General features: G+C 40.7%; 56 protein-coding genes (1 of these 56 cut by a window edge). 30 read left to right on the top strand and 26 right to left on the bottom strand.

The features are described from left to right. The 6 genes from glpK to NSS92_RS09700 form a co-directional block, all read left to right on the top strand. Window positions 1-419, top strand: the 3' end of a protein-coding gene (gene glpK / locus NSS92_RS09725; protein WP_142944379.1) for a glycerol kinase GlpK. The gene continues 1078 nt to the left of window position 1, outside the view; only the last 419 of its 1497 coding nucleotides appear in the window; its start codon lies beyond the left edge, outside the window; its stop codon occupies window positions 417-419. A gap of 139 nt (window positions 420-558) precedes the next feature. Next, window positions 559-2220 (top strand): glycerol-3-phosphate dehydrogenase, encoded by a 1662-nt coding sequence (gene glpD, locus NSS92_RS09720; RefSeq protein WP_340867556.1) that lies wholly within the window; start codon window positions 559-561, stop codon window positions 2218-2220. 194 nt (window positions 2221-2414) lie between these two features. Further along, the gene (locus NSS92_RS09715) at window positions 2415-4160 is read left to right on the top strand and encodes a phospho-sugar mutase (RefSeq protein WP_340867553.1); all 1746 of its coding nucleotides are present in this window, start codon (window positions 2415-2417) and stop codon (window positions 4158-4160) included. A 155-nt stretch (window positions 4161-4315) separates the two neighbouring features. Further along, entirely contained in the window at window positions 4316-5461 is a 1146-nt protein-coding gene (locus tag NSS92_RS09710; RefSeq protein ID WP_340867551.1) for a GAF domain-containing sensor histidine kinase, read from the top strand. Next, window positions 5458-6108 (top strand): response regulator, encoded by a 651-nt coding sequence (locus NSS92_RS09705; protein ID WP_267585902.1) that lies wholly within the window; start codon window positions 5458-5460, stop codon window positions 6106-6108. Before NSS92_RS09710 ends, NSS92_RS09705 begins: the two co-directional genes overlap by 4 nt. Before the next feature lie 251 nt (window positions 6109-6359). Then, window positions 6360-7244 carry a GNAT family N-acetyltransferase gene (locus NSS92_RS09700; RefSeq protein ID WP_340867549.1) on the top strand — a complete coding sequence of 295 codons (885 nt, stop codon included), beginning with the start codon at window positions 6360-6362 and terminating at the stop codon, window positions 7242-7244. A 50-nt stretch (window positions 7245-7294) separates the two neighbouring features. Here the strand turns inward: NSS92_RS09700 and NSS92_RS09695 are convergent, their stop codons facing one another. Continuing rightward, on the bottom strand, window positions 7295-7543 hold the full coding sequence (locus NSS92_RS09695; protein ID WP_024426598.1) for a YhdB family protein: 249 nt from the start codon (window positions 7541-7543) through the stop codon (window positions 7295-7297). 191 nt (window positions 7544-7734) lie between these two features. Here NSS92_RS09695 and NSS92_RS09690 point away from each other — a divergent pair, with 191 nt between their 5' ends. Next, on the top strand, window positions 7735-8055 hold the full coding sequence (locus NSS92_RS09690) for a YqzG/YhdC family protein (protein WP_411353393.1): 321 nt from the start codon (window positions 7735-7737) through the stop codon (window positions 8053-8055). A 110-nt stretch (window positions 8056-8165) separates the two neighbouring features. Here the strand turns inward: NSS92_RS09690 and NSS92_RS09685 are convergent, their stop codons facing one another. Beyond that, window positions 8166-9641, bottom strand: coding sequence for a catalase (locus NSS92_RS09685; protein WP_267585903.1), 1476 nt, complete (start codon window positions 9639-9641; stop codon window positions 8166-8168). Window positions 9642-9801: 160 nt separating this feature from the next. Beyond that, window positions 9802-10233 carry an Rrf2 family transcriptional regulator gene (locus tag NSS92_RS09680; protein WP_267585904.1) on the bottom strand — a complete coding sequence of 144 codons (432 nt, stop codon included), beginning with the start codon at window positions 10231-10233 and terminating at the stop codon, window positions 9802-9804. 183 nt (window positions 10234-10416) lie between these two features. On the opposite strand from NSS92_RS09680, the gene NSS92_RS09675 reads away from it, so the two are divergent. Both NSS92_RS09675 and NSS92_RS09670 read left to right on the top strand, forming a co-directional pair. Continuing rightward, a complete protein-coding gene (locus tag NSS92_RS09675) occupies window positions 10417-11616 on the top strand; it encodes a globin domain-containing protein (RefSeq protein ID WP_340867546.1) in 1200 nt (399 codons plus the stop codon). A gap of 67 nt (window positions 11617-11683) precedes the next feature. Beyond that, window positions 11684-13108 carry a SpoVR family protein gene (locus NSS92_RS09670; protein ID WP_445661638.1) on the top strand — a complete coding sequence of 475 codons (1425 nt, stop codon included), beginning with the start codon at window positions 11684-11686 and terminating at the stop codon, window positions 13106-13108. Window positions 13109-13158: 50 nt separating this feature from the next. Here NSS92_RS09670 and NSS92_RS09665 read toward each other — a convergent pair whose 3' ends face one another. After that, on the bottom strand, window positions 13159-14523 hold the full coding sequence (locus tag NSS92_RS09665) for an alkaline phosphatase (RefSeq protein ID WP_340867542.1): 1365 nt from the start codon (window positions 14521-14523) through the stop codon (window positions 13159-13161). Between the two features lie 353 nt (window positions 14524-14876). Here NSS92_RS09665 and NSS92_RS09660 point away from each other — a divergent pair, with 353 nt between their 5' ends. Further along, the gene (locus NSS92_RS09660; protein ID WP_340867540.1) at window positions 14877-15707 is read left to right on the top strand and encodes a C40 family peptidase; all 831 of its coding nucleotides are present in this window, start codon (window positions 14877-14879) and stop codon (window positions 15705-15707) included. Window positions 15708-16158: 451 nt separating this feature from the next. Next, window positions 16159-17559, top strand: coding sequence for an amino acid permease (locus NSS92_RS09655; protein ID WP_267585908.1), 1401 nt, complete (start codon window positions 16159-16161; stop codon window positions 17557-17559). 60 nt (window positions 17560-17619) lie between these two features. Here NSS92_RS09655 and NSS92_RS09650 read toward each other — a convergent pair whose 3' ends face one another. Genes NSS92_RS09650 through NSS92_RS09640 form a run of 3 tightly spaced genes read right to left on the bottom strand, consistent with a single transcriptional unit; the run spans window position 17620 to window position 19440 of the window. Then, a complete protein-coding gene (locus NSS92_RS09650; RefSeq protein ID WP_024425288.1) occupies window positions 17620-17910 on the bottom strand; it encodes a hypothetical protein in 291 nt (96 codons plus the stop codon). Beyond that, entirely contained in the window at window positions 17898-18956 is a 1059-nt protein-coding gene (locus tag NSS92_RS09645; RefSeq protein WP_267585909.1) for an anti-sigma factor, read from the bottom strand. The genes NSS92_RS09650 and NSS92_RS09645 overlap by 13 nt, the downstream gene beginning before the upstream one ends. Then, entirely contained in the window at window positions 18949-19440 is a 492-nt protein-coding gene (locus tag NSS92_RS09640) for a sigma-70 family RNA polymerase sigma factor (RefSeq protein ID WP_024425287.1), read from the bottom strand. The genes NSS92_RS09645 and NSS92_RS09640 overlap by 8 nt, the downstream gene beginning before the upstream one ends. A 370-nt stretch (window positions 19441-19810) precedes the next feature. Here NSS92_RS09640 and NSS92_RS09635 point away from each other — a divergent pair, with 370 nt between their 5' ends. Then, window positions 19811-20413 (top strand): lysophospholipid acyltransferase family protein, encoded by a 603-nt coding sequence (locus NSS92_RS09635; RefSeq protein ID WP_267585910.1) that lies wholly within the window; start codon window positions 19811-19813, stop codon window positions 20411-20413. A gap of 39 nt (window positions 20414-20452) precedes the next feature. Here the strand turns inward: NSS92_RS09635 and NSS92_RS09630 are convergent, their stop codons facing one another. Then, a complete protein-coding gene (locus tag NSS92_RS09630; RefSeq protein WP_048238362.1) occupies window positions 20453-21784 on the bottom strand; it encodes a hemolysin family protein in 1332 nt (443 codons plus the stop codon). Between the two features lie 58 nt (window positions 21785-21842). Continuing rightward, window positions 21843-22283 (bottom strand): MerR family transcriptional regulator, encoded by a 441-nt coding sequence (locus tag NSS92_RS09625; protein WP_034667702.1) that lies wholly within the window; start codon window positions 22281-22283, stop codon window positions 21843-21845. A 337-nt stretch (window positions 22284-22620) separates the two neighbouring features. Here NSS92_RS09625 and NSS92_RS09620 point away from each other — a divergent pair, with 337 nt between their 5' ends. Both NSS92_RS09620 and NSS92_RS09615 read left to right on the top strand, forming a co-directional pair. After that, entirely contained in the window at window positions 22621-24003 is a 1383-nt protein-coding gene (locus NSS92_RS09620; protein WP_340867528.1) for a hemolysin family protein, read from the top strand. A 90-nt stretch (window positions 24004-24093) separates the two neighbouring features. Beyond that, a complete protein-coding gene (locus NSS92_RS09615; protein WP_034282242.1) occupies window positions 24094-24486 on the top strand; it encodes a hypothetical protein in 393 nt (130 codons plus the stop codon). On the opposite strand, the gene crcB (NSS92_RS09610) is transcribed toward NSS92_RS09615, so the two are convergent. Genes crcB (NSS92_RS09610) through NSS92_RS09600 form a run of 3 tightly spaced genes read right to left on the bottom strand, consistent with a single transcriptional unit; the run spans window position 24483 to window position 25966 of the window. Then, window positions 24483-24848, bottom strand: coding sequence for a fluoride efflux transporter CrcB (gene crcB, locus NSS92_RS09610; RefSeq protein ID WP_340867517.1), 366 nt, complete (start codon window positions 24846-24848; stop codon window positions 24483-24485). The two genes, NSS92_RS09615 and crcB (NSS92_RS09610), sit on opposite strands and share 4 nt — an antisense overlap. Next, a complete protein-coding gene (gene crcB / locus NSS92_RS09605) occupies window positions 24849-25244 on the bottom strand; it encodes a fluoride efflux transporter CrcB (protein WP_267585913.1) in 396 nt (131 codons plus the stop codon). A 5-nt stretch (window positions 25245-25249) separates the two neighbouring features. After that, complete coding sequence (locus tag NSS92_RS09600) at window positions 25250-25966, bottom strand: glycerophosphodiester phosphodiesterase (protein WP_340867515.1); 717 nt, start codon at window positions 25964-25966, stop codon at window positions 25250-25252. 305 nt (window positions 25967-26271) lie between these two features. Between NSS92_RS09600 and NSS92_RS09595 the strand changes: the two genes are divergently transcribed. From NSS92_RS09595 to NSS92_RS09585, 3 genes are all read left to right on the top strand, one after another. Next, window positions 26272-26373, top strand: a complete 102-nt coding sequence (locus NSS92_RS09595) for a YhdX family protein (RefSeq protein WP_017360338.1) — start codon at window positions 26272-26274, stop codon at window positions 26371-26373. 164 nt (window positions 26374-26537) lie between these two features. Further along, on the top strand, window positions 26538-27626 hold the full coding sequence (locus tag NSS92_RS09590) for a mechanosensitive ion channel family protein (RefSeq protein ID WP_340867513.1): 1089 nt from the start codon (window positions 26538-26540) through the stop codon (window positions 27624-27626). A 29-nt stretch (window positions 27627-27655) separates the two neighbouring features. Continuing rightward, window positions 27656-28387 carry an NAD-dependent protein deacylase gene (locus NSS92_RS09585; protein WP_445661652.1) on the top strand — a complete coding sequence of 244 codons (732 nt, stop codon included), beginning with the start codon at window positions 27656-27658 and terminating at the stop codon, window positions 28385-28387. A 44-nt stretch (window positions 28388-28431) separates the two neighbouring features. Here NSS92_RS09585 and NSS92_RS09580 read toward each other — a convergent pair whose 3' ends face one another. Next, window positions 28432-29286: a polysaccharide deacetylase family protein gene (locus NSS92_RS09580; RefSeq protein ID WP_340867508.1), complete on the bottom strand. Its 855-nt coding sequence runs from the start codon at window positions 29284-29286 to the stop codon at window positions 28432-28434. A gap of 296 nt (window positions 29287-29582) precedes the next feature. Here NSS92_RS09580 and dat point away from each other — a divergent pair, with 296 nt between their 5' ends. After that, window positions 29583-30440: a D-amino-acid transaminase gene (gene dat / locus NSS92_RS09575; RefSeq protein WP_267585917.1), complete on the top strand. Its 858-nt coding sequence runs from the start codon at window positions 29583-29585 to the stop codon at window positions 30438-30440. A 45-nt stretch (window positions 30441-30485) separates the two neighbouring features. On the opposite strand, the gene NSS92_RS09570 is transcribed toward dat, so the two are convergent. Further along, window positions 30486-30992 (bottom strand): universal stress protein, encoded by a 507-nt coding sequence (locus NSS92_RS09570; protein WP_034282233.1) that lies wholly within the window; start codon window positions 30990-30992, stop codon window positions 30486-30488. A gap of 556 nt (window positions 30993-31548) precedes the next feature. Between NSS92_RS09570 and NSS92_RS09565 the strand changes: the two genes are divergently transcribed. Together NSS92_RS09565 and NSS92_RS09560 are read left to right on the top strand one after the other, a co-directional pair. Continuing rightward, window positions 31549-33306: an ABC transporter ATP-binding protein gene (locus NSS92_RS09565; protein ID WP_267585918.1), complete on the top strand. Its 1758-nt coding sequence runs from the start codon at window positions 31549-31551 to the stop codon at window positions 33304-33306. Beyond that, a complete protein-coding gene (locus NSS92_RS09560; RefSeq protein ID WP_267585919.1) occupies window positions 33303-35318 on the top strand; it encodes an ABC transporter ATP-binding protein in 2016 nt (671 codons plus the stop codon). The genes NSS92_RS09565 and NSS92_RS09560 overlap by 4 nt, the downstream gene beginning before the upstream one ends. A 117-nt stretch (window positions 35319-35435) precedes the next feature. Here the strand turns inward: NSS92_RS09560 and NSS92_RS09555 are convergent, their stop codons facing one another. From NSS92_RS09555 to NSS92_RS09525, 7 genes are all read right to left on the bottom strand, one after another. Further along, a complete protein-coding gene (locus NSS92_RS09555) occupies window positions 35436-36053 on the bottom strand; it encodes an NAD(P)-dependent oxidoreductase (RefSeq protein WP_142944403.1) in 618 nt (205 codons plus the stop codon). Window positions 36054-36339: 286 nt separating this feature from the next. Continuing rightward, window positions 36340-36543, bottom strand: a complete 204-nt coding sequence (locus tag NSS92_RS09550) for an alpha/beta-type small acid-soluble spore protein (protein ID WP_039177528.1) — start codon at window positions 36541-36543, stop codon at window positions 36340-36342. Window positions 36544-36779: 236 nt separating this feature from the next. After that, window positions 36780-37886, bottom strand: coding sequence for an ABC transporter ATP-binding protein (locus NSS92_RS09545; RefSeq protein WP_142944404.1), 1107 nt, complete (start codon window positions 37884-37886; stop codon window positions 36780-36782). A 142-nt stretch (window positions 37887-38028) separates the two neighbouring features. Then, complete coding sequence (locus tag NSS92_RS09540; RefSeq protein WP_340867499.1) at window positions 38029-38904, bottom strand: helix-turn-helix domain-containing protein; 876 nt, start codon at window positions 38902-38904, stop codon at window positions 38029-38031. A 20-nt stretch (window positions 38905-38924) separates the two neighbouring features. Then, complete coding sequence (locus tag NSS92_RS09535; protein WP_008348933.1) at window positions 38925-39134, bottom strand: YheE family protein; 210 nt, start codon at window positions 39132-39134, stop codon at window positions 38925-38927. A 152-nt stretch (window positions 39135-39286) separates the two neighbouring features. Next, window positions 39287-40645, bottom strand: coding sequence for a YheC/YheD family endospore coat-associated protein (locus tag NSS92_RS09530; RefSeq protein ID WP_267585922.1), 1359 nt, complete (start codon window positions 40643-40645; stop codon window positions 39287-39289). Beyond that, window positions 40602-41717, bottom strand: a complete 1116-nt coding sequence (locus NSS92_RS09525) for a YheC/YheD family protein (RefSeq protein ID WP_340867494.1) — start codon at window positions 41715-41717, stop codon at window positions 40602-40604. Before NSS92_RS09525 ends, NSS92_RS09530 begins: the two co-directional genes overlap by 44 nt. Before the next feature lie 214 nt (window positions 41718-41931). On the opposite strand from NSS92_RS09525, the gene NSS92_RS09520 reads away from it, so the two are divergent. The 5 genes from NSS92_RS09520 (at window position 41932) to NSS92_RS09500 (ending at window position 47822) form a co-directional block, all read left to right on the top strand. Then, on the top strand, window positions 41932-43065 hold the full coding sequence (locus NSS92_RS09520) for a DUF445 domain-containing protein (protein WP_340867491.1): 1134 nt from the start codon (window positions 41932-41934) through the stop codon (window positions 43063-43065). Between the two features lie 120 nt (window positions 43066-43185). Continuing rightward, window positions 43186-43542 carry a YlbF family regulator gene (locus NSS92_RS09515; protein WP_024425750.1) on the top strand — a complete coding sequence of 119 codons (357 nt, stop codon included), beginning with the start codon at window positions 43186-43188 and terminating at the stop codon, window positions 43540-43542. 450 nt (window positions 43543-43992) lie between these two features. Beyond that, on the top strand, window positions 43993-44859 hold the full coding sequence (locus tag NSS92_RS09510) for a Cof-type HAD-IIB family hydrolase (protein WP_340867488.1): 867 nt from the start codon (window positions 43993-43995) through the stop codon (window positions 44857-44859). A gap of 113 nt (window positions 44860-44972) precedes the next feature. Next, window positions 44973-46472, top strand: coding sequence for a coproporphyrinogen III oxidase (locus tag NSS92_RS09505; protein ID WP_340869975.1), 1500 nt, complete (start codon window positions 44973-44975; stop codon window positions 46470-46472). Window positions 46473-46547: 75 nt separating this feature from the next. Beyond that, window positions 46548-47822: a lysine N(6)-hydroxylase/L-ornithine N(5)-oxygenase family protein gene (locus tag NSS92_RS09500; protein ID WP_340867486.1), complete on the top strand. Its 1275-nt coding sequence runs from the start codon at window positions 46548-46550 to the stop codon at window positions 47820-47822. A 37-nt stretch (window positions 47823-47859) separates the two neighbouring features. Here NSS92_RS09500 and NSS92_RS09495 read toward each other — a convergent pair whose 3' ends face one another. From NSS92_RS09495 to NSS92_RS09485, 3 genes are all read right to left on the bottom strand, one after another. Next, complete coding sequence (locus NSS92_RS09495; RefSeq protein WP_034282218.1) at window positions 47860-49083, bottom strand: cation:proton antiporter; 1224 nt, start codon at window positions 49081-49083, stop codon at window positions 47860-47862. Between the two features lie 3 nt (window positions 49084-49086). Further along, window positions 49087-49584, bottom strand: a complete 498-nt coding sequence (locus NSS92_RS09490; protein ID WP_024425442.1) for a cation:proton antiporter regulatory subunit — start codon at window positions 49582-49584, stop codon at window positions 49087-49089. A 64-nt stretch (window positions 49585-49648) separates the two neighbouring features. Continuing rightward, a complete protein-coding gene (locus tag NSS92_RS09485; protein WP_267585928.1) occupies window positions 49649-49975 on the bottom strand; it encodes a potassium:proton antiporter in 327 nt (108 codons plus the stop codon). 182 nt (window positions 49976-50157) lie between these two features. Here NSS92_RS09485 and NSS92_RS09480 point away from each other — a divergent pair, with 182 nt between their 5' ends. Beyond that, a complete protein-coding gene (locus tag NSS92_RS09480) occupies window positions 50158-50931 on the top strand; it encodes an enoyl-CoA hydratase (protein ID WP_340867481.1) in 774 nt (257 codons plus the stop codon). Between the two features lie 31 nt (window positions 50932-50962). Here the strand turns inward: NSS92_RS09480 and NSS92_RS09475 are convergent, their stop codons facing one another. Continuing rightward, window positions 50963-51151, bottom strand: a complete 189-nt coding sequence (locus NSS92_RS09475; protein ID WP_340867479.1) for a YhzD family protein — start codon at window positions 51149-51151, stop codon at window positions 50963-50965. A gap of 171 nt (window positions 51152-51322) precedes the next feature. On the opposite strand from NSS92_RS09475, the gene NSS92_RS09470 reads away from it, so the two are divergent. The 4 genes from NSS92_RS09470 to NSS92_RS09455 all read left to right on the top strand — a co-directional run bounded on the left by NSS92_RS09470 (window position 51323) and on the right by NSS92_RS09455 (window position 56697). Then, window positions 51323-52537: a metallophosphoesterase family protein gene (locus NSS92_RS09470; RefSeq protein ID WP_340867477.1), complete on the top strand. Its 1215-nt coding sequence runs from the start codon at window positions 51323-51325 to the stop codon at window positions 52535-52537. Window positions 52538-52553: 16 nt separating this feature from the next. Further along, complete coding sequence (locus NSS92_RS09465) at window positions 52554-55340, top strand: ATP-binding protein (protein WP_340867475.1); 2787 nt, start codon at window positions 52554-52556, stop codon at window positions 55338-55340. A 62-nt stretch (window positions 55341-55402) separates the two neighbouring features. Further along, on the top strand, window positions 55403-56350 hold the full coding sequence (gene yhaM / locus NSS92_RS09460) for a 3'-5' exoribonuclease YhaM (RefSeq protein WP_267585932.1): 948 nt from the start codon (window positions 55403-55405) through the stop codon (window positions 56348-56350). A gap of 116 nt (window positions 56351-56466) precedes the next feature. Then, window positions 56467-56697, top strand: coding sequence for a sporulation YhaL family protein (locus tag NSS92_RS09455; RefSeq protein WP_041089925.1), 231 nt, complete (start codon window positions 56467-56469; stop codon window positions 56695-56697). Window positions 56698-56750: 53 nt separating this feature from the next. Here NSS92_RS09455 and NSS92_RS09450 read toward each other — a convergent pair whose 3' ends face one another. Beyond that, a complete protein-coding gene (locus NSS92_RS09450) occupies window positions 56751-57635 on the bottom strand; it encodes a peptidylprolyl isomerase (protein ID WP_267585933.1) in 885 nt (294 codons plus the stop codon). Window positions 57636-57671 lie beyond the last annotated feature (36 nt).

The following is a 57671-nucleotide window of genomic DNA, read 5'->3' as shown; positions in this document are numbered from 1 at the left end:
ATGTCAGAGGCGCTGTATTCGGATTAACACGCGGTACTTCTAAAGAGCACTTTGTCCGTGCAACGTTAGAATCACTTGCTTATCAAACGAAGGATGTTTTAGATGCGATGGAAAAGGATTCAAACATCTCATTAAAAACGTTGCGTGTAGATGGCGGAGCTGTAAAGAATGATTTCTTAATGGGCTTCCAAAGTGATTTGCTGGATGTACCAGTAGAGCGTCCAGAAATTAATGAAACGACGGCACTCGGTGCGGCCTATCTTGCGGGAATAGCAGTTGGCTTCTGGAACGACCGTTCAGACATTGCAAAACAATGGAACCTTGACAAGCGCTTTGACCCTAAAATGGAAGAGGACAGCCGTGACTCGTTATACAGCGGGTGGAAAAAGGCTGTAAAAGCAGCTCAAGCTTTCAAATAAACCAAAAGTATGGTATACTTCAAGTAAGTTAATAGAACGGTTGGAGAACTGGAGAGACCGCAGGCACCGAAGTGTAGAAATACGCTTTGGGTGTTTGCGGTCTCTTTTTCTTTACCGTACAACATGGGAGGAACAAGAGATGACTTTTTCTAGCTTAGAAAGAGAACAAATGCTGCAGGAAATGACAAAAAAACCATATGATGTGTTTATCATTGGTGGGGGTATAACAGGCGCTGGTACAGCACTTGACGCGGCTTCACGCGGAATGCGTGTCGGTCTTGCAGAAATGCAGGATTTCGCAGCAGGTACGTCTAGCCGCTCAACGAAACTAGTGCACGGCGGACTTCGTTATTTAAAACAATTTGAAGTGAAAATGGTCGCAGAGGTTGGTAAAGAGCGTGCCATTGTATACGAAAACGGGCCTCATGTGACAACGCCAGAATGGATGCTTCTTCCGATGCATAAAGGCGGGACATTTGGTAAGTTTTCAACCTCTATTGGACTTAGAGTGTATGACTTTTTAGCTGGTGTAAAACATAACGAACGCAGAAGCATGCTAAGTGCGAAAGAAACACTTGAAAAAGAACCGCTTGTCAAAAAGGACGGCTTAAAAGGCGGCGGCTACTATGTTGAATACCGTACAGATGATGCACGCCTCACAATCGAAGTCATGAAAGAGGCTGTGAAATTCGGAGCGGAAGCGGTCAACTATGCGAAAGTAAAAGAATTTATTTATGATAAAGGCAAAGTGGTTGGTGTTGTCATTGAAGATGTTATGACGCAGAAAACATACGATGTGTATGCGAAGAAGATCGTCAATGCGACAGGTCCATGGGTCGATCAGCTAAGAGACAAGGACCACTCAAAAGAAGGAAAACACTTACAGCATACAAAAGGCATTCACTTAGTATTCGACCAATCCGTCTTCCCATTAAAACAAGCGATCTACTTTGACACGCCAGATAAACGTATGGTCTTTGCCATTCCAAGAGAAGGCAAAACGTACGTTGGAACAACAGATACAGTGTACAAAAAACAGCTGGAGCACCCGCGTATGACAAAAGCCGATCGTGACTATGTCATCCAAGCGATTCAGTATATGTTCCCTGATCTCAATATTACAGAAAAAGATGTAGAATCCAACTGGGCCGGCCTCCGTCCGCTCATTCATGAAGAGGGCAAAGATCCTTCAGAAATTTCTCGTAAGGATGAAGTGTGGACATCATCTTCAGGCTTAATCACCATTGCTGGTGGTAAATTAACAGGCTACCGCAAAATGGCTGAGCATATTGTCGATCTAGTACGTGATGGATTGAAACAGGAAACGGGCAAAGATTACGGACCATGTAAAACAAAGCACATGCCTATCTCAGGCGGCCATGTAGGCGGATCTAAAAATATGGCAGCCTTTGTTCAAGCGAAAACAGCAGAAGGGGCGTCTGCTGGTTTAACAGAACCGATTGCACAAAAACTAGCTGAGAAATATGGCTCAAATGTCAGCAGTCTCTTCAAACGTGTCGAGCAGCTTCAAGGTGAAGCAGACAAACGAAATATTCCAGCGTATGTACTGGCAGAGCTTGTCTATGCGATTGAAGAAGAATTAGCCGTTACTCCTGTTGATTTCTTCTTAAGAAGAACAGGAAGCCTATTATTTAATATCAATTGGGCAAAAAAATATGCACAGCCAGTCATCAATTATATGGCAGAACGTTTTGGTTGGGATGAAGCAGCAAAACAGAAACATCAAACAGAATTAGATCAACTATTCCATGAAGCAGTCGTACCGCTTGATGCTGAATAAAAAGAAGACAAAGGGCTAAAGCAAGATCATTTTAGCCCTTTATCAACAATCTAAAAGCCGATCATGTGTCGGCTTTTTTTATTTGTTCAGCATTTTTTCCAACTGCCAATGATATAGCATGACATAAAGGATGATTCCATATAAAATAACAGTAGATGTTATTTTATTGATGATAAGAGCTGGGGAGGACGACCATGAGTTGGAAGACGAATTATGAGCGATGGATCAATGAGAAGCACCTGGATACTGAACTAAGGGAATGGCTGGAGGCGCATCAAGATGACCATCAAGCACTAGAAGACTGTTTCTACAAAAACCTTGAGTTCGGCACCGGAGGAATGCGCGGTGAGATTGGTGCAGGTACGAACCGGATGAATGTGTACACTGTTCGTAAAGCATCAGCAGGTCTTGCTGCGTATATTGCGAAACATGGAGAGGATGCAAAAAGAAGAGGCGTCGCCATTGCATATGATTCACGCCATAAATCGCCTGAATTTGCAATGGAAGCAGCCAAAACACTTGCTTCACAAGGGATTCAAACGTACGTATTTGATGAATTGCGTCCGACTCCAGAGCTCTCCTTTGCGGTTCGTGAGCTGCATGCATTTGCTGGAATCGTCGTGACAGCAAGTCATAATCCACCAGAATATAATGGCTATAAAGTGTATGGTGAAGATGGCGGGCAGCTGCCTCCATTTGAAGCAGATCAAGTCATTCAAGAAGTAGATGCAATTGAAAATGAACTGTCGATTTCAGTTGATTCTGAAGAAACGTTGAAACAGCAAGGGCTGATCAAAATGATCGGAGAAGAAATCGACCATGCTTATATTGAAAAATTAAAAACCATTAGTGTGCACCCAGAGCTGGCACATGAGGTCGATGTCAAAGTCGTGTTTACTCCTCTTCATGGGACAGCCAATCACCCTGTTAGAAACGGGCTTCAGGCTCTTGGCTATCAGCATGTAACTGTTGTGCCTGAGCAGGAAAAACCAGATCCACAATTCTCAACAGTGACCTCTCCGAACCCAGAGGAGCATGCGGCTTTTGAGTATGCCATCAAGCTTGGCGAAAAACAAAATGCTGATATCCTCATTGCCACAGACCCAGATGCTGACAGGTTAGGCATTGCGGTCAGAGATCACGAAGGAGAATTTACCGTCTTAACAGGCAACCAAACAGGCGCCCTGCTGCTCCATTATTTATTGTCTGAAAAACAAAAGCTGGGTCAGCTGCCGCCTCGTCCCGTTGTGATGAAAACCATTGTCACAAGTGAACTTGGGCGCGCTGTAGCATCTGCTTTTGGTGCTGACACGATAGACACACTCACTGGCTTTAAATTCATTGGAGAAAAAATGAAGCAATTTGAAGAGAGCGGAGAATACACGTTTCAATTCGGTTATGAAGAGAGCTATGGCTATTTGATCGGTGACTTTGCCCGAGATAAAGATGCGGTGCAAGCGGCACTATTAGCCGTTGAAGTCGCTGCCTTTTATAAAAAGCAGGGCAAGTCCTTGTACGATGCGCTTGTCGATATTTTTAAGCAGTTTGGATTTTACCGGGAAGGGTTAAAGTCGTTAACCTTAAAAGGAAAAGAAGGAGCAGAGCAGATTTCAGCGATCCTTCATACCTTTAGAACAAATCCGCCTGCTGCCATCGCAGGGCAGCGCATCACAGTGATCGAGGATTATCAATCAAGTCAAAGGCACCTTGTGGCTGAAAAGAAAGAGGAAACCATTCACCTGCCAGCATCAAACGTGCTGAAATATTTCCTTGAGGATGGCTCGTGGTTCTGCTTAAGACCTTCCGGCACTGAGCCTAAAGTGAAATTTTATATTGCAGTCAAAGGCACGTCTTTAACAGATAGTGAAGAAAAGCTGAAGCATCTGTCAGAAGAAGTGATGAAAGTGGTTTATGATATTGTGGAAGAAACAGCGAAATAACGAAAGACAAGGCCATCGTGTATGAATGCATGATGGCTTTTTCTCAGCCAAAAGGATGAGAAGAAATCATTCTTTTGGAGAAAGAGCCGCGTGGGGGCTCATGGTATAATGAGCGTAATGATAAGTGAAGGCTGCAAATGCCGGGGGTAAACAGTATGGGAGAATACCAAGAGAAGGTTGAAACATTAAAAACGTTGAAAGAAATTGCTGAAAAGCTAAATGAAGGCATGGAAATGAAAGAAACGCTCCATGAAGTACTCCACATGCTGATGGATGTCACAGGCTTTCATTCAGCATGGATTTATTTTATAGAAAAAGACGGGTCGTATGAACTGATGGCAGAGGTTTCCTTACCTGAAGCACTTGCAAAGCATCAAAAGCAGCTCATGTGTCAAAATGATTGTTATTGCATCAACCGATACACAAAAGGCTCACTGCAATCAGCCACCAATATTATTAATTGCAAACGGATTGAAACGGCGATTGAAGAAAAGCTGGGGGATACAGAAGGAATTACTCATCATGCGACCGTACCGCTAAAAGCGTGTAAGCGTACGTTCGGCTTATTAAATGTGGCGGCTAAAGGAAAAGTCACGTTTACGCAAGAAGAGCTGAATTTGCTTGAAAGCATTGCACTTCAAATTGGCACTGCCATTCAGCGGATGAAGCTTGTGCAAAATGAACAGCAGCACGCACTTCTGGAAGAAAGAAACCGGCTGGCACAGGACTTGCATGATTCTGTCAACCAAATGCTGTTCTCTGTGAGTCTGACTGCTAAGGCTGCACGGCAAATGACAAGCGATCAGAATCTAGGGGAAATGATTGATTTTATTCAGCATTTGTCACAAGACGCACTGATTGAAATGCGGTCACTCATTTGGCAGCTGAGACCAAGAGGCCTTGAAAAAGGGTTTACGACAGCAATTGAAGAGTATGCTCAGCTTTTAGGATTACGCTGCACTTTATCTTTAGCAGGCTGTATAGAAATGGATCATTCTCACAATGAAACTTTGTTTCGGGTATGTCAAGAAGCATTGAATAACTGTCAAAAACATGCGGAAGTAGAAGAAGTCGAGGTCAAACTTGAGCAATCAAAAGACACGGTGGAGATGAAAATCATTGACTGCGGAAAAGGTTTTCAATATGACGAGCAGATGAGCCTTCCCTCACTTGGACTGAAAGGGATGTCTGACCGCATCCGAAGAGCAGGTGGTACATTTTGTATCCATTCAGAGTTAGGTAAAGGAACCACGATTCATGTAAAAGTGCCATTTTCACAAGAAAGGAAGGGATCGTCATGAGAGTCGTCATTGCAGATGATCATCATATTGTGAGAAAAGGGCTTGTGTTTTTCTTACAGACACAGCCTGATGTGGACATCGTTGGTGAGGCGTCTAATGGGCAAGAGGCATTAGAGGTTGTCAGAGAAACTCAGCCTGACATTGTCTTAATGGATTTGTCTATGCCTGTAATGAATGGCATTGAGGCAACGAAACAAATGACGCTGGAAATGCCGGACACCCGCATTGTGATCTTGACTAGCTATGCGGATAAAGATTATGTCATTCCCGCCATTCAAGCAGGGGCAAAAGCCTATCAATTAAAGGATGTAGCACCAGAAAAGCTGCTTTCGACCATGATTGAAGTAGAAAATGGCACCTATCAATTAGATGGTCATATTACGACCTTTCTCGTGCAGCATCTGACAGAGCCAAAAGAGCAGAAATGGGCATTGATGAAAGAGCTCACCAACAGAGAACGAGATGTCTTATTTGAGATTGCAAAGGGCAAAAGCAACAAAGAAATTGCCTCATCGCTGTTTATTTCTGAAAAGACTGTCAAAACGCACGTGTCTCATGTATTATCAAAGTTAGAGCTGGCAGATCGAACCCAAGCGGCTCTGTATGCAGTGGATTATCAAAAAAATCAGCCAAAAGAGCTGTTATGACAGAAGGGAATTTAGTCGTTATGCTAAAACTTTTAAGCGCACATTCAATTCAATGAATTGAATAAAAAAGAGCATAGATGTTGGTTATTTGACGTGCCCTTTTGCGTTAAAAGAGAAGCATGAACAGTCTAATGTCTAATAGAAAAACCATAAAAGACTTGATGAGTGTATGCTCATCAAGTCTTTTTTTATTTTAAAGGAGGTGATGAACCGGTCAATCACAGGTGAATGTAAAATGGGAGGGAATCAAAGTGGAGAAATATGAATTAGTAAGTGATTATCGCCATGATGACAAATTAAAAGAGAGCTTTAATAAGCTTGCGATCCATACATTTGATTTGGATTTTAGCGACTGGTACAAAAGAGGCTATTGGGATGAAAAATATATTCCTTATTCCTTTGTACATAACGGGAAGGTGATCTCTAACGCTTCCGTATATCTTATGTCAGTGATCGTTGATGGGCAAACGTATCGAGCAGTACAAATCGGCACTGTTATGACAGATCAAGTCTATCAGCGCAAAGGATTAGCGGCAAAGTTAATACAGCATATCATAGATCAATACGAAAATGAGTGTGATGTCATCTTTCTTTTTGCTAATGAAACCGTGTTAAATTTTTATCCGAGATTTGGTTTTACCCGTTATCACGAAAGTGAATTTAGCTTAAATATTAATAAAAGCGCTATTCAAATAAAAAAAGGCGTACACGTTAAAAAGCTGACATTGGAGCAAGACGTGTCATTACTTGAACAGTTCGCAGAAAAGCGGCAGACTCACTCAATAAAATTGGATGCTCAACATCACAGCAGCTTATTGATGTTTTATTTTACATTAGTATGGCCGGATGCCATTTTTTATATTGAAGCATTAGATACCATTGTGCTGATGAATGAAGAAAATGAAACGATGCATGTGTTCGATATCATCTCGCTTCAAACGCCAGATGTAGAAGAAGTTGTAGGAAGCATTGTGAAGGAAACAAAGGAAAAAGTGATCTTCTATTTCACGCCTGATACGACAATTGAAGGTTTACACGCAGTTACGACACCAAATGACGAGGATGCGCTGTTTATCTACACAAAGGAACAATGGGCAAAAGGCCACTTTATGTTTCCCATCACAGCGCACTGCTAATTGTATGTAAAAGGAAAGGGCTAAAATAACATCATTTTAGCCCTTTTTCTTTATGTGTACATTGGTTGTGAATAAACTTCAGAAGCAGCAGCCTCTGAAGCATGGTCAATGTACTGCAGGAGCCCATATAAACATTTTTCAACATCTGCATCGTTCCGGTTAAATTGATACGCATGTAAGAAATGCTCAATACGTTTCGAGAGCAAATCATCTTGCGTACGTACCATAAGAATAAGTAAATTATCCCATTGCGAGCGATGCGTATAATAAAGTGCTTTATCATAATCCGCCACATTCATTAAACCTTCTCCTTTCCCTTGAGAAGTCCTCATTAGTTTGCTCGGATCATATCGACTTTTTCAGGGGAAAAGTTGGTGTCCGCATCAATCGTGTACCGGGAATTATAGGCTGAATAAATGCTTCATGTATGAAAAAGGGCCGGTCAGCTAAACCTAAACAAAACATATATGAAAGTGAGATCAATGATATCATGCAGCCGAAATTGTGGATGCTTATTGCAGCAGGAATCGTTTTGCTTGGCAGTTTGATGATTCATCCTGCATCAAAAGCAGCGGTGCAGCCGCTTGAAAATTGGGAAAGACTTGCGTACACAGCGTTGCAAGATGAATATAAAGGTGCCGCTTTAAACGATTATCATTACATTGGCCGTACACAAGTGAATGATGAGCAGACAAAAGATGTGTTTCGCGTCACTGTAAAGGAAGGCTCAACTCTCTTTGCCGCACATGCAGAAATTTATTTTCATCCGGTGACCGGTCATTTGATTAGTATTAACGTGTTTCGACTATAAAAAAATACCTTTTTTTGTAAAGGGTGCTCGAGGCGTTCAGTCAAAAAAGACAAAGGGCTAAAATAAAGATCATTTTAACCCTTTGTCCAACAATTTATTTTGACATGGAATTACTTCATGCTTCCTTGAAGATAAGCGCGAATATCTACACCAAGTGAATCTGCTAATCGCTGGCCATAATCTTCATCTGCACGATAGAAGTTGCAGATCGCAAGTAATTTTGTTTTGTCATTTACATCTTTCAAATCAGCTGTTAGGTTTTTAATCAATGCTTGTTTCTCTTCCTCAGAGTAGCTTCGATATCTTTCCCCAGCTTGTTTGAAATCGTTCGGTTTCTCAATTTTTTGTCGCACCATACGGTCACCGTGAAGAACTGGCTCACTTTCTTTGTAGTGAGGGTTTTCTTTTGGCTGATCGTCATAACGGTTTGGTTCATAGTTAATATGTCCGCTTGGACGGGTCGTTGTCATAAAGCCATCTTGCTGGTTATTGTGTACAGGTGCATAAGGGCAGTTAACCGGAATGCGCATGTAGTTCGCACCAAGACGGTGACGCTGCGTATCAGGATATGAGAACAAACGGCCTTGAAGCAGTTTATCTTCAGATGCCTCAATTCCTGGAACAAATGCACTTGGCGTGAAAGCAGACTGTTCTGTTTCAGCAAAGAAGTTTTCAGGATTGCGGTTGAGTGTCATGCGCCCTACTTTTTGAAGCGGGTAATCTTCCTCACTCCACGTCTTTGTTGGATCACATGGATCATAATCAAGTTCATCATAATCGCTAAGCGGCATAAGCTGAACATATAAGTCCCATGCTGGGAAGTTGCCTTTTTCAATGCGGTCATATAAATCTCTTGTCGCATGCTGGAAATCGTTTGCTTGAATTTCTGCTGCTTCTTCCATAGATAAGTTGTGAATACCTTCAGAAGGTCTCCAGTGATATTTTACATATTTTGTTTCGCCATATTTGTTTACCCATCTAAATGTATGCACACCCGAACCGCGCATTTCAGCGTAGCTTGCAGGGATTCCTTCGTCAGAGAAGAGCCATGTGAGCATATGTGTAGATTCAGGTGTTAAGGTCATAAAATCCCAATAACGGTCAGGATCTTGAATATTGGTTACAGGATCTGGCTTGAGAGAGTGAACCATATCAGGGAATTTCAATGCATCACGAATAAAGAAGATCGGCAAGTTGTTACCAACGAGATCATAGTTGCCTTCTTCTGTATAAAATTTGACAGCAAAGCCGCGCGGGTCACGCAATGTTTCAGGTGAACCTTTCGGATGAATAACGGTGGAGAAGCGAACGAAAACATCTGTTTGTTTCCCTTCTTCACTTAAGAAGGCTGCTTTTGTATGTTTCTCCATGCTGTTTTCTACTTCAAACACACCGTAAGCGCCGGCGCCTCTTGCATGAACGACACGCTCTGGAATACGTTCACGATCAAAGTGTGCGAGTTTTTCAATCAAATGGTAATCATCAAGAAAGGTAGGTCCACGGTGACCAGCTGTTCTTGAGTTTTGGTTATCGCCAACAGGCACGCCTTGGTTCGTTGTCAAATTTTTATGATTTGAATTTGTCATTCTTTTCTCCTCCTGTAAACAAAAAAGTGTTTTCTAGCAATCTATATACCCTAATTATATTGAATCAAACATGATAGTCAATATTTATTTATAATAATTTTAAATAAATTATTATTACAAGAAGGTAAAGAAAAAGACGAAAGAATAAAATTCTTTCGCCTTAAAGCAGGAGCTCTCTGAGAGCATCTTTGTTTTGTGTAAGATCTTTTAGTGTGTATCGGTCAAGTACGCCTAAATAAGCAGTGAGTGCTTCATGAAGTACATGCTTTAATGAACAAATCGGGGAGATGATGCAGCTGTTTTTCTTTGGATCAAAGCATTCAACCATGACTAAATCATCCTCTGTATAACGGACAACTTCTCCAATATTAATGCTTTCTGGGCTTTTTCCAAGCCTGATCCCGCCATTTCTTCCGCGAATCGTGTCCACATACCCGCGTTTTCCAAGATGATAAATCACCTTCGTCAGATGATTTTTAGAAATGCCATAAACATCGGCGATCTGCTGAATATTTGACAGTTCATTGTTTTCTCTCGAAGCTAAATAAATGAGTACCCTTAATGAGAAATCTGTGTAATTCGTAAGTTTCATTTTGACGACCTCTAAACCTAATAGAGTTTTGTATCATCGTAACACATTTTAGACAAAAACTGTTCGAGAAAGTGTGAAATGTGACAACATTTAAAACATGTATTGTAAATATTGCTTTTATAGACTGTCATCCATTACGATAAAGATGTATTCAAAATACTTCTTTTGGAAGAAGGAATGACGATGTTATCTAAAGATCAAATGAATGCAATAAAACAATCAGCTCCTCTACTAAAAGCCGAGGGAACCAAACTTGTGACTGTTTTTTATCAAAATATGATTCGCCAGCACCCGGAGCTGCTCAATCAATTTAATAAAACAAATCTCATGAACGGAAGTCAGCCAGAGGCACTTGCTGCGACACTATATCAAGCTGCACTGCACATCGATCGATTAGAGGAATTACTTCCTGCTGTCAAACAAATTGCCCATAAGCATGTCAGTGTCATGGTCAAAAAAGAGCAGTACCCAATTGTCGGATATCATTTGATTGAAGCGATGAAAGATGTGTTTGGTTTAACAGAAGAAGATAACACTTTATTAGCTTGGAAAGCTGCATATGACATCATTGCGAATATTTTTATCACCATTGAAGCAGAAATGATGGATGAAAATGTGAAGCAGACAGGCGGATGGGCAGATGTGAAGCCGTTTGTGATTAAGAAAAAGAAGCAAGAATCTCCATCGCTTATCTCCTTTTATTTAGTGCCAGAAGATGAATCAGAGCTGCCAATATATGAAGCAGGCCAATACATTACGGTTCAGGCAAATATGCCAGGAGAAGCCTACATGTGCAGCAGACAATACAGCTTATCAGATGAGCACCATCCATCTTATTACCGCATTACAGTGAAGCGTGATGGTCATGTGTCTACATTTTTGCATGATGAAATGGAAGAAGGGGACGTTCTTCAAGTGAGTATGCCGCAGGGAATGTTCTGTTTGCAAGGAGACATAAAAGAGCCTGTTTATTTCATCAGTGCTGGGTCTGGTGTCACTCCAATGATTGGTTTAGTGAAAACTGCAGCACAAAACAGCCAGTTATTTACGATGATTCATGCAGATCGATTAGAGGATGTAAACGCTTTTGAAAATGAGTTTGAAGGCGTTCTAGCTTCAGCTTCCCACGGGCGCATCATCCTATGTAACGAACAATTTGCGCAGTCTGGAAAGGGTGAGCTTGTTGAGAAAGCGGCTTCCCGCATTGACCGTCCATTTCTTCAATCGGTGATCGGAGAAGGGAAAGGCCAATTTTATCTATGCGGTTCCCCGGTGTTTACACAGGAGATCATTCATATTCTAAAAGAGCTGGGAATTTCAGCACATAATATTCATTTCGAAGCATTTGGCGGGCAATCTACGAAAGAAATGGAAGTCGTCTAAACGGTTGGCGGAACATCATGTTTTTTTACATACGCTCATATAGTAGGGATAAGTCCGATGAGGAGGGATGGTTTCCTTGAGCGTATCTGAAAAACGTCTATTACAAAGAGCGATTGATGAAATTACAGAAATTGCAGAAGGATTTGGTCTAGATTTTTATCCGATGAGGTATGAAATCTGTCCCGCGGAAATTATTTATACGTTCGGTGCATACGGAATGCCAACACGATTCAGCCACTGGAGCTTTGGGAAGCAATTTCATAAAATGAAGCTTCATTATGATTTAGGGTTAAGCAAAATTTATGAGCTGGTGATCAATTCAAATCCTTGCTACGCCTTTCTACTTGATAACAATTCGCTCGTTCAAAATAAATTAATTGTGGCTCATGTACTGGCACACTGTGATTTCTTCAAAAATAATTGCCGTTTCCAAAACACAAAACGAGATATGGTCGAAAGCATGTCAGCGGCTGCAGAGCGGATCAAAGAATATGAGCATATCCACGGGACAAAAGAAGTCGAATCCTTTTTAGATGCCGTATTGGCTCTCCAAGAGCATATTGATCCGTCTCTTGTTCGATCAAAATTAAGCTGGAATATGGACGATGAAGAAGAATGTGAAGAAGATAAACCAAAACGTCAAACGCCTTATGATGATTTGTGGGGAATGGATGAGCCGAAGACGCATGAGAAAAAGAAAACCGTCAAGCAATTTCCGCCAAAGCCGGAAAAGGATCTTTTACTCTTTATTGAGGCGCATTCCCGGGAGCTGGAGCCGTGGCAGCGGGATGTCCTTACCATGCTGAGAGAAGAAATGCTCTATTTTTGGCCGCAGCTGGAAACAAAGATTATGAATGAAGGCTGGGCATCGTATTGGCACCAGCGGATTATGCGCGAGCTTGATTTGGATTCAAGTGAATCGATAGAGTTTGCGAAATTAAATGCAGGTGTGGTGCAGCCATCTAAAACAGGCATCAATCCTTACTATTTAGGGCTGAAGATTTTTGAAGATATCGAAGAGCGCTATGACAACCCATGTGAAGAATTAAAAAAAGCAGGGGTCACAGAAGGATCTGGCCGCAGTAAAATGTTTGAAGTCAGGGAAATTGAATCGGATATTTCCTTTATTCGAAACTACTTAACGAAAGACCTTGTCATGAGAGAAGACTTGTACTTGTTTCAAAAGCAGGGGAGAGACTATAAAGTCATTGATAAAGAATGGAAGGCGGTTCGTGACCAGCTAGTCAGCATGAGAGTGAATGGCGGCTTTCCGTATTTGACCGTGATCGATGGCGACTATTTAAAAAATAATGAACTTTATATCAAGCATTGGTATGAAGGCATTGAACTTGATCTGAAATACTTAGAAAAAGTCCTTCCGTATTTACATCAGCTGTGGGGAAGAAGTGTGCATATCGAGTCAGTTCTTGAAGGGAAAGAAGTGATGTTTTCGTATGATGGAAAAGGAGTTCATAGGAAATATCTTGCATAAAAAAGACCAAAAAAAAGATGTCTCTTAGCAGACATCTTTTTTTGCCCGTTTTATTGGTTTTTCAGCAGCTTGAAAATGTGCTTTGCTTGATCGGTGTTTTCCATCAGACCTTTTAGCTGCTGGCTTGTTGGGCCATACGCAAAGAATGGTACTTCATCACCGGTATGTCCAGATGTTGTCCAGCCTGTATGTGATCTCGTATTAATCACTTCTTCAATCGCATCATCAATTTTTACAGCATCCTTTGTTTCAGCAGCCTTTTGAATAGAGGCGATTTCCTCTTTTGTGAAATCAAGATCGATGTATTGTTTGAGCGCAGTTTCAACCGCTATGCCGCTGACAATTTTGTTTGCGATAAAGTCAGGCGTCTTTTTCGCTGCTTTTACCGGTTTGTAATCCCAGCTGCCCGAACCGTCTGCTCCGAAGGAAAGTCCGCCAGTTGAATGATCCGCAGTCGTGATGACTAACGTGTTTTTATCCTTTTTCGCAAAACGAATCGCTTCTTCAAATGCTTTTTCAAAATCCTTCATTTCGCTCATCGCACTGACAATATCATGATCATGTCCAGCCCAGTCAATTTGACTGCCTTCGACCATAAGGAAAAATCCTTTTTTGTTTTTAGACAGCTGTTTGATGGCTGAGGATGTCATGTCTTGCAGGGAAGGGGTCGTTTTATCACGATCAATGGCTTTATCGAGACCTCCATCAGCAAAAATGCCTAACACTTTTTCATTTTTGCTTTTTTGTAAGGCGGGTTTATTGGTGACATAATCATAACCGGCTTGTTTGAATTCCTTCGTCAGATCACGATCCTTCCGGACAAAATCGACAAGTCCTCCGCCAAGCATGACATCGACTGTATGCTGTTTTCCGATTTTCTCATCGAAGAAATCATCAGCGATGGCTGCTGTGTTTTTCCTAGACATATCGTGAGCGGCATACGCAGCAGGCGTAGCATTTGTTAATTCAGATGTCACGACAAGACCCGTCGATTTTCCATTGCGTTTGGCTTCTTCTAAAACGGTTTTTAATTTTTTGCCGTTTTTGTTTACACCAATGGCATTGTTGTATGTCTTTTGACCAGTAGCCATGGCTGTACCAGCTGCTGCTGAATCGGTAATGTTACTTTTAGAGTCGTCAGGGTATGTTTTATGCATGCCAGTGAGGTAAGGGTCAAACGCTGTTTGCTTTGAAAGGTCACCGTTGTGTTTAAATGAGCGGTAAGTTGAAAGATAAGGTGTTCCCATGCCATCTCCAATCAGCACGATCACATTTTGCACGTCATTTTTCGGCTTCTTTTTAGCCTCAGCTTTGTCAGCTTGTCCAAATTCAATCCCTGAAAAAATGCCAATTGATAGCACAGATGCTGCTGCCACTGCAGCGATTTTCGTTTTCGAGCTTTTCAACACACTCATTCTTTTTGCCTCCTCATTGTTTATGTATCGCTCTTACGTTTACAATGGTAGAGCAGAAGTGTGGATTCCTTTTTACAGCATCGTAAAGTTCACTTTAAAATTGTAAAGGTCCACTTTACATAGAATGAACCAAAAAGAGAAATGAATGTATCATTTATCCATGACAAGATGCGATTATTTTGTCATGATTGTGTAATAAAAATGAAATAAAAAGAACCCTAAAAAAAAATAAATTTTGCCGAATTAATAAGCATAATGTCGTAGGAAGTCAAGACTATTTCTTCTGGTATTTGATCCTTATAATAGGGAGTAGATAAAAATTCGGATCAGATAGATACATACAGGAGGAACAAATGAAAAAACAATTGATCACAGCTGCAAGTGCAGTTCTACTTGGGACGACATTATTTGCCGGAGCTGCCTCAGCACAATCAGTAAAAGTTCAAAAAGGTGACTCTCTTTCTGTTCTAGCGAAAAGATACAAAACAAGCGTGAGCAAAATTAAATCAGACAATAAGCTGAAATCTAACGTGATTTATGTTGGACAAACCTTAAAAGTGAATGGCACTTCTTCGAAAAAAGCAGTGAAAACATCAAAAACAACTACAAAAGTAAAAACGGCTTCAGCAACTGCCACTCATAAAGTTGTCAAAGGTGATACATTATCTAAGATTGGCAAAAAATACGGGATGACTGTGAAAGAGTTGAAATCGTTAAATAAACTTAAAACAGACCTCATTAAAATCGGGCAAAAGCTAAAGGTGAAAAAGACGTCTAAAGTAAAGACAACACCTGTTAAAGAAAAAACAGTCTCTACGTCTTCCTTAAACACGTCTAAGCTCATAGCAGATGCTAAAGCGCAGAACGGTACTCCATATAGATGGGGTGGAACAACACCGAAGGGCTTTGATTGCAGCGGATTTATGTGGTATATCATTAACAAACAAAAAAAGATTTCAAGACAAACAACTGAAGGTTTTTGGGGATCGATGAAAAGTGTATCCAAACCAAAAGTTGGAGATTTTGTCTTCTTTACAACGTATAAATCGGGTCCATCTCACATGGGTGTCTACCTCGGGAACAACAAGTTTATCCATGCTGCTTCTGACGGTGTAACGATCAGTGATATGACATCAAGCTATTGGAAGCCGATTTATCTTGGAGCGAAAACATTTGTAAACTAATTTATTTTAAGAGACTGCTATGAAGCAGTCTCTTTTTTCATATATCATTTGTGCCTCAGAACTGGTCTTTTCTCATAGATCATTATCAGTCTAAAGGCTTTTAAATAACAAAGTTGTGAACCCGTTTTAAAAAAAAGGGTCTTATTTTTGTTGTTTAATAAATATACTAAAAAAATATAATCTTTAATGTTGTATAATAAATAGAGGGAGACAAGTTATCAATTGAATAAGGATTGAAGAAAATCTAACCGACTTATTGACAAAATTTTCGTTGATATATAAGAATTTCCACTCTATTTTTAAAAAAAGTGTTTTCATTTTTTAATTTTCATATATAATAATTTTACGCCACCAATTTATTGCGCTAAATTTAATCTAAATATTCAGAAAATATTGTGAATTATATGAATGTGGCGTCTTTAGACTGATACTAAGTTTTGGGAGTGATGGTATGAGCAATTCGTTGTTTAGAAAAAAGAGCATTTCAGAGCTCATTGCGGCAACACAAGGGGAAAAAGCATTAAAAAAGGAATTGGGTTCATTTGATTTAACCATGCTTGGCATTGGAGCCATTATCGGGACAGGGATATTTGTTCTGACAGGTACAGGAGCCGTTACTGCGGGGCCAGGACTTGTGCTATCATTTGTCATCGCAGGTCTTGCTTGTTTGTTTGCAGCACTTTCATATGCGGAATTTGCTTCCACAGTGCCTGTATCAGGATCTGTGTACACATTTACGTACGCATCAATGGGGGAATTTCTAGCGTTTATCATTGGCTGGGATTTAATATTAGAATATATGCTGGCCGCTAGTGCCGTTTCAGCGGGCTGGTCAGGTTATTTTGTGTCTTTTTTAAATGGGATAGGGATTCATATACCAGTTGAGTTAACAGCAGCACCGGGTGGTTTAAAAGGGCAAGTGACATATTTTAATCTTCCAGCATTTATTATTTTAATGGTTATCACCTTCCTGCTGTACTTTGGTATTAAAGAATCAAAACGAGTAAATAACATCATGGTTATTATGAAAATTGCTGTGATTCTGCTCTTTATTTTAGTCGCTGTGAAATATGTAAAACCTGAAAACTGGACACCATTCGTTCCATTTGGGACATCAGGGGTCTTAAGTGCAGCAGCCCTAGTATTCTTTGCATTTATCGGGTTTGATGCAGTTGCTTCTGCGGCAGAGGAGACAAAAAATCCATCACGCAACCTGCCTAGAGGGATTATCACTTCCTTATTGATTTGTACGCTGCTTTATGTCGTTGTCAGTGCGATTATGACGGGCATCGTTCCTTTCATGAACTTTGAGGGAGTATCACATCCAGTGTCTCTCGTGTTACAAGTAGCCGGACAAAACTGGGTGGCTGGTATTGTGGATGTCGGAGCGATTCTAGGAATGACAACCGTGATGCTTGTCATGCTGTACGGCCAGACACGCGTGATGTTTGCCATGTCTCGTGATGGCTTGGTGCCAAAGGCTCTATCAAAAGTTCACCCAAAGCATAAAACACCTTACATCAATACACTGTTTTTTGGTACATTGTCAGCATTAATGGGTGGATTTATTCCACTTGATGAGCTGGCAAGCCTAGTGAACATCGGGACACTATCAGCTTTCATTTTGATTTCAGTGGCAGTCATTGTGATGAGAAAAACGCAGCCGGACTTACCGAGAGCATTCAGATGCCCAGCAGTTCCGCTAATTCCAATCTTAGCTATTCTATCTTGCGGATTGCTCATTTATAAGCTTGGTGCAATCACTTTTGTTCGCTTCTTAATCTGGCTTGTCATTGGGCTGGTTGTGTATTTCTTATATTCAAGAAAGCACTCAGAATTGAATAAAAAATAAAAAAAAGCCCGTGCTACTTGGTGCAGTCAAGTAACACGGGCTTTTGCTTTTGAGTATTGATTAAAAACCTAACTGAAGATCGACATCGATTGATACGATGGCATAGACACAAACAATGACAAAGATATTCAGTACGACACCGAGGAAACCTGGACCCGTACGGCCTTTTTTAATGAACAGTTCAATAATGCCAAATGGAACTGCGGCCATTGCAAAAGGAAGCATTTGAAAAGAATAAAATGTCACGTTGCTGATAATGGCGAGGTTCAGCATGAGCAGGGATAATATCGCTGTGCCGACAGAAATCCAGCCAAATACATTATGCTCTTTAAAAATTCTTACCAATTCCATAATTCCACCTCGCTCACTTTTGCCGTTTTGATACGTTTTGTCTTCACAAATTTCTCAATTTCTTTAGAAGGTCCAGTGACCACAGAGCCATAAACCGTGACGCCATTTTGATCGATATAGCGTATACGATTAGACAGATCAAGATCAGGTCTGCCAGAGATCGTTGTTGCCCATGTCGGGTGCTGATTGACATAAGCAAGGGCATCTTTGAATTGATCTACCTCAGTTTTTGATGTGTGCTGAAGCTCTTTTAAAAATTCAGAGTCCTTCCCAGGAAAGCCGATCGGCCGCTGATTTCCACTTAATGAATCCTCTGTTTTAATCGCATTCCACAGCACTTTCATATCGTATTTTTTAGCAAAGGAATAAACATCCTTTGGTGTGTAAGCTTTGTCATAGGATACATACACTTCACTTACTGTTCCTTCAGGAAGCTTGTCTAACGTAGTGAGTGTTTGTTTTTTTGAGGCATCTGCCTGCGCCGAAGGATGGGTAAAGAAACCTTCCGTTTCGCGTGCGCTGTCACCATAATAAGAGATGGTAGGCTGCTTTAATTTATCGAAAAACATCTCGATTTGTTCACTGCCAATGGCTTCTGTTTTATTGCCAATTTGCTTTTGCAGCTTCAATTCGGTGTTCATCCCAAAAAGTTTGACCTGACCTTTTAAATCCTTCATATCAATGGCCACGTTTGGTTTGGTCAAAGCGACGGTGACAGCGGCTGTTTCCATGAAGTGATTGCCTTTGCTCTCGGCTCCGCCAACGCCGTAGTATAGATAACTTCCTAATGTACAAAGCGGTAAAATAATGAGTGTCGATATGACAGCAAGTACAGAAATACGTAAATATGATTTTCTTTTTCCGTATTGTAAAATGGCTTTTTGCTTCTCAGGACTGATGGAAAAATCTGTCCAATCCGAGTCGTTCAGTTCCTGGCTTAAGCGTTTTTCGTTTTCTTCAAGCTCTTCCTCAAACGCTATCATTTCTTCCTCATTCATCTCACCATTATTATATTGTTCCCATCGCTTGTTAAACTCTTCATTCATCATTAACACCTCTGTTGTAAAGTGCTTTTAGGCGCTGCCTTGCACGAAATAAAACACTTTTAAAATTTGCTTCAGTAATATTCATGACCTTGGATGCTTCCTTGTAATTTAGTTCTTTTAAATAATACAATGTCAACGCTTCCTTGTAGTTATCTGGAAGCTGCTCCAAATACATGGTGAGGACTTCTTTTATTTCAACCTGTTCAGCAGGGCTTTGTACAGACGTTTGTAAAAGACCGCCAATGAGGTCATCCGATATGGTCACTTCTTTTTTATGTTTCCTGACATAATCAATAAAAGCATTTCGTGCCACCTGAAATAACCAAGGTTTCACTTTGCTATGGTCGTAGGAATGAATATGTATATAAGCACGCATAAAGGTTTCCTGCAATAAGTCTTCTGCCAGATGTTTGTCTTTTGTCATGGAGAGCAGAAACCTGTAAACATCGTTCATATACATTTGATAAATTTCATCGATCGTCACTGATTTTTCTCCCCTCTATGTTATACACGCATAAGAAAGGCATAAAGTTGCACGAAACTTCTCATTACCGTACATTACTCATTTCTTTCGCCGAATCAAAATCATTTCTCCTTATCATAGCGAAATTTGCATCATTTATAAAGCATTTTCAATAGAACAAATCAAGAAAAAACATCGAAAAACGACAAAATTGGACACAATTCCTATTCTATTCTCCCCTAAAACCTTGTGCTTGAATACAGACAGAGCGTTCATTTTAAACGAAAAAGACAGGGAGAATTGGGGTGTTTATAAATTTTTAGTACCAGGTAATAAAAAATTTGTTATAATAGAGACAAATCCTTCATTCTTCAAACAAAGGAAGTGCACTATGTATAAATTTTCAGGCTATACCATCAAAGTATTATTTGGTCTCCGAGGTGGAATCAAAGTATATCAAAAAGAGAATCTGCCAACTGATCGGGGGTTTGTCATTGCTTGTACACATGAGGGTTTTGTGGATGTTCTTGCATTAGGCGCAGGGATTCTTCCGTTTGAGATCCACTACATGGCGAAAAAAGAATTGTTTGCAAATAAATGGATCGGTGGATTTTTAAAAAAGATTCATGCCTTTCCAGTTGATCGAGAGAATCCTGGGCCAAGCAGTATTAAAACGCCCATTAAATTATTAAAAGAGGGAAAGATCGTTGGGATTTTTCCAAGCGGAACACGTACAACAGAGGATGTTCCTTTAAAAAGAGGGGCGGTTACCATTGCGCAGCTCGGTAAAGCGCCAATTGTTCCAGCCGCATACAAAGGACCTTCAAATGCGAAAAGTCTTTTCAAAAAAGGGAAAATGCGCTTAATCATCGGTGAACCGATTGAGCTGTCTGAATTTGACCATCTGCCGCCAAAAGAAAGATTAGGTGCCATGACGGAAGTATTAAACACGAGAATCAAAGAGCTAGAAGCTCAATTAATGGAAAAGGCATAAGAAAAACGACCGCTTGCTTAGGCAAGGGTCGTTTTTTTCTTAAGAAGCGCCTTCTTCAGCTGCTTCTAATAATTGTTCATTTAACTTTTTTACTTCGATGTATGCCACATGGTGTCCATCGACTTCATTAATAATAAATTCATAGCCTTGTTCACGAATGGCGTCATTTTTCTCTACTTCATATTTCTGAGTAAGGAACCAGCCGCCGATTGTGTCGACCTCTTCATTATCAAGCTGTATACCTAATAGCAAGTTGACTTGATCAACAAGGACCTTGCCATCAAAGATGTAATGGTCTTCTCCAAGTTTACGCACTTCGTTGATTTCATCAATGTCGAATTCATCACGAATTTCACCAACGATTTCTTCAAGAATGTCTTCAACGGTCACAAGACCTGCTGTACCGCCATATTCATCTGATAAAATGGCCATGTGTACACGTTCACGCTGCATTTTGAGCAGTAAATCATGAACAGGAACCGTTTCAATCACATGAATAATCGGATTGACAAACTTTTCGATCGTATCGCTTGTAGAACACTCACCGCTAATGCAGGCAGTGAGAACCTCTTTAATGTTTAAAACACCGATCATATTGTCTTTGTCGCCATCTTCAATTGGATAACGTGTATATTTCTCTACCTTTGTTACCTTCAGCATTTCCTCAATGGTAATATCATGAGGGAAGCTGACAACTTCGGTACGAGGAATCATAATTTCTTTCGCCAGACGGTCATCAAATTCGAAAATTTTATTTACATATTTGAATTCAGACTGGTTAATTTCGCCGCTTTTATAGCTCTCTGATAAAATAATCCGCAATTCTTCTTCAGAGTGCGCCATGTCATGCTCAGAAACTTGCTGAAGACCGAACGCTTTCGTTAACAAACGAGCAGATCCATTTAATACCCAGATAAACGGGAACATCACTTTGTAAAAAATCATGAGCGGTCTAGCAAAAAGAAGGGATACTTGCTCTGCCTTTTGAATGGCGAGTGTTTTTGGTGCAAGTTCTCCAACCACAACGTGTAAAAACGTCATAATACTAAACGCAATAATAAAAGTGACAATAGAACTAGCTGATTGAGGAATGGACAGCTCTACAAATAGTGGAGCAAGCATGTGCGCAATTGTTTCTTCCCCTAACCAACCAATACCAAGGGCGGTAATGGTAATACCGAGCTGACAGGCTGACAGATACTCATCAAGGTGAGTCGTGACATGCTTGACAGCAACTGCTGTTTTATTACCTTCTGCGATTAACTGATCAATTCTTGAGCTTCTTAAGCGAATGATCGCAAACTCTGATGCAACGAAAAACGCGGTTAAAGCTATAAGCAAAGCAACTATAAGTAAATTAACTATGTCCAATTAAGGCCTTCGTTCTGACTTTGAGAACGAAGGTAACACCTCCTGTTTAGTAAAAATTTTAACTTAACAGCAGTAAAAATGATTGGACAGCCGTCATCTTTTCAGGTGTAAGCTGCTCTTTTAGTTTTTCACGTTGTTCTGGCTGAAGCTGCTTACAACGTGCCAAAATGCGGTCCATATGCTCATTCATCCGATCGATATCAGAGGTTAAATGGACAAGTTCATCATGATCTTCCTTTTGAGAAGGGAATTGTTCATCTAATCTGGATTTGATGTCAGAAAGAGCCAATCTCTGCTGTTTGCAAAGAACGATTAATTGTAATCGTTTTAAAGCATATTCATCGTAATAACGATAATTTGAGCAAGATCTAACAGGTGCAAGCAAACCTAGGTTTGTATAATAATCTACAGTTCGTTTCGTCACCTGTGCAATCTGTGCTAGTTCACCAATACGATACTTTTTCTCAGCCCCATCTGAACATCTCCTCCTAACCGTCACGTTATAGTTTATGAAAATAGTTTAATATAATTCTAGTCTGAAACACAAGTTAATTGTTCATATTTCCTGACAATAAGAAGAAACAGAGGAGGATTTCCCTCAATTTAGTCAGTCATGTCAAAAATAACATGACGATACAGGAATTTTCAGATTATTTATGATAAGATAAAATGAATACCGTTTCATATATATGTAGAGAGGCGGAATTTTACGTGAACCGGAGGTGGTTAAGTGGGACCCTCAATATAGTCTTATTTAATCAGTTAACCGTTTTGCAAAACATAACATCATCAATCAGGAGGTGACTCCTTGTTCTTCTAAGAAAGAGCAAGGTTAAATGGACGATATTGTTAATCTGAGTATAGTCGGTGTTTTGATTGCTTTAACAGCTTTCTTTGTTGCATCTGAATTTGCCATAGTAAAGGTGAGAAGCTCAAGAATTGATCAGCTTGTTGCCGAAGGGTCCAAAAAGGCCATCGTGGCGAAAAAGGTGACATCAAGGCTGGATGAATATTTGTCAGCCTGTCAGCTCGGTATTACAGTGACATCCCTTGGTTTAGGGTGGATTGGTAAGCCAGCTGTAAAAGAACTTTTGGTTCGAGGTTTTGGTTTGACAAACATTCCTGATTCAGCAATCAGCCTGATCTCAGCAACACTTGCGTTCTCTATTATTACTTTTTTGCATGTAGTTGTAGGTGAGCTGGCACCAAAAACGCTTGCCATTCAAAAGGCGGAAAAAATGACGCTATGGCTGTCAGGCCCGCTGCATGCATTTTATATCCTTATGTTCCCTTTCATTTATGTGTTAAACGGGTCAGCACGTGTGCTAACTAAAATGATGGGCATCGATATGGGATCTGAAAAAGAACATTCCCATTCTGAAGAGGAATTGAAGATTTTATTATCTGAGAGCTTAAAAAATGGGGAAATCAACCCATCAGAATATAATTATATGAACAAGATTTTCGATTTCGATAATCGAATTGCCAGAGAGATCATGATACCGCGGAGAGAAATTTGTGCGATTCCAGAAGATATGCCGTTAGATGATATCCTTGCCATTATGACGCAGGAAAAGTATACACGTTTCCCTGTGTTTTCAGGAGATAAAGACCATGTCATCGGCATGCTGAACAAAAAGCAGCTCTTCGCAGATCTTGTGTATCAAGGAGAAAAAGATCAACTGAAAATTCAAGATTATATATATCCAGTGATTGAGGTCATCGACACGATCCCTATTCAAGAGCTTCTCGTCAAGATGCAGCGTGATAGAATGCATATGGCGATCTTAACTGACGAATATGGCGGAACGTCTGGACTTGTCACAACGGAAGATATTTTAGAAGAGATTGTCGGAGATATTCGAGATGAATTCGATGAAGATGAGCAGCCAGTAATTCAAAAAAGAGCCGATCATCATTATGTTTTAGATGGCAAAGTGAGATTAGATGAAGTTCAAGATTTGATCGAGATCTCTTATCATGATGAGGAAATTGATACAATCGGCGGGCTTATTTTAAAAGAGAATATTGATATCCGAGAAGGACAATCCATCTATCTGGATGATATTCGGATGAAAGTGCTGGAAATGGATGGACGCTACGTTAAAAAGATCGATTTGAAAAAAGGCGTCACATCGTCAGAAAAAGGCAGTGCACGCACTGGGCTTGATATAAAGGAGCCGCTGCTAGTAAACGAAATGACCTTGAGCGAAAAATAAGCTCAAGGTTTTTTTAGGTATTTAGTCTCTTTATAACGAATGTACGTTCGGTGTATAATAAGAACAAACGTTCGTTAAAGGGGGATGGACATGCTTTGGTATGAAACAGCAAGTATCACGGAGAAAAAAACCTCAATGAAACGAATTGAGTTTCATTTAAAGAATTTCAAAAATTATCAAGCAGCGATCTTAAATATCGAAAGGCAGCTTGAAAAAAGAAGCCCGCATCATCTCGACCACATGACTCGGAAAAAGTTAGAAGAACAAAAAAGTCAGTATGAACTCATCGTTGCTTGTATTGAAACGGCATTAAAAGAGTTGGACGAAATAGAGCAGCAGCTCATCGATTACAAATATTTTCGAGATTGGCGGATGGCAAAGTGTGCAATGGAAATTGGCTATAGTGAAAAAACACTCTTTTTGATGAAGCGCCAGCTCATGGATCAGCTGCTCATCAGCTTAGCCGCCATTACCAATATTTAAAAAAGATGCTGTCCTATTTGATAAAACGCAGCAAAGAGACATAAAGACCCGATGATTGTCACCAATAAGTAGACAGTAAGTTGTCCAATTTGCCGCTCATGCAGCATGGCCGCAGCCTCTACACTAAATGTAGAGAATGTTGTAAAACCACCGAAAAACCCAGTCCCAATGATCATAAGCAGCGGATCATTGTTAGTCACTGTACCTGTCAGTAAACCTAAACCGGCAGCACCGAGTAAGTTGATAAGAATAATACTATACGGAAAATGAGTATGAAACTTGGTTTTCTGAATCGATTGACTGAGGAAAAAACGAAGGGCACTGCCCATCCCGCCAGCCACAGCTGTATAAAATACAATCATTTATCTGCTTCCTTTCGGCTGCTCATTTTGATGAAAGAGACGCTGAGCGGTGATCAGTCCACATAAGGCAGCGCCCACTCCAGCAATCACTGAGAGTACAATGTACATGACACTTGATGTGAACAGTCCATCCTGTAATAAGAGAACCGTTTCTTTAGAAAAAGTGGACATTGTCGTAAAACCACCGCAAAATCCTGTTCCGATCAAAGCAGCAAGATATTTTTTTCCCTTCCGAAACATAAAATACCCTGTTGAAAAGCCAAGAAGCAGACTGCCTGTAATGTTTTCAATCAGTGTTGCATAGGGGAATGTCTGGCTGACAATGGATTGGCTAAGTTCATATCTGCAAAGTGTACCAACCAGTCCACCGATAAATACGGCGAGATATGCTTTCATTTACATCATTTCTCCTTTAGAAAAAATGGCGGGTAATCCGTCACCACTCCATCAATGGGGTATGTTTTCATCCTGTCGGCTGTTTTTTGGTCTTTCACTGTCCATATAAAGACATCCATTCCAAATGAGTGGATGCGATCAATCCACCATCTGTTGATCATCGTTTTCTTCATATTAAGGCAATCCGCAAAGGAGCTGTACTCCGCTAATTTCCTTTTCGTCAGTTTGAAGGCAGAGGGTTTTATAATAAAAGCTGTTCGAAGAGAAGGGGCGTAAGCTTTGACTCTTTGAAGTGCATTGGCATCAAAAGATTGAACCATGATGTGACGGGAATAGGCAAACCGGTTGATGATGTCGACAACTGCCTTTTCAATCCCAATCTGCTGTTTTGGATGCTTGATCTCAATCAGTATCCCGACACGTTGACTGTATTTTTCAAGAATTTCTTGTAATATAGGAATTCGTTCGTTGGCGTACTGAGAATCAAACCAGCTCCCTGCATCCAGTTTCTTCAGCTGATCAAGTGTATAACTTTTCACTAAGCCGCTTCCGTTCGTCGTTCGATCAACGGTATCATCATGGATGACGGCTACGTGCTGATCCATTGTCAGCTGGACATCTAACTCAATATAATCCGCACCTTGCTGAACAGCTAAATCAAATGCGGCAATTGTATTTTCTGGGGCAGCGCTTGAAGACCCTCTATGCGCGATAATATACACATGCTCCAGCTCCTGACATAAGTTCTGGTCTTATCATATCAAATTTTTGCTGCTTTTCCTTCTTTACTATATGGAGGGAGGGAGAGCTGTATGTAATGGTGAATGGTATGTGGTGAGAAAGCATCGTGTATGAAAGGTGAAAAGTTGCAGGAATATCCCAAGCTCTTATTGAGTAAATCTGAACTACATCATTTTTTCTTCGATCAATTTTGTCCAAATCGTCAGCGTTCGTCAAAATATTAGTGCTTTCGTCATGTTGACTGAAAATTCTGATGTTTTATAATGATGAAAAGGAGGCGAGATGATTGGGTAAAGGGAGAATTAGAGTGGAAGAACGTATTAAGGCCGAAACGGATGCTGAAATGTTTAAAGCGACTCTCCTTGATCAGGCTCAGAAGAAAAAGTAGTTTGCTGCCCGTCGATATGTCTCTAGCCAAAATTTCATATTTGAACATCATGCCTCGGGATTACTCCCGAGGCTTTTTATGTAGAGGTCAGACATTTAAGAGAGGACATGAACGAAGGTTATATTATAAACTAGAGAGGATTGTTTTAAAGGAGAGAGACAGACATGTTTACACAAAAATGGATGGATACATATTTTACAGTAGATATCGCGATCCAAATCGGTATTAGCCTTTGTATTTTATTGCTTTTTTTATTGCTTCGGAAGGTATTTACGAAGTATTTATTTCAACTTCTCTTTAGGCTGACGAATCGGTCTAAAACGGAGGTCATTAACCAAATTGTTGTGGCATTCGAAAAACCAGCTAGGCTGTTTTTCGTGGCACTTGGTTTATATTTTGCGTTAAGACAGGCACCATACTTTGAGCATCATATGGATGTCATCATCAAATTGTATAGATCCTCCATTATATTGATGCTGACGTGGGGGCTTTGTAACTTAACCGCTGCATCTTCCTTCTTGTTTCAAAAGGTCAATTCGAAATTTGAATTAGATATGGATGATATTTTAGCACCGTTTTTATCAAAGGTACTTCGCTTCATTATTATTGCACTGAGTATTAGTATCATTGCGCAAGAATTTAATTATGATGTAAATGGACTTGTGGCAGGTCTTGGTCTAGGTGGTCTAGCCTTTGCGCTTGCTGCGCAGGATACAGTGGCTAACTTTTTTGGAGGGATTGTCATCATTACAGAGAAGCCTTTTACGATGGGCGATTTTGTGGAGACACCAAGTGTTCTTGGGACTGTGGAGGACATTACATTTCGAAGCACAAGGTTTCGAACACCTGCTGAAGCCGTCGTGACCGTTCCGAATTCTACGCTTTCTAAGGAGCCGATCACAAACTGGACAAGGATGAATAAACGTCAGATTACGTTCTCTGTTCGCGTTTCCTACAATACACCAAAAGAAAACATTGATCAGTGTATTAAGCGTCTCAAACAGATGCTTCACGAGCATGATGGGTTGCATAAGGAGACAATTATGGTGAATCTTGATGTACTGGCTGACAGCTATTTGAACTTGTTTTTCAACTTTTACACAAACACGACAGCTTGGTCTGAAAACCTTGATATAAAGCAGGACATTAACTATCGCATCATAGATATTTTCCACGAAGAAGGTGTAGAATTTGCTTTCCCTGGACAGGCCATTTATATGAAACAAAAAGGCGAAAAGCAGCTGGGTGAATAAAGGAGGAATGGTACGTGGATCAAACAAAGGTGGAAGCACTAAGAGAGAAACTATCGCAGGCTTCACATATTACAGTACTCTCAGGTGCGGGTATGAGTACAGAATCGGGTATTCCTGATTTTAGATCAACGGGTGGTCTGTGGACAGAAGATACTTCCCGCATGGAGGCGATGAGCCGGTCCTACTTTTTATCAAATCCTCATCAATTCTGGCCGAAATTTAAGGAATTGTTTCAGATGAAAATGAGTGGAGAATACGAGCCAAATAGCGGGCACACCTTTTTAGCCAGCCTTGAGCAACAAGGGAAGCATGTGGATATTTTCACCCAAAATATTGACGGTCTTCATAAAAAGGCGGGAAGCCAGCATGTATATGAACTCCATGGCTCCATTCAAACGGCTGCTTGTCCATCGTGCCAGGCGGTATATGATCTGCCTTATTTGTTAAAAGAAGAGGTGCCGGTCTGTCAAAAGGTTTCCTCAGACGGCAGTACGTGTGGACGTGTGCTAAAAACAGATGTTGTTCTTTTTGGAGATATGGTCAAACATCTTGATCAAGTGGAGACATCACTTCAGAAAACGGTCATGCTGCTCGTCATGGGGACTTCCCTAGAGGTAGCGCCAGCAAGATATATTCCAGAAGACGCAGCCCATGATCCTTCCATCTTCATGGTGATGATGAATTTGAGTGAAACAGAATTCGATCCGCTTTTTGATCTTGTGTTTCATGAGCGAATTGGCGATCTTGTGAAAGCTTTATAAATCATTAAAAAACCCGCAACCTAAAGAAAGGTGCGGGTTTATCTTTATTGCTGCAGCGGCTTCATTGTTTCATCAAGGGCTTCAAATGTATAGCCCTTCGCTTTTAGCTGCGTGATTAAGCTGCCTAAGTATTTTGCGGTCGCAGGCTGATCGTGCATTAAGATGATTTTGGGTTCTTTTGGATATTTTGTTTCCAGCACTTGCAGCTGATTTAATACCTCTGGTACATATTTTGAGCTTTTATATTTCCAGTCAAGACTGTCAATGGTCCAATCCCAGTAGACAAATCCTTGTTGTTTTAAACGTGCTTTTTGCTGATCGGTTAAATTTGGGGCGCTGCCATAAGGTGTTCTTACAAGATGGGTATACTCACCTGTGACAGAAGCCAAAATGCGCTGATCTTCTTTCATCTCGTTAACAGGAGAATCACTTTTTTGATAAAAGCGTTTCACATCATGGGTGATACCATGAAGTCCTAATTGATGACCTTCTTGATGAAGTCTTTTCACAGCTGCCGGGTGTTCTTTAATCTGCGGCCCGAGCATAAAGAATGTGGCCTTCACTTGATGCGCTTTTAGCACATCTAACAGCTGATTTGTAGTCGCTGATGGACCATCATCAAATGTTAAAAAGATCGTTTGGTCCGTTACATGTTTATTTGAATTGATTTTAAAATGTGCATCTAATGTTTTCCTAGAATCATCTTTTGCTTTCATACTAGTGCTTGTGTCCCGAAATTGACTGCTTGCAGACAATTTCGCCGGCTGATCTGCTGCCTGCATATTGGTTTTGGACATATCCCAAATAAAAAAGAGGATTAGTGTCAGAATGACAAAACCAATCGCCTTTGAGAGCAGCATTGTGTTTGAAGGTGCCTGTTTTTTTTTAACCCGTTGCATTACAATCGCTCCAATAAATCAAAAATTTATGTCGAATCATGTAGTGGATTCTGTCTTTTTTCGCTGTTTTTTGTCGTGTTTATATGGAGTAAGTATACAGGAAAAAAGAGCCTATGAATATAGAAGATGCTAAAAAATTGGAATCTTTTTGGTTATCAATCTATATTTGTTACAATAGAAGGTTATCCATTTCATATGATGTGAAATAATTCTGAATAATCATTGAAACGTACCCATTTATCCGCTAAGATAGCATCAGATTCAACCATTAATGCAAAGCGAAGGGGAGATTCCATATGAAAGTATTGTACAATGGAGATTTCATTGAAAAAAAGGATGCACATGTTGATATTGAGGACAGAGGCTATCAATTTGGTGACGGAGTCTATGAGGTCATCCGTGTATACAATGGTACTTTGTTTACGTTAAAGGAGCATACAGAGCGTCTGTTCAAGAGTGCAAAGGAAATTGGCATTCATCTGCAAGGTACAGTATCTGATATGGAAGAAAAGTTACAACAGCTCGTCGCTCACAATCAATTAACAGATGGCGGTGTGTATATTCAAGTCACGCGGGGTGTCGCCCCTCGTAAACATCAATATAGTGATTCTCTCACTCCTCAAATCACGGCATATACGTTCCAGGTGAAAAAGCCTGTTCAAGAGCAGAAAGCTGGTGCAAAGGCCATATTATCTGAGGATCTTCGCTGGTTAAGGTGTGATATCAAAAGCTTAAACCTTTTATATAACATTATGGAAAAGCAGAAAGCATCTGAAGCTGGTGCATTTGAAGCAATCCTTATGAGAGACGGTTTTGTGACTGAGGGAACCTCCTCGAATGTATATGCCGTGATTGATGGCGTGATTCGCACTCATCCTGCAAATAATTTCATTTTAAACGGCATTACCCGTAGAAAGCTGCTGGAGGTATGTAAGGAAGAAGGATGTACTGTTGAAGAAACTCGAATAAGCAAAGAAGAACTGCTTCGCGCTCAGGAAATTTTCATCAGCTCGACGACGGCTGAAGTCATTCCGATTGTTGAAATAGACGGAGAGCCAGTAGGGGAAGGCGTTCCAGGAGAGCTGACAAAGCGCGTACAGGAAGGCTTCCAGCAAAAAATTAAACATGAAAGTGAAGCATCGATCTCTTCATAAATAAAAAAGGCTGTAAACCAATGTTTACAGCCTTTTTTGATGCATTTATTTCACAATAAGCACAGGTATATCTGATTTTGCTGATAACTTTTCACTCACACTGCCAAACAGCATTTTTTTCAATCTGCTTTGGTCACGTGCTCCCATGACGATGAGGTCTGCTGATATTTCCTCAGCATATTCGATAATCGCTTCTGCTGGTTCTCCTTCCACAATTTCAATGGCAGCCTCAAACTGCTCCTCATTTAAAAGCATTCGTGCTTCCGCAACGACCTCTTCTGTATGGTCTTCAAAAATCAAGGGACTTTGCTGTTCATCATGAGGCACATACACAGGGGGTGTTTGAAGATCTGCGGTACCGCCGCCGATATAAGCTCCGCCAGTCATTGGGCGCGGTGCATCAAACACCTGTCTGTCTGTTTTGCCATCATGTGCATAGGTAACGGTCAGCTTGGCATGTAAGGTTTTAGCTAAAGCGATTGCCTTTTTTAATGCTTTCTTACTGTCTTCATGTCCATCAAACGCAACGACCATCCGATCAGCTTGAAACAATGTCCTCATTCCTTTCAAAAGGAGTCTTTACACTCATGGTATACCCGTTAATAGAAAAAGATACACATAAGGGAGATTGATTTTTGTTAGAAAATTTCATTTATTGAAAAATATTTATTGACAAAATGGTGACAGCCACTATAAGATAAAAAAAGATTCAAGAGCCAAAAGGAGGAAATGTCATGTGCAACATTGGAAGAATGAAATCAAACTGCATGAATGGGTTGATTCACGTGACAATTACACCTTCATTGGTCATTGAAAAGGAACTCGTATGTTCCAATTGATCGGATGAATCAAGGCGTATGTTGCGTATTTGTCAACATGCGCCTTTTTACATGACGAAAAGAGGCGTACCAGCCAGCTGGTGGCCTCTTTTTTTGTTGTATTCATTTCGTATTTCGAAATAATGGGATGGAGATCAACGAGTAAATGAAGAGGAGTGAAAGCATGTGAACATGCCAAAATCAAGACAAATGACAAAAGCTCAAAAAACGAAACAAGGTGACACTCAGGAAAATTTAGAAAGCGGCTAGCTTGAAAAGGAGAGACAAACATGTTTTCAGTATTTGCGAAATTAGGCTGGTTCTTTAAACAAGAGTGGAGGCGTTATACGATCGCTATTACGCTTCTGCTCATTGTGAATGTGCTTGAAATGCTGCCGCCAAGATACCTTGGCCAGGCAGTTGATGACATTCGTTCTGGTCAATTTACAACATCCAGTATTGTGTTTTATGTGACCATTTTTTGCTTACTAGGTGTCGTCGTCTATACACTTACATATTTTTGGATGTATCAGTTATTTGGCGGCGCAAATGTCATGGAGCGTGTGATGCGCGGGAAACTGATGCGCCACTTGCTTAAGATGACGCCTACCTTTTATGAAAAGAAAAAAACCGGCAACTTAATGGCATTAGGTACAAACGATTTGAATGCTGTGGCCTTAACGACTGGTTTCGGTGTTCTGACCTTGGTTGATTCCACTGCTTATATGCTGATGATCTTCTTTACGATGGGGCTGACAATTAGCTGGAAATTAACCTTAATGGCGATTATCCCTATGCCGCTGATGGCGCTCTTAATTGCATTCTATGGCAGCAAAATCCATGATCGCTTTACAGTCGCCCAAGATGCATTTGGTGACATGAACGATCGCGTTCTTGAATCAGTGGCAGGCGTTCGAGTCATTCGGTCTTTTGTGCAGGAGAAACAAGATGTCGAACGCTTTCGCGAAATGACAGATGATGTATTCCAAAAAAATATGCGAGTGGCGACCATTGATTCATTATTTGAACCGACAGTGAAATTACTTGTGGGGATCAGCTACTTAATCGGAATCGGCTACGGAGCCTATCTCGTATTCCAAAGTGATTTAACCATTGGAGAGCTTGTTGCATTTAACGTCTATCTTGGAATGATGATCTGGCCAATGTTTGCGATCGGCGAATTGATTAATATTATGCAAAGAGGAAATGCGTCGTTAGACCGGTTAAATCATACACTCAGCTATAAGCCGGACGTAACAGATGCTGCTCAGCCGAAAACGTTACAAGAGCCTGGAGATATTGAGTTTGATCACGTGACATTCAGGTATCCAACTTCACCTAAAAATAATCTCATTGATGTGTCCTTTACTGTTCGAAAAGGGCAGACGATTGGGATTACAGGCAAAACGGGAAGCGGAAAAACGACCATTGTCAAACAGCTTCTGCGCCAGTATCCGGCAGGTGATGGGCAAATCTTGCTATCAGGTGTTCCGATCCAAAACATTGAATTAGATCAGTTATTTCAATGGATCGGATACGTACCGCAGGATCATATACTTTTCTCAAAAAGTGTGGAACAGAATATGCGCTTTGGTCATCGGGACGCGAAACAAGATGAGTTAGCACAAGCAATCAAAGATGCTTACTTTGAAAAGGATTTACGCCTGCTGCCAGAGGGTCTGGAAACCATGGTTGGAGAAAAAGGTGTGGCGCTGTCAGGCGGACAAAAACAGCGAATATCCATCGCACGTGCTTTATTAATTGATCCAGACATTTTAATTCTGGATGACTCATTATCTGCGGTAGATGCAAAAACAGAAACCGCTATTTTAGAAAATCTACGACAAAACCGTTATGGTAAAACGACGTTTATTACGACTCATCGCCTATCAGCTGTTGAACATGCGGATCTCATTCTTGTCATGGAAGAAGGACGCATTGTCCAAAAGGGCACCCACAACGAGCTCATCCAGCAGGATGGGTGGTACAAAGAACAATTTTTGCGTCAGCAGCTGACAAATCAGCTGGAAGGAGGGGATGAGGTATGACAACAGGAAGAAGACTCCTTGCCTACGCACTCCTATATAAGAAAGTATTGTCTGTTGCCTTAATCTTTCTCATGATTGCAGTTGGTGCTGAGCTGACAGGACCGTTTATTGGGAAGAAAATGATTGATGATCATATTTTAGGTGTAGAAAAACCGTATGTCGAGGTCAATGAAAAGACAGACAAAACCGTTTATTACCAGGGAAATAACTATATACGAAGCGATCGATTAAATAATGGAATGGATTCTGGAAAGCAAATCAATGTAGTGCAAGTCGGGTTCGGTTACTATTTTGTGAATGAGCCGATTCGTTTTGATGGAAACAGAAAAATATCGGGAGATCAGCTCACCATTGATAATGGGAACGAGCGTGAGACCTATGAGGTACAGCGTTTATCAAAAGAGGAGATTTTTGCTTTTTATCAGCCAGAAATCAGTGGTTTGGTGCAGCTTGTGCTATTTTATCTAGGACTGCTCATCGTTGCGATTTTCTTTCAGTATGGACAGCATTATTTGCTCCAGAGGATTGCAAATCGAATTATTCAAAAAATGAGGGTAGACGTATTTGAGCACATCCAAACGCTGCCGATCCGATATTTTGATAATTTACCGGCTGGAAAGGTTGTCGCGAGGATCACCAATGACACCGAAACCATTCGTGATTTATATGTAACAGTCCTTGCTAATTTCGTGACGAGTGCCATTTACATGATTGGAATTTACATTGCCATGTTTTTATTAAATGTGAAGCTGGCACTCATTTGTTTGGCCGCAGTACCGATTATTTTCCTATGGTCGATGACTTATAGAAAGTTTGCATCAGTGTACAATCACCGTATTCGTTCGATCATCAGTGAAATCAATGCCAAGCTGAATGAAGCCATTCAAGGGATGACAATTATTCAAGCGTTTCGTCATGAAAAAGCGACGCAAGAGGAATTTGATGAGCTGAACAACAATCACTTTCGATATCAGCGAAAGATGCTGCATTTAAATTCACTTCTTTCACATAACTTGGTTAACCTGCTGCGAAATTTAGCATATGTGGCACTCATTTGGTATTTTGGCGGTGCGTCGTTAAGTGCGACAGGCATTGTGTCCATTGGTGTGCTCTATGCGTTTGTCGATTATTTAAATCGATTGTTCCAGCCGATTACAGGAATTGTGAATCAATTCTCTAGGTTAGAATTAGCAAGGGTTTCATCGGAAAGGGTTTTCCGGTTATTAGATGAACCAGGAACAGAAGTGGAAGAACCTGTTCAGAAGAAGCTGGAGGGACACGTTCAGTTCAAAGATGTCACCTTTGCTTATAATGAGGGGAATAATGTCTTAAAGAACATTACGTTTGAAGCAAAGAAAGGTCAAACGGTTGCACTTGTGGGGCATACTGGTTCTGGGAAAAGCTCGATCATGAACTTGCTGCTGCGTTTTTATGACATTCAGCAAGGAGACATTCTCATAGATGGTGAAAGCATTTATGATCAGTCGCGCCAAACGCTGCGTAAACAAATGGGCATTGTGCTGCAAGACCCGTATTTATTTTCTGGAACAATTGCCTCCAATGTCAGCTTAGGAAATGAAGACATCAAAAGAGAAACAATTGAATCCTCATTAAAGCAAGTAGGCGCAGCAGAGTTATTGAAGCACCTGCCAGAAGGCTTTGATGAACCAGTCGTTGAAAAGGGAAGCACCCTTTCCTCAGGGGAACGTCAGTTGATTTCATTTGCGCGCGCATTGGCGTACGATCCAGCGATTTTAATTTTAGATGAAGCCACCGCGAACATTGATACAGAAACAGAAGCGATCATTCAGCGGGCGCTTGATGTAGTCAAAGAAGGACGAACGACTTTTGTTATTGCTCACCGATTATCCACTATTAAGAAAGCCGATATGATCTTGGTGTTAGAAAAAGGTGAAATCGTCGAGCGTGGCAGTCATGAACAACTCATGCAGCAAGAAGGGCTGTATGCGCAAATGTACGAACTGCAAAAAGGTGCTGTTGCAAACAGCTGATGAATAGTAGAAAAAAGAGCCTCTTCCAATTGAATGAGGCTCTTTTCCTTTGCATGAAAAAGTCGAGGATTCTGTCCTCGACTTTTACTTGTTATATTGTTTGGACAGGCATCATCATCAATAAGCGATGCCGACGCGTTGATGTACAAACTCCTTCGAATTTAACTGCTGATATAAAAAGTGTGCGGTATCTTCAACTGAAATTTTCTTTCCATCTATAGGGAGAAAATCTTTCTCATAGCGATATGACCGTGTCACTTCTCCATCTGGTAAATAGGTTGGACAAATAATGGTCCAATCTAGATCAGTCGATTGAAGGATTTCAAACGCTTTCGCATGCTCTTTAGCTGCTCGGGAAGTGGTCCGCCTTGATTCATTTGTTTCAAAACGGTAAAGCTCCGGCTGCTGCCTTGCTTTTAAAATACCTGCTGTACCAATAGTAATAATTCTTGATGTATTTGTTTGCTTCATGGCTTGTACGATATGCTCCATTGAAACGGATAATGTATCATCACCATCTGTTGATAGACAGCTTACAACAATATCTGCTCCTTTGATTGTCTCAAGCACATCTTCTCGATTTCTTGAATTGCCGGTGACTTGAAACATACCCGCAAGCATTTCTTCTCGGTTTGTCCGAATCAATGAACGAACCATGTAACGATCATCTACTTGAACGAAACGAAGAAATGCTTGTCCTACACGTCCATGAGCACCGAAAAGAGCTATTTTCATCTGTTCGATCCCTCCACTACATACTATAAGTGAAAAGGACCCAAAATGGTACAACTTTTATGTGATGCTTTTTTTATAAAGGTGAAAGGACCGAATACTATGAGTATATTCGCATAATAAGGAAATACCGACAAATTGTAGAAGTTCAAAGTTCATACCTGAAATAATGTCCATGAAGATCCGCTCCTTTCTACTACATGATATGAGCTGGAAAGGAGTTTGGTGAGGAATCAAAACAAAAAAAGAAGACACCATAAGAGGTGCCTTCTATGATCCAGATATGAAATTAAGCTTTTGTTCCGCCAAGGTTTTGTTGAGCGTAAGACACAAGACGTTTTGTGATTTCTCCACCAACTGAACCGTTAGCACGAGCTGTAGTTTCTGCTCCAAGGTTTACACCAAATTCAGAAGCGATTTCGTATTTCATTTGATCGATTGCTTGCTCTGCTCCAGGAACTAGTAATTGGTTTGAACTATTAGAATTTGCCATGATGTGATTCTCCTTTTTATATATGATTTATTTTTTTGGTTGGGTTTGCTGGAATCGCACCAGCGAAATGATCAAGTCATTTGCCACTTGGCGAAACCCAATGCAGTAACTGCTTTGTACTAAGTATTATGGTTGTTTCCGAAAAAAACATACGAGAAAAGAACATGGTAAATGTTGTGTTAACATACAAAAAACCATCACCCAATAATGAGTGATGGCGCTGCTTATATATCTTTTTATTCAGCTGAGCGGATGCGCAGCTCCGTATCTGAATCAAAGAAATGGGCTTTGTTCATATTAATCGCAAGAGGGATAGACTGTCCGGCCTGTACATCGGTACGAGAATCAACACGTGCAATAAACGATTGATCATCGATAGAAGAATAAAGCATCGTTTCTGCTCCCATTAATTCAGCGACTTCTACGTTAGCATTAATTTTTGTGCCTTCAGACGCCTCTATAAATACTGGCTCATCGTGAAAATCTTCTGGTCTGATGCCTAGTATGACATCTTTTCCAATATAGCCTTGGCTGCGTAATACTTTCATTTTTCCTTCTGGTACACGAATATGCGTTTTTCCAACCGCAATGGCACCGTCAGAGAGCTTTCCTGTAAAAAAGTTCATCGCAGGTGAGCCGATAAATCCACCTACAAACACATTCTCTGGGTTTTCATATACATCTTTCGGCGCTCCAACTTGCTGAATAAATCCATCTTTCATGACAACAAGGCGGGTTGCCATTGTCATGGCTTCAGTCTGATCATGTGTCACATAGATAAATGTCGTTTGAAGACGTTGATGAAGTTTAGAAATTTCAGCACGCATCTGAACACGGAGTTTTGCATCTAAATTAGAAAGCGGCTCATCCAAAAGAAAAACCTTTGCATCACGTACAATTGCTCTGCCAAGTGCAACACGCTGCCTTTGACCGCCAGATAGTGCTTTTGGTTTCCTGTCTAAATATTGCTCAAGACCTAATATTTTAGCGGCATTTCGAACCCGCTCATCAATTTCTGCTTTCGGAAACTTCCGAAGCTTTAATCCAAAAGCCATATTATCATACACATTCATATGAGGGTATAATGCATAGTTTTGGAAAACCATTGCAATATCCCGGTCTTTCGGTGCTACATCATTCATCCGTTTTCCATCTAACAGAAAGTCTCCTTGTGAAATTTCTTCTAGACCTGCAATCATGCGAAGGGTTGTTGATTTTCCGCAGCCTGATGGACCAACAAACACAATAAATTCTTTATCTTCTATATGTAGATTAAAGTTGTCTACTGCTGTTACCTTGTTATCGTACACTTTATAAATTTGATTCAGCATCATCTCAGCCATTTGATGTCAGCCTCCCAGTCCCTCTTTTTTGAAAGCGCTTTACTAGTAAATAAAGTGTATAAAATGGGGAAGAGTCTGTAAATGGACAACGTGCACAACATCCTATTTTTATTTTTGGGCATGATGCTCATGCTTTTGTTCTTTATGAAAGATCGAGTAGAGTCATCATTAAATAAGCAGCTGATGCTTCTGGAAAATGTCGTATATCTAGCCCAGTGCGCTCAATAAATTTATCAATTCGATATTGAAGACTGTTTCTGTGAACATATAACGTTTTTGCTGCCTGGGATGCGTTTAAGTTACATTGCATATAGGTCATGAGAGTGCGGTAAACATCCCGGTCAAAGACCGCTTCTTTAAAAGCATCTGAAATAGCATGAGAGAGGGCGGATGCATCATAACAAATGAATGATGGCAGGCATTGATAAAACGTGGCAGCCCCTGATCTAAGCTTTTCTCGCTGCATATGGCACAAAAAGAGCTGTTGTTCATTTAATAATCTCATCTGTAAATGGTCATTTGGCAAATGCAGCTGCCCTTGTATAAAGACTGAGTCTGTTAAAAAATCACTTGTAATGGCCAGAGACAAATCCTTTAACTGATCTAATTGACTATTTTCTGATGTAGCGTCTGGTTGAATCAGCATAGCTGTTTCAGGGCCTGTCCATATGAAATGAGTATGTTCGAGGCTGTTATTCACAGCCTCTTTTATTTGCTGTCTTTGTTCTTCTTGATGGACCATCTGAAAATAATAAACACGGACAGGATGTTGGATAGTTAGTGGTTTGTTTTCAAAAAGATAGCTGAACCATTTTTGTTCATCCTCGGTCTGCGCTTTTTGAAATAGATCAATTGGTGTAAGAAAAGAATTGAGAAGAAGTGTTTCTCTTGCTGTAAGCTCCGATTTGTCTACTCCAAATATTTCGCCTTCGTCTGTTTGATACCAAAGTATTTGTTTGTCATGAGTAGGTGTGCTGATGATATGGTCTCCGTAAACAAGTTTTAATTTTTCTAACATGGCGGGGCTCCTTAAACAGTTTAATCATAGACATGGAATAGCATTAATTCGTGGATTTCTTCTTTTAAGGTTGGTTCAACTTCATGGGGCGGAAGCTGAGAGCCCCATTCAATGTCACCTGTTTTGTGGTAGATGCCTTCATAGTGCGAACCATTGTGAAAAAAGGATATTTTCCAGCCTGGCAATTGTGCTTTCTTAAAAAGGGGTTTCCATTGAAAATGAGAAATCATATCATCATTGCCTCCTTGCTTTTATTGATGAAACAATAAACAAACACGACAACACGGAAACAACCTTGAACTTGATATTATTGTATCTCATCTCATGAAAAGAGCATAGAAAAAGCATAAATTTAAGAGCACCGACATGTGACAAAAAAGCGTCAGTAGACGTTCGCGTGATTTGAAGTGGTGAGTGCCGTTTCTGAAAGGTAAGATGCGTAATCCATGATTCTTTTCCCAATCAGCCATTCTGATTTTTTCAAAGAGACATGCTGGAAAATCTCTCGGCCAGGGCGAGAATTGGCTTCGAACATCCAAATTGCACCTGTTTGATCAATGCCTAAGTCAAAACCGATTTCACCAATATGCCCGGTCATTTTTTCATCTATCACCTGGCTAAGCGTGATGGCAGTATGAGAAAGCTGCTGTAAAATCTGCAAACGTTTCTTTTCTTCTGGAAAGACTGCATAAAGTGTTTTCACCGTTCCCCCATGTAACTGGTGAGTCGTGATGGTGTGATCTCCAGAAACCTTTGCTGCTGCTGCTGTGACTGTCCAATCACCGTCTTTATTCTTATTCGTATGAACTCTGAAATCCATCGGTTGATTGTCTATTTGAAGAAGCTCAATGCCTTGTTGTGCAATAAAATCATGAATTGCATGATCCTTTCGCAGCCTTTGAACAAACTGATCTATTGAATCATATGGAATAGCCCTTCCAAAATTTGAGTATACAGTGATTCCGTGGTTTTCCTTCTTTAACTGATAAATCCCGTCTCCATGACTTCCGTTTGTCGGTTTTAAGTATATAACTTGATGCAGATGGAGGAGTGTTTCAATTTTACTAAGAGCGTCCACGGGATCTAATTGTACAGAATGTGGGAGAAAGGACCATGTTTTTTCATCTGTTAATAGCTGTTCATGAATCTCCCATTTGTTAAAAAAGTAAGGGTTGAACCAAGGGATATCATAGTCTTGGGTCAGTTTTCGCTTCGTTTCTTGAATGAGTGCCGACTGAGCAGCTTTTCTATTTGGAAGCCGGTCATAAATGACTGACGGCAGGGGAAGCTGTTTTTTAACCCATGAATCTTGCTGGTACAACAATCCTTCTACAATTCCTTTTTCCCAATCAATAGAATGCGACCCAAAAAGATAGGCAAAACCAGCATGCTGCCTGAAAGAATGCAGCAGTTTAATAAAAAATTCTGATCTTGCTCCTAATGGCTGCGTGCTTTGCTCAAAACCTGCAGTGAAAATGCCCATCAACGGCCCTATAAAAAGTGTATGGTCAATGATGATTACATCAGCTTTTGATTGGTAAGGAATCAGTAAATCTCTGTATAGATCTTTAGATAATAAAATTTTATTTGGATGCTGATGATAGGAAATGTTGAAGCCATCTACTAAACGGGATCCTAGAGCAAGAGAATGAATGACATCTTTCTGTTTATAATGGATGGGAAGATGAATTGTTTTTTTACTTGTGAGGTGAGGGGCGATGATGCAGCGATTTTTGTTCATAAGAAACCTCCTTCGGTTGAGACTTCATCGATTGCGCATGTTCAAGAATGGTACGAATCAATTGATGTTCCTTTTCAGGGTAAGCTTTTAAAAAAGCGGACCGCCCTGGCTTTGATCTGATATTTGATATGAATAGTCTGCCTTCACTTGTATGAAGTAAGTCTACTGCGAATTCAAAGCAAGGAGAGTAGGTTTTTTCTATATAAGCTGGGATTGATGCCTGAATGGATGCAATATCATCTAAAAGGAGCTCCATGATGTGTGGCTGCAATGTATTTAGATAGTGTTCAAAGCCTATCACAGGAGGTGATTTTTGTGTATGACTTAAAAGACTATTTTCTGCAGGTGATTTTGTGTGAATCCCCATGCGTTTCCATTGATTTTGTGAATCTTTCATAAGAAAAATCCTGATTTCATTGAATAAAAGTTCTTTTTGATCATTCATGTTGAAAAATTGAAGGAAATACCGGCCTGCATATTTTTTGCACCAGCGCTCCATCTCTGACGCACGAGAAAATGTAATGGTTTGATTGGAACTTAGCTGAACGGTGAATGTTGATTTGCCATCAAAGGAAATGAAGTAAGTAGATGCTGCATGCTGCTGGGAAAGAGGCTGCATTTTACAAAAACCGCCAGCCCCGCTCTCCCTTACCATATTGATCAGGTCTGAGGGCTCTTTTAATAATGAGCAGCCAGGTAAATATGGCTGTAAAGAAGAGAGAAGTCGGAGCTGCTCAAATAGCACCATTTTATTTGAAATGCCGGTATTCAAAAAATGTGTTTTTGGATACTTTTTTAGCCATTCCATGATGGGTTTTGCTTTTTTAGATTGTGCGTCATTCCGGTAAAGACATCGGTCGTAAATCAAGTCAGGGATCGGAAATTGTGCGCCTACAAACCCTTGGCCATTCGTATATGTTTGGCCTTGTATGAAATTTGAAGCCGGCTTTAAATCAAGTGGTGTAAAACGAACAACCTTTAAACGATAAGAAGGGGCAGCTTTGGCGAGCTGCCGTGTAAATGCCTCTTCATACTGCGGAGAAAGGGTCACAATACCTAATGTTGTTTTCATTAAAAAACACCTTCTTTTCAACTTCTTTTTTTACCATCACAAAAACATTTTTTTATGATTTTACATAAAGCTTGCGCTCCTTTATCATTACGACAGACCGCTTGATCATATGTCTCGCTGCATGCTTCATTTGCTTGGGAACTTGACAACAACTATAATACGTATAGATCAAAACAATAAACATCGGGTGTTGTTTGAAAGGTAGATGACGACTTTGAATATATTCACAACGTTTATCTTTATGATTGTTATCGGCGCAGTCATAGGAGCAGCGACAAACCATCTTGCAATTAAAATGCTTTTTCGGCCTTATAAGCCATATTACTTATTCGGAAAACAGCTTCCATTTACACCAGGGCTTATCCCAAAAAGAAGAGACGAAGTAGCCAAGCAGGTTGGTGTCATGGTTATGGAGCATTTGCTCACGCCAGAAGGTATTCAAAAGCGATTTGAATCATCGGAGGCAAAGCAGGAGATCCTGCGTACAGTCCATCGATATATTGACAAAGGCGCAAATATGGAGATAACCGTATTCTCCCTGCTAGAAAAATTCGGCGTGCCACAGGCTGACGTCAAAGCAGATAGATGGCTCCATCAGTGGTCTGATCAGAAGCTCAGTTCACTGCTTGAAACATATAACCAGCAAACTTTATCTGAATTGCTCCCGGTAGAAGTGGAAACCAAAATATCATCAAAAATTCCAGATGCAGCAGATTATATTTTAAAGAGAGGCATTCATTATTTTGAAAGTGATGAAGGCAAAGCCAGACTTGGCAATATGATTGATGATTTCTTAAAAGAACGGGGAATGCTTGGCAGTATGGTCCAAATGTTTCTAGGGAATTCAAGCTTAATTGATCGTGTACATCCTGAAATCATCAAGTTTTTAAGAAACGCAGAAACAAAAAGATTTTTATCAGATTTGCTTGTTCAAGAATGGGACAAGGTGAAGCTGTTTTCTCTTCATGAGCTTGATGAAAAATGGAATGTGAAAGAACTTATTTTTAGTGTGAAAAATCAATTACTTTCTCATTTCTCTACAAAGCTGATATTAGACAAACCAGTTGGAGCATATGTCAGTGCTGTAGCGGATGACCTTAAAACACATTTTGCGCCAGTGTTGATTGATAAGGGGATCGGAGCGGCATCAAATGCTTTAGAGGGTCTGCTTGCAAAGCTGCAATTTGAAGATATCATTCGTGAACAAATTGAACTTTTCCCGCTTGAAAAAATGGAAGAGCTTGTAGTCAGCATCTCCAGTAAGGAGCTGAAGATGATTACATTTCTAGGCGGTCTTTTAGGCGGGATGATTGGTGCTATCCAGGCTGTTTTTGTGGCGCTATTCTAAGACAAGCTAGGAAATTTTGATGAATTCATTGTATATATGTGAAACGAAAGCCATAGTTTGTTATAGTGGAGTGGTGTCCGCCGATCATATCGGTGATAACGGATAGAAAGGAGACATAACATGTCTGTAAATCTTTATGATGTTGCATATGACCTTGAAAAAGCATTGCGTCATAGCGAAGAATATTCAACTTTAAGAAATCTTTATGATGAGGTAAACGCGGATGAGTCCTCTAAAAGAATGTTTGAGAACTTCCGTGACATTCAAGTAAACCTCCAACAAAAACAAATGACTGGTCAAGAGATCACACAAGAAGAAGTAGAGCAAGCTCAAAAAACAGTTGCTCTTGTTCAGCAGCACGACAAAATCTCTCAGTTGATGGAAGCAGAACAACGTGTGAGTGTTCTTATCGGTGAATTAAATAAAATTATCATGAAGCCACTTGAAGAACTTTATGGGAATCCAGAAGAAAACTAATTGAAAGGGCGATGTTATTCGCCCTTTTTTGTTTTATCTTTCTCCTGAATATCTTTTAAAAAAAGGTTGTCGAAGCTCATAAATTCTGCGATAATACTTATATTGAAAGTGCTTTCAAAAAGGCACTCTCAAGGGACAATTGGGTGCGTTTCACTTGGGATTTATGGCGGTGAGCCAAACGAGAGAGAAGCGCTTCTGGGAGAAACGCAAAGCATCATAAGGGGATCTGATATAAGCAATGCTTTGGTGTGTAAATGATAAGGGGATCATGGGGAGCTTCATCACTCCATTGTAACGCATCCAAACCATACATAAAAAAAAGCCTAGGGGTAGGCTTTTTTTATTTATCAATCATTCATAACTTGGGGCTCTTTCAACTGCATGTTCTAAAGCACCAAGCTAGGGCATATCCTCATCGTAAGTACAGTCATCAAGAAGGGGGATGCCTCAGTGTCAAAAAAACTACTTGCACTCAATATAGATGGGACGTTACTGCGTTCCAATGGTAAAATCCATTCCGCTACAAAAGAAGCTGTGGAATATGTAAAGAAAAAAGGGGTTTATGTGACAATTGTCACCAACCGGCATTTTCGTTCCGCTCAAAAAATTGCCAAGGCGTTGAAGATTCCAACATCAACCCTTGTGACGCATAGTGGTGCATTTATCGCCGATAAACTCGATGAGCCGCTTCATGTGAAGAGATTAACGGAAGAAAAGACATTTAATCTTGTGCAAATTCTTGAAAGCTTCGATTGTAATGTCCGCTTGCTGCATGAAAAATTCTCGATCGGCAACCGGAAAAAAACGCAGTCTCAGCTGATGGGCAAGACGTTCATTCATCCGTCTGATCCAATTTTCTATCCCGTTCAATTTGTTGAATCGTTAAGTGATATGCTGATGGATGAACCGGTCAGTACACCAGTGATTGAAGTATATTCGTCCGCGGAGCTTCAGCCTGAGATTCACAGGACCATCCAACAAGCATTCCCATCTGTTGACCTTATTAGGATCAGTGATGAGAAAATGAATATAGTATGCAAAGGGGTTTCGAAAGAAGCGGGACTTTCTCTTTTAACCTCTGCCCTCGGTTTTACTTTAGAAGATACGGTCGTCATTGGTCATGGAACAGATGACATTCCAATGCTTGAATTGGCTGGTTTAGGCGTTGCTATGGGAAATGCCCCCAATGATGTCAAGCGTAAAGCCGATTGGGTGACGCGCTCGCACGATGAACAGGGCGTGGCTTATATGATCAAGGAATACTTTAGAATGCAGCAAAGAGAAGGATTTTTACATCAATTCGATATTAAACGATAATACAGTGAAGGTCCTGTCAATCAAGAAATGACAGGGCCTTCGTCTGTTCCCTTCATTGCTTTTCCTACATGAATTTTGTAAAATGAAACAAGTTTGAAGATAAAGGTGATATGATGCGAATTTTAATTAAAGGGCTGTCAGATGAACGATTTCATCGCCCGCTTGTCAATATAGCCAATTTATTTGAAGAAGATAGTGAAGTGATGTTTGATCCAAGTGAATTGGATGATGGTTTGGTCATGGAATTTAGTTGGGAAGTAGAAAATGGCATGGTGGAAGCATCTGGTCATATCGATGGATCAGACATCACCAGTCGTTTTTCGCGGGATGTCCCAGAGAGCTTGAACGATAAGGAGCGCTGGAAGCAAATCAAAAACACAGTGCTGTCTGTTTATTTACACTTGCTTCAGGAGCACACAGGAATGACACAAAAGTGGGGGATTCTCACAGGAATACGTCCAACGAAATTGCTTCATAAGATGCTGAGAGAAGGCATGTCAAAGGAAGATGCACATGCGGCGTTAAAGCATGATTACTTGATTCATGATGAAAAAATCAATTTGATGCAGGAGATTGTCGACCGTCAGCTTAAAGCCATTCCAGATCTGTATGACCTTCAGCAGGAAGTGAGTATTTATATTGGCATTCCTTTCTGCCCTACAAAATGTGCTTATTGCACGTTCCCTGCTTACGCCATTAAAGGACAAGCTGGCAGAGTGGGAACGTTTTTGTTTGGTCTGCATTATGAAATGCAAAAAATGGGCGCATGGCTAAAAGACCATGGGATCAAAGTGACGACCGTTTACTTTGGCGGAGGCACGCCAACGAGCATCACAGCGGAAGAAATGGACTTGCTGTATGAAGAAATGTACCGCTCGTTCCCTGATGTGAAGCATATACGGGAAGTGACTGTCGAAGCAGGGCGTCCTGATACGATTTCGCCTGATAAGCTAGAGGTGCTAAACCGCTACAATATTGACCGGATTAGCATCAACCCGCAATCGTATGAGAATGAAACACTGAAGGCTATTGGCCGGCATCATAGTGTCGAAGAAACGATTGAAAAGTATCACTTATCAAGACAGTACGGCATGAATAATATCAATATGGACTTAATCATTGGATTGCCGGGAGAAGGGCTCAAAGAATTTCAGCACTCCTTGCAGCAAACTGAGGAACTCAAACCTGAATCTTTAACCGTGCATACACTCTCCTTTAAAAGAGCATCTGAAATGACGCGCAATAAGGAGAAATACCAAGTAGCCGACCGAGAAGAAATCACACGTATGATGGATGAAGCGGTCACTTGGACGAAAGTACATCATTATCACCCGTATTATTTATATAGACAAAAAAATATTTTGGGAAATCTCGAAAATGTCGGGTATTCATTAGATGGACAGGAAAGCTTGTATAATATCATCATCATGGAAGAAGTACAGACAATCATTGGCATTGGGTGCGGTGCAGCGAGTAAATTCATTGATCCACGGTCAGGAAAAATTACGCAGTATGCCAATCCAAAAGATCCAAAATCGTATAATGACCGCTATGAACACTATACAGAAGAGAAAATTCAATTCCTTGAATCATTATTTGTTTCTCACGTTTAAACACTGCGATGACGCAGTGTTTTTTTCATTTGTAAAAGGGTATATAAGTGATAAAAAGTTAAAGCAGGTGTACATATGATAGATGTGATCGGAATTGGGATTGGGCCCGCTAATTTAGGGTTGGCAGCTTTGTTAGAGGAGTATCAGGATGTCTCATGCTGTTTTTTTGAACAGGAGTCTGAGTTTGCTTGGCATCCCGGTATGCTGATCAAAGGAACGGATTTGCAAGTTTCTTTTTTAGCAGACCTTGTCACAATGGCGAATCCAAGGAGCAGGTATACATTTTTAAATTATTTACATGAATCAAATAGACTTCACCGGTTCTATACATTTGAGCAGTTTGATATCCCGCGGAGAGAATTCAATGAGTATTTATCATGGGTTGCAGGAGAATTAGACAGCTGTCAGTTTGGAATGAAGGTAGAAGAAGTGACAGACTGCCAAGATGGCTACCTTGTGAAAGTCAGACGGCTGAACGATGGATCGCTTTCTGAGTATCGTGCAAAGCATGTCGTGTTAGGCACAGGAAGCAAACCAATGATTCCAGTCGATGTGCCTGAAGCAGCACGTCCATATGTGACTCATAGCAGCCGTTATTTAGATCAGCAGAAAGCACTTCACGAAGCTGAGTCGGTGGCGGTGATCGGCTCAGGGCAGAGTGCAGCTGAAATTTTCTTAGACCTGCTTCAGCATCAAAAGAAAGGACAGCAGCTTTCATGGTTTACGCGTTCTAGTGAATTTAGAGAACTGGAGACGGCAGAGCTTGGCCAAGAGCTTTTTACACCAAAGTATGTCGAGTATTTTCATTCTCTTCCTTATGAAGAACGTATGAACACATTGCCTAGGCTGACAGGATTAAGAAATGGCATAGATGCATCGACGCTTTCGCGCATTTATCAGGAATTGTATCATCGCTCCGTTTCAGGTGAAGAGCCATCTGTGCTCATTCAGCCAATGACCGAGCTTGAAGCAATTCAAATAGGAGAGCATCAGCCTTTGGAGCTGCACCTCAGACAGTGGCAGCTGAAGAAAGAAAAAAGCATAACAGCAGATCATGCTGTATTGGCTACAGGGTACACACCGAATATTCCTGAATGGTTTAGCGCATATGAACCTTTGATTGAATGGGAAAGTGATGAACATTTTAAAGTGACAGACAATTTCAGGCTTGTGTTCAAAGACAAGCGCTCACATCATTTCTTTACATTCACGAATCTTGATCATTCTCACGGAACAGCGGCGACCAATTTAAAACTATCGATTTACCGCAACCAAAAAGTGATTCAAACCATTCGCGGGGTCGAGGAGGCGCCAGTCAAACAAGAAACAGCATTTCAGCAATTTGAATAAGACATGAAAAAGGGCCCAAGCATAGGGCCCTTTTTCATTAGATCGTCGTTTCTTTTTTTACTTTTGGTTTTTCAGGTTTCCATTTGAAGATTTTGTTTAGGATTTGATAGATTTTCTTAGATTCTTTCGTTACGAGTGGTCCTAAGATCGCAAGGATTAAGACATACAATGCAGCAAATGGCTTCAAAGTAGCGGCAAGTCCGCCCGCAATGCCAAGCTCGGCAACAATGATTGAAAACTCTCCTCTCGATACAATGGTTAATCCAATATTAGAAGAGGCTTTATGAGAAAATCCAGCTCTCCGTCCAGCGAACATTCCGGCAGTGAAGTTTCCAATTAAGGTAAGAATCACAGCGCCGATCGCAAGCCAGAAGGCATCACCCAATGTAAATGGATCGATACTGAGACCAAAGCTGAAAAAGAACATTGCTCCAAAGAAATCTCTAAACGGAACCACGAGATGCTCGATGCGGTCAGAGTGCTCTGTTTCTGAGAAAACAAGACCAAGTAAGAGAGCCCCAATAGCCTCCGCTACATGAATCGTTTCTGAGAAACCAGCGACAAAGAACAAAGCCGCAAAAATCACAATGATGAACACTTCGTTCGAACGGATATCAAACAACTTGTTTAATAGTTTTGGCAGCTTCCGCGCAATGATAAAGAAAAGCATCATATAACCAAAAGCGATTAAAATTGATAATAAGGCACCGCCAACAGTAGTGGCATCTCCAAGGACAAGACCTGATACGACGGATAAATAAACGGCAAGGAAAATATCCTCAAACATAATAATCCCTAGAATTAACTCTGTTTCAGGATTCGCCGTCCTTTTTAAATCGACAAGGACTTTGGCCACAATGGCGCTGGATGAAATGGTGATAACCCCTGCCATAATGAGAACCTCAAGGAATCCAAACCCTGTGATAAAACCGTAGAGCAGTCCTAAGCTGAAGTTGATCAAAATATAAATAGACCCGCCGACTGCAATGGATTTACCCGATTTAATGAGCTTTCCGACAGAGAACTCAAGTCCAAGATAGAAAAGAAGGAACAGGACGCCCATTCTGCCAAAAAACGAAATAATCTCCGTGCTTTCGATAAATTTCAAATCAATGATCCCGATTGTTGGAGCATGCGGCCCAACAATCATTCCGAGGACAATGAGAAAAGGGATGATAGAAAATTTAATTTTATTGGCGATTAAGCTGGCGATAGCGATAAGAATAAGCGCCGTCCCAACTTCAAAGACTAAATGATCCATTCATCACTCTCCCCCTCTAGAAAGAAAATCACGTACCAATCGCTTCAAGTGTTTTCTTTCGCCTGAAATGACCATCGTATCATTTGCTTGAATAATCGAATCGGCACCAGGGTTGAGTAATTTTTCATTTGTATGTTTAATGATCGCAATCACGGTGACTTCATAATTTTGTCTCACATCTAAATCACCGAGTGTATGTCCAACCGCTTTTGCACCTTTTTCCACTTTAAACCATTCAATGATCAAGTCGTTGAAGGCCATTTCAATGGTTTCTAGTGCTTGCGGTTTATAGACCATACCGCCGATAATAGCAGCGATTTGCCGGGATTCAGCATCATCGAGAGAAATGGTAGACAGTACTTCATCTGGATCATCATCGTCAAAACGATAAATTTCCCGTCTGCCATCATCATGAATCACAATCGTCATCTTTTCTCTATTTCTCGTTTCAATTTCAAATTTCTTTCCGATCCCAGGAAGATCATTCTCTTTAATGTTCATTTTATCCCTCCGAATTTGATAGGTTGTGTTTTTCATATAGTCAATACGGATGAAATAAAATGAATCAGTAGAGGTAATTAGATTGATACATAATGGGGATCGCACACTTCATTTCCAAAAAACATAGATCAATGGATAATGCAGCTGATGGGGCAGGCTTTGACAGAAAAGCTTTAGAATCTGCCATTGATAATCTGTCCTTCAACAGAATGGATGAGGCATGTTTTTTTGAAAATGATGGTGTCTTCACAGCATTGATTTCTTCATCATAGATGGATGGAGAAATCAGACTGGGTGTGCCCGCTTCTGCCTGTGAAGCAAAAACGACATTTGAAAAAGGAGAAAACATGACGATGAAGCTAACCAATATCATGATGGAACATCTGATCAATCATCCTCCTCCTTTCAAATTTATTTTCTTTCTTTTTTTACTATATAAAAATATATTTCTTGTTTCAATCATTATGCTTGTTTTAGTATCAATTGATCTTGAATTTTTTTTCTTTAGAGAAAAAGGTTTTACTTGATGGAAATGGAAGTAAGTGATGAGCTTTTAAAAGAAAAGGGGGATGGATGATGACATATATCAATTGTCAGTTAGACGGGGATGTTTTTGAAATCGTTTTCAATAGGCCTGAAGCTTATAATTCGTTTCATGTGGACATGTTTGCTGAATTCAAAGAAGCATGTGATGCAGCGGAGGAAAGCAGTGCAAAAGTCGTTGTCATCAAGGGAGCGGGAAAAGGATTTTCAGCAGGCGGAGATATTGGGATGATGCTTAAGCAGGAAAGTGAAGAAGATTTCCATCGTGTGATGGATTTGATCGAGGGAATTACACTTTCTCTAGCTGGTATGAAAAAAGTGACGATTGCGCTTGTCCACGGGTCAGCAGCAGGCCTCGCTTTTAGCTTTGCCCTAAGCTGTGACTACTTGTTTATGCATCAGGATGCAAAACTCGCCATGAATTTTAATGGAGTAGGATTAATTCCAGATGGCGGGGGGCATTTTTTCCTCACAAAAAGAGTGAGTGAGCAAACCGCCAAACAATTGATTTGGAGCGGACAAAAGCTGCCAACTGAAGAAGCATTAAAGCTGCGCCTTGCAGACGGGGTGTTTCAGGATGAGGTCGATACGTATCAAAAAGTGTGTGTGAAGCCGTTTATGAACATGCCGCTTCAAGCCTTTATCGAAACAAAGATGATCTATTTCCAGCAGTCAGAATCAAAGCTCTTAGCAGTTCTTCAAAAAGAGAGAGCAGCACAGGCAAGGCTGAGAAAAAGTCATGATCACAAGGAAGGTATACAGGCCTTTTTAGAAAAAAGACGTCCTGTCTTTCAAAAAGCATAAATGAACATGAGGCCGGCGAATGCCGGCTTTTTTAACGTTCAAATAAAAGCAGATTGCCTGCTTGATCAACGAGTCGATGAGAATGTTTTGTGTATTGCTGTTCCATTAAGCGATGACGTCCTAATTCCTTTGCCTTCTCGTCACTATCCGCTGTGATTTTTTCATTTAATAAAGTCTCACCCGACCGGTCAAACACGGTTAAAAAGTATGTCTTCTCCATTCCTCATCTTCCTTTCCTCTGTTTTTAATGTAATTAAACATGGAATAAGACAAAACCTCTTTTTTAGCCCTTAAAAATGTGTTTTTTAGAATGAGAGTGATAGAACGTGCATTCGTAAAAATGGCATGATAAAATATGGACAATGACAGTATCGGACAAGGAGATAGACGTTTGACTAAGCTCACATTTATTCATGCCGCAGATTTACATTTAGACAGTCCATTTGCAGGAATGTCGACTATACCTAGTTCCATATTTAAGCGGCTCAAAGAAAGTACATTTCAAAGCGCTAAGAACATGTTTGATCTCGCCATTGTGCGGGCAGTAGACTTTGTGCTGCTAAGCGGAGATTTATTTGATGAATCCAATCGCAGCCTGAAAGCACAGCTGTTTTTAAGAAACCAGTTTGTAAGACTGCAAACACAGGGGATTGAAGTCTTTATTATTTATGGGAATCATGATCATTTAGGCGGTGAATGGACACCGATTGAGTGGCCCGAGAATGTACATGTCTTTACGAGCAGTACACCAAGTGAGCACTCCTATTATCGAGGGGATCAGCTTGTCGCGAGTATTTATGGGTTTAGCTACAAAGAGCGGGCTGTCTATGAAAATATGACATCTCATTATGTCAAAACAACAGATGCTGCCTATCACATTGCGATGCTTCACGGCACATTAGCCGGACAAGAAGGACATGATGCGTATGCCCCATTTCAGCTTCAGCAGCTCATAGCGCGGGATTTCGATTATTGGGCGCTTGGACATATACATAAAAGAGCCTTTCTGCATGAAGACCCATATATTATTTACCCTGGTAATCTGCAGGGCAGACATATAAAAGAAACGGGAGAAAAAGGCTGTTACTTGATTCACCTCTCCGAAGGTTCTCAGACAGCGGATTTTATAAGCTGTGCAGATATCATCTTTGAGAAACTGGCAATAGACATCACAGAAACGGCTCATATGACGGATCTTGTCACACTTGTGGAAAGCAAAATCAATGAACTGAAAGAGGAAGGCATTCCTCATTTTGTGAGAATTGAATTGACAGGTGATGTGCCTCCTTACTTTGAGCGTACGCAGCTTGAGGTCCTCGAGGAGCTGATGACTGTTTTTCATGAACAGGAGGAAGATGAAGATGTATTTGTTTGGGTGATGTCAATTGACTGCCGAACAAACGAGGATGTGATCTATCCAGAAGATTCCTTTTTGAAGGAACTAACTGCAGAAATTGCACAGTTTGAGTCATATGAAGAGCTCCTTTCACCGATCAAGCGTCACCCAACCTACAGGAAGTCAGGAAAAGCGCTCACAAAAGAGGATGAAGTGGATATAAAAGAAGAGGCACAAAGGCTGCTGACGGAACAGCTGAAGCAATTATGAGAAAAGGAGAGGTATGATGAAAATACGTTCACTCCATATAGCGAATTTCGGGAAATTTTCAAATCGAACCTTTCACTTTTCTGATGACGGTTTTCAGCTAGTTTACGGCCTGAATGAATCGGGGAAAACGACATTGAAGGCGTTTATTGAGTCGATGTTATTTGGTTTTTCAAAAAACAAGATGTACAAGCCGAAACAAGGATCTTTTTATGGAGGGTCCCTCACTTGCTTAGATGAGGAGTTAGGTGTCATTCACATTGAGAGATCGTCCGATCGAGGCGGTCAAGCACAGGTGTTTTTACCGAATGGTGAAGTGAAAGACGAAGCATTTATACGGACTCTTTTAAAGGGAACGGATCGCAGATTATTCCAATCAATCTATTCATTTGATGTGTTTGGATTGCAAAATGTCCAAGCCTTAAACGAAGATCAAATCGGTGAATTCCTCCTTTTCTCAAGTTTATTTGGCTCAGATGCGGCCTCCAAGATGGATAGCAGGCTGCTTAAGCAGCAGGAGCAGCTGTTTAAACCAAATGGACGCAAGCCGGAATTAAACCAGCAGCTTGATCGTTTAAAAGAGCTGACTGGCCAGCTGAAACAAGCTAGATTGGCAGAAGGCCGTTATACAGAAAAAAAACGGGAGCATTCCGAATTAATAGAGAGTATCGCAGCGCTTCAAAAGGAAATGAAGCAGACAGAAGAACAGATTCAGCAATTAAATGAACACATTCGACTTTATCCCATGATAGAGAAGAAGATGGAGTTAAAAAAAGAATTAGCCCGTTATCCAGAACGAGTCAAACGCTTTAGAGCAGAAACAGAGCATGAATTGGATAAATTAGAATCACACCTTCACCCGAAAAAGGCTCAAATGACTGCACTAAAGCAAAAATTAGATCATTTGCAAACCTCGCTGGCACAAGTTCAACCGCTTCATGACAAGGATACGTTACTGGAGATGAAGCGTGTCGTTGATGAATCATCTTATGCTGAACTTGTCAAAAATCGCTTAGCAGAATGTAAAGCAGAACGTGATTCATTGAAACAAAAAATGGACGAAGCCGCAGCGAAGCTGAAGTGGCAGCGTTCAGTCAAGCTCGAACAGATCGACGACTCCCTTGAATTTGAGTGGGAATTAAAGGAGGCTGTCAGCCAATACGTTCGTTTAATGGACAGAAAGGCACAGCTGGATGACCGGTTTGATCATGCAAGACATGAGCTTGAAGAAGCAGAAACCGCTTTAAAAGGATTAAAGGAACAGCAGGCCAAATCACATAGTACAGTGGAAACTGGGGGGACAAGAGCAAAAGAGAAACAGGTTCATTCCCGGGCGTGGTTATTTCCTGTGATGGTGATGTTTGATGCTGCATTTCTGCTTGTCCTCTTCTTTTTAACAGAGTGGTGGGTTACTTTCTTATTTGCGGGATTTTCTGTTTTTGTCTTCTTTGCTATTTACCCATTTTTGAAATCAACACAGGTGAAACAGGGAAGCGGCATGGGAACATTCGATTCCTTCCAAGTACAGGCAGCTTCAGCTGAAACGCTTGTGAGGCAGAAGGAGCTTTTGTACGAAAGGATCATCCGGCAATATGAAGACTGGGAGAAGGAGCTGGAACCTGTCCAGCAGCAAGTAGAGGAAAAGAAAAGACAGCTGGGCTTGTCCTCAGAGCTTTCTTTCCTAGTAGAAGCCTTCCTTATCCTGAAGCAATTAAAAACGGATACAGCGGGATATGAGGAGCTTAGCCGGGAAATAGACGAGCTTGCCGGCCAGCAATCCAACTATGAGCACAGGGTGGAAGCATTAAGCAGTCTTCTTCAACGAAAGGAAGGCACCATTCAAGAGAATATCTCGGCCTTTCAAGAGATATTGAAAGAGGAGGCGAAAAGAGAAAAAGAACGTCAGACATTGGATGTATCGATTCAACATGTGAAGCAGCAGCTCACGACGCTAGAAGGGGAAATTGACTATTACGAAAAACAAACTGACGCGCTTTTTCGTCAAGTAGAGGCAGAGTCCAAAAAAGATTACCAAATTCTTTCTCATCTATCGAAAGAATATCTGGAACGGCTTTCCCATTTGCAGCAGCTGAATCAAGAGCTGCATAGAAGCGGCTGCTTTGATGAGGAAGAATCGATTGTTCGCAAAGGATTGCGTCTTCTTGAAGAGGATTGTGCGAAAGCGAAGAAGCACCTGAATGACGTACAATTGAATATAGCGAATATGGAAAAACGCCTGGCAGAACGAGCAGTGGAAATCCGGCAAATAGAAGCTTCAGGTACGGTATCTGATTTGACTCATCAGCTTGCAGCTGAGCAGGAGCATGCACAGCACCTTGCGAAAAAATGGGCGGCGATTCAGCTTGTCCGCTCCGTCATTCGAGAAAAATTGAATGAGCATAAAGAAACAAGGCTGCCGGCACTGCTGCAAACAGCTTCCCGCTTTATTCAGCCGTTAACGAATGATCGATATGAAGCCATTTTATTTTCACCCGAAGATGACCGGCTGATAGTGAAAAGGAAGGATGGACGAATCTTCCGCCCAGAGGAGCTCTCACAGGCAACATGTGAACAAGTCTATCTGGCCATTCGTTTTGCACTCGCCTTGTCTCATCAGCAGGAGTGTCAGCTTCCGTTTATGATGGATGACAGCTTCGTTCATTTTGATCATGTTCGTCTAGGAAGAGTGCTGGAGTTGATGAATGAACTCACTCGTTTTGAAACACAGCTGTTTTATTTCACTTGTCATCAGCATATGACACAGGCAGCAGAACATGGACAGATTACGAGTTTAGCAGTTGAATGATTGACAAATAATGACTTATGTTATACTTATATGAGCAGAAACATGGAAGGAGCTTTTATTGAATGGCTAAAGGGATCATGACCTATGATGTCGGCGAACAAGTTGACCTGCATTTATTAATTAAATCATCTACTAAAGGAATTGCGAGTAATGGCAAACCATTTTTAACGCTCATTCTTCAAGATCAAAGTGGAGATATTGAGGCGAAACTATGGGATGCAAAGCAGAATGATGAACTCACCTATGCCCCGCAAACCATCGTGAAGGTAGTAGGCGACATTCATCATTATCGCGGGAGGAATCAGCTGAAGCTTAGGAATATACGCCCTGTTGCTGAAAACGAGCAAATTCGAATTGATGACTTTCTCGAAACAGCTCCTATTCCAAAACACGATATGATGGATACGATCATGCAATATATTTTTGATATGAAAAACCCTAATATTCAGCGTGTTACAAGGCATTTGCTGAAGAAATATGGACAGGAATTTGCTGATTATCCAGCAGCGACAAAAAATCATCACGAATTTGTCTCTGGACTCGCCTACCACGTCGTGTCCATGCTGCATTTAGCAAAATCCATTGTTGACCTATATCCATCACTAGATCGAGATCTTTTATATTCAGGCATCATTCTTCATGATTTAGGGAAAGTCAAAGAGCTTTCGGGTCCAGTCTCCACCACATATACAGTGGAAGGGAATTTAATTGGCCACATTTCCATTATGGTGACAGAAATTGCGAAAGCGGCGGAAGAGCTTAGCATTGATTCAGAGGAAATTTTGATTTTACAGCATTTAGTCCTGAGTCATCATGGAAAAGGAGAGTGGGGCAGCCCGAAACCACCAATGGTGAAAGAAGCTGAAATTCTACACTATATTGATAATTTAGATGCGAAAATGAACATGATGGATCGTGCGCTTGAGCATGTGAAACCAGGAGAATATACAGAACGTATTTTTGCACTTGAGAATCGTTCGTTTTATAAACCAACCTTCCATCACGAATAATCATGTCAAAACGTCCGTTTATGCGGGCGTTTTTTTCATAACTTGTCTTCTTTTCGCATAAGCATGTAACACAAAGGAAGAGAGGAATGTCCTTAAGAAAAGGAGGCGATGAAAAAATGTTGTTTTTTCCGTGGTGGGTGTATGCATGTATTATCGGCATTATTTTCTGTGCGTATAAATTAATGACAACAGCCAAAGAGGAGCAAGAAATTGATCAATCCTTTATTGAAAAGGAAGGAGAAATTTTTATCGAGCGAATGGAACAGGAAAGAGAGCGCAGACGTCAGGATCAGCAGGTGAAAAGATCACAGGATACTGCGGCACATGAAGATCATTCGATTGCTTAATCTTGTCATACAAAAACCCCTCTGCACGATGACGGCAGAGGGGTTTTTTGTGATTACTGGTTTTGTTGAGGCTGCTGATTTTGTGCAGGCTGTTCAGATTTTTCTTTGAACGTTTTTTGAAGCTCTTTATCTTTTACTTTCACATCAGCATCTTTTACCAATTTGTTTAAGATGGTTTGAATTTCATTTGTGTCTGCTTGTTTTTGGTCAAGCAGTTCTTTTTTCAAGTCTGCTTTCATGTCATCGTATTTACCGCGTTCTTCGGTCTTTTTAATGATATGGTAGCCGAATTGGGATTTCACTGGTTTGCTGATTTCATTTACTTTCAGTTTGAAAGCAGCTTTGCTGAAGTTCTCGTCCATTTGGCCTTCTTTTGCGAACCAGCCTACATCGCCGCCTTGTGCTGCTGAAGCGGTATCAGTTGAATATTCAGAGACAAGGGCATCCCATTTTTCACCTTTATCTAATTTCTTTTCCACTTCGTCCGCTGTTTTCTTATCAGCTACTAAAATGTGGCTTGCACGGATTTTCCCTTTAAGGTCATCGTAATATGCTTTTACTTCTTTATCAGTGATTTTGATGTTAGCTTTGGCAGCCTTTTGAGTCAGCAGCTCATATTTCACTTGATCTTTGATGTAATCCTTACCAAATTCATCTTGAAGCTGTTTTAAACGATCTTCACCAAGTGACTTTTTATATTCTTCCAATTTCTTATCGATTTCTTTATCGGATACTTTGTATTTGTCATCAAGAACCTTTTGTTGAACAAGTAGGTTTAAAGCATCTCCACCTGCTTGTTTCTTAAGAGTTGTATAAAGTTCTCCTTTTGTGACATCTCCTGATTTTGTTGTTGCGATCACATCTTTATCACCGCTACTGCATGCGCCAAGAGTTAAAACACTTACTGCTGTTACAGCTGCTAAAGCCATTTTTTTCATTCAAAAAACACTCCTAATCTTTCCAATTTATTTATC

The sequence above is a fragment of the Bacillus sp. FSL M8-0166 genome (genome assembly GCF_038008825.1).
Classification (GTDB): domain Bacteria; phylum Bacillota; class Bacilli; order Bacillales; family Bacillaceae; genus Bacillus; species Bacillus safensis.
The sequence above is the reverse complement of the archived record's forward strand: the minus strand, read 5'-3'. Positions and strand labels throughout refer to the sequence as shown.

What these genes read in the sequence shown, in the direction of transcription:
- NSS92_RS09665 (WP_340867542.1), bottom strand. Translation starts at nt 14,523, where the DNA reads ATGAGTGTGTTGAAAAGCTCGAAAACGAAAATCGCTGCAGTGGCAGCA.
- NSS92_RS09465 (WP_340867475.1), top strand. Translation starts at nt 52,554, where the DNA reads ATGAAAATACGTTCACTCCATATAGCGAATTTCGGGAAATTTTCAAAT.
- NSS92_RS09555 (WP_142944403.1), bottom strand. Translation starts at nt 36,053, where the DNA reads ATGAAAATAGCTCTTTTCGGTGCTCATGGACGTGTAGGACAAGCATTT.
- NSS92_RS09550 (WP_039177528.1), bottom strand. Translation starts at nt 36,543, where the DNA reads ATGGCAAATTCTAATAGTTCAAACCAATTACTAGTTCCTGGAGCAGAG.
- NSS92_RS09535 (WP_008348933.1), bottom strand. Translation starts at nt 39,134, where the DNA reads ATGATTTCTCATTTTCAATGGAAACCCCTTTTTAAGAAAGCACAATTG.
- NSS92_RS09645 (WP_267585909.1), bottom strand. Translation starts at nt 18,956, where the DNA reads ATGAATGAAGAGTTTAACAAGCGATGGGAACAATATAATAATGGTGAG.
- NSS92_RS09675 (WP_340867546.1), top strand. Translation starts at nt 10,417, where the DNA reads ATGTTATCTAAAGATCAAATGAATGCAATAAAACAATCAGCTCCTCTA.
- crcB (WP_267585913.1), bottom strand. Translation starts at nt 25,244, where the DNA reads ATGAAAGCATATCTCGCCGTATTTATCGGTGGACTGGTTGGTACACTT.
- NSS92_RS09540 (WP_340867499.1), bottom strand. Translation starts at nt 38,904, where the DNA reads ATGTTAGAAAAATTAAAACTTGTTTACGGAGACCATATCATCAGCACA.
- NSS92_RS09455 (WP_041089925.1), top strand. Translation starts at nt 56,467, where the DNA reads ATGTTGTTTTTTCCGTGGTGGGTGTATGCATGTATTATCGGCATTATT.
- NSS92_RS09660 (WP_340867540.1), top strand. Translation starts at nt 14,877, where the DNA reads ATGAAAAAACAATTGATCACAGCTGCAAGTGCAGTTCTACTTGGGACG.
- NSS92_RS09580 (WP_340867508.1), bottom strand. Translation starts at nt 29,286, where the DNA reads ATGCAACGGGTTAAAAAAAAACAGGCACCTTCAAACACAATGCTGCTC.
- NSS92_RS09480 (WP_340867481.1), top strand. Translation starts at nt 50,158, where the DNA reads ATGATGACATATATCAATTGTCAGTTAGACGGGGATGTTTTTGAAATC.
- NSS92_RS09715 (WP_340867553.1), top strand. Translation starts at nt 2,415, where the DNA reads ATGAGTTGGAAGACGAATTATGAGCGATGGATCAATGAGAAGCACCTG.
- NSS92_RS09495 (WP_034282218.1), bottom strand. Translation starts at nt 49,083, where the DNA reads ATGGATCATTTAGTCTTTGAAGTTGGGACGGCGCTTATTCTTATCGCT.
- NSS92_RS09545 (WP_142944404.1), bottom strand. Translation starts at nt 37,886, where the DNA reads ATGGCTGAGATGATGCTGAATCAAATTTATAAAGTGTACGATAACAAG.
- NSS92_RS09475 (WP_340867479.1), bottom strand. Translation starts at nt 51,151, where the DNA reads ATGGAGAAGACATACTTTTTAACCGTGTTTGACCGGTCGGGTGAGACT.
- glpD (WP_340867556.1), top strand. Translation starts at nt 559, where the DNA reads ATGACTTTTTCTAGCTTAGAAAGAGAACAAATGCTGCAGGAAATGACA.
- yhaM (WP_267585932.1), top strand. Translation starts at nt 55,403, where the DNA reads ATGGCTAAAGGGATCATGACCTATGATGTCGGCGAACAAGTTGACCTG.
- NSS92_RS09620 (WP_340867528.1), top strand. Translation starts at nt 22,621, where the DNA reads ATGGACGATATTGTTAATCTGAGTATAGTCGGTGTTTTGATTGCTTTA.
- NSS92_RS09710 (WP_340867551.1), top strand. Translation starts at nt 4,316, where the DNA reads ATGGGAGAATACCAAGAGAAGGTTGAAACATTAAAAACGTTGAAAGAA.
- NSS92_RS09655 (WP_267585908.1), top strand. Translation starts at nt 16,159, where the DNA reads ATGAGCAATTCGTTGTTTAGAAAAAAGAGCATTTCAGAGCTCATTGCG.
- dat (WP_267585917.1), top strand. Translation starts at nt 29,583, where the DNA reads ATGAAAGTATTGTACAATGGAGATTTCATTGAAAAAAAGGATGCACAT.
- NSS92_RS09635 (WP_267585910.1), top strand. Translation starts at nt 19,811, where the DNA reads ATGTATAAATTTTCAGGCTATACCATCAAAGTATTATTTGGTCTCCGA.
- crcB (WP_340867517.1), bottom strand. Translation starts at nt 24,848, where the DNA reads ATGATTGTATTTTATACAGCTGTGGCTGGCGGGATGGGCAGTGCCCTT.
- NSS92_RS09650 (WP_024425288.1), bottom strand. Translation starts at nt 17,910, where the DNA reads ATGGAATTGGTAAGAATTTTTAAAGAGCATAATGTATTTGGCTGGATT.
- NSS92_RS09530 (WP_267585922.1), bottom strand. Translation starts at nt 40,645, where the DNA reads ATGAACAAAAATCGCTGCATCATCGCCCCTCACCTCACAAGTAAAAAA.
- NSS92_RS09500 (WP_340867486.1), top strand. Translation starts at nt 46,548, where the DNA reads ATGATAGATGTGATCGGAATTGGGATTGGGCCCGCTAATTTAGGGTTG.
- NSS92_RS09590 (WP_340867513.1), top strand. Translation starts at nt 26,538, where the DNA reads ATGTTTACACAAAAATGGATGGATACATATTTTACAGTAGATATCGCG.
- NSS92_RS09565 (WP_267585918.1), top strand. Translation starts at nt 31,549, where the DNA reads ATGTTTTCAGTATTTGCGAAATTAGGCTGGTTCTTTAAACAAGAGTGG.
- NSS92_RS09505 (WP_340869975.1), top strand. Translation starts at nt 44,973, where the DNA reads ATGCGAATTTTAATTAAAGGGCTGTCAGATGAACGATTTCATCGCCCG.
- NSS92_RS09690 (WP_411353393.1), top strand. Translation starts at nt 7,735, where the DNA reads ATGCAGCCGAAATTGTGGATGCTTATTGCAGCAGGAATCGTTTTGCTT.
- NSS92_RS09515 (WP_024425750.1), top strand. Translation starts at nt 43,186, where the DNA reads ATGTCTGTAAATCTTTATGATGTTGCATATGACCTTGAAAAAGCATTG.
- NSS92_RS09490 (WP_024425442.1), bottom strand. Translation starts at nt 49,584, where the DNA reads ATGAACATTAAAGAGAATGATCTTCCTGGGATCGGAAAGAAATTTGAA.
- NSS92_RS09525 (WP_340867494.1), bottom strand. Translation starts at nt 41,717, where the DNA reads ATGAAAACAACATTAGGTATTGTGACCCTTTCTCCGCAGTATGAAGAG.
- NSS92_RS09670 (WP_445661638.1), top strand. Translation starts at nt 11,684, where the DNA reads ATGGTTTCCTTGAGCGTATCTGAAAAACGTCTATTACAAAGAGCGATT.
- NSS92_RS09680 (WP_267585904.1), bottom strand. Translation starts at nt 10,233, where the DNA reads ATGAAACTTACGAATTACACAGATTTCTCATTAAGGGTACTCATTTAT.
- NSS92_RS09685 (WP_267585903.1), bottom strand. Translation starts at nt 9,641, where the DNA reads ATGACAAATTCAAATCATAAAAATTTGACAACGAACCAAGGCGTGCCT.
- NSS92_RS09695 (WP_024426598.1), bottom strand. Translation starts at nt 7,543, where the DNA reads ATGAATGTGGCGGATTATGATAAAGCACTTTATTATACGCATCGCTCG.
- NSS92_RS09560 (WP_267585919.1), top strand. Translation starts at nt 33,303, where the DNA reads ATGACAACAGGAAGAAGACTCCTTGCCTACGCACTCCTATATAAGAAA.
- NSS92_RS09615 (WP_034282242.1), top strand. Translation starts at nt 24,094, where the DNA reads ATGCTTTGGTATGAAACAGCAAGTATCACGGAGAAAAAAACCTCAATG.
- NSS92_RS09705 (WP_267585902.1), top strand. Translation starts at nt 5,458, where the DNA reads ATGAGAGTCGTCATTGCAGATGATCATCATATTGTGAGAAAAGGGCTT.
- NSS92_RS09450 (WP_267585933.1), bottom strand. Translation starts at nt 57,635, where the DNA reads ATGAAAAAAATGGCTTTAGCAGCTGTAACAGCAGTAAGTGTTTTAACT.